This is a genomic window from Enterococcus sp. MMGLQ5-1 (genome assembly GCF_013155265.1).
In the GTDB taxonomy this organism is placed as follows: Bacteria; Bacillota; Bacilli; order Lactobacillales; family Streptococcaceae; genus MMGLQ5-1.
Genome location: NZ_JABJXU010000001.1, coordinates 115,343 through 173,013 on the forward strand (window position 1 = coordinate 115,343; position 57,671 = coordinate 173,013).

Sequence of the window (57,671 nt, forward strand, 5' to 3'; positions counted from 1 at the left end):
TATGGGGGCTTTTTTATTTGATTGAGTAGCCATTATTAGAAAGAATTTTTATTGTCGGATTAAGGTCTACTTTTTTTATCAGAATATAGTCAGTATTATAGGTAGAAATTGCAAATATACTTATGTGGTTTTCTGCAAGTAAAGTTGATATTTTGGCGAGTATGCCTACCAGACTGAAATCTAAAATCCCCTCAATTTTGAGTCCAGACCAGCCATCCTCTCTGTTGATTGTTTCATCAGGAACAGCAATGGTGGGTAATACTACTGATATTTCATCTTGAGTTTTGCCAATAAAAATTGGATTGATGGATAAATCAATTCTATGTAAATTTTCAACTTGAATAACAGATAAATCAATATTTATTTTTTTTAAAATCATTATTACTCTCCCTAAGTCATTATAATAGTAAATATACTATATTTTCTATTGTTAATGAAGACAATTGATTAATAGAAAGCAATAAATTTATAATACATTGAAAGCTTTGTTAGTTGATGGATAGTCTAGAATCGTTAAAAGAGGCTGTAATTGTTTTCTAAGATCAAGAAAAATGATCCAATAAACTAATTTATTAATTCAGCATACAGTATTTTCTTGATTTGTCTTCATTATTTATAGCTTGTATCATGAAGATAAGAGATGATTTATCATAAATAAAGTTATTTTATTTATAAAATTTGGTGGAGCTAGTATAATGATTTTAGCTTTTCATGAAAATGTGATGCTTTGATTGTATGTTTTAATTACAAAATAGCCATCTCCTGCGTGATGGTTTTTTGGTTGAATAGTAGATTGAATAAAATTAACGATAAGAAAAGGGGGAATTTTATGAAATGGAATAAATATATATTTATTTTTTTCGTATCACTTGTATGCCAGTTTGGAATTATGTTGATTGCATATAAAAATCAAAAAATATTAGGAGTCATATATATTTTAATTACATTTATATGGTGCTGTATAAATGCGTATAAATTTAAATCTGAAGAAACAGAAGAAGAGTGGGTTGCACGCTTGAAGAAGGTGGATTATACACCCTTAATCGGTATTATATTCTTTTTTTTACCTGGCTATAATCATTTATATTATTTATTATTTCCAACCATTTTTATTGCCAGTATTGCTGCAATAATTTTAAAACGAGAGCTAAAAGGCTGAATTAATCAGTCTTTTTTGCTTGCAATTTTAGAAATTCAGGTTATAATTTTGTTGTGGTCGTTTCAATAATATTGAAATAGAGGAGGCTGGTTATATGAAATCACATGAGGCGCATATCAGAGAAATTGCAAATGACCCCTTAATTCGTGATTATCACGATAGGGGGATGCTGAAGTGGCAGGGGATGTATTTATCTGAACAGACAACGATGCTTAAGCAGATGAAAGAGAAGGATTGTCATGTTGTTTATCGCTATGAGCCAATGAAAACGAGAGATATAATGGATTTACTATATTTTGCTTTTGCGCATACCAAGCCTATCCTTGCTCAAGTTGGTGAAATAGACCTAGGCTGGAATCAACAGGATTATATAATAGGTATTGTTAATGGATTTGATGAAGAAAAGGTATTTATAGACAATAAATCTTATGAAATTGAAGAAATTGAGTATGTTGAGATGTACAAAAAAATTAGGTAATTCAACTTTATATTTAGTAAAATCAACAGGTATAAAATTGTTGAGCGGTCAAAAATAGCTTGGAGTTAAATGTGTTTTTGACTTCTAAGATACGGATACTGATGTAATTAATTGAGCAGGCTTCGATGGTTTGGTAGCTACAGTTCGATAAGCCAAGCTATATGTTCGCCAGTAATTGATAATTTATAATTATTATCCCTATCAACATTTGATTACGGGGATTTTTGTTTGACATAATGCCTGATTATTGATAATGATAGTTAAGAGGTGATTAAATGCTGGAAAACATTATTAATGCATATGAAAATCGATTAAGAGAAGCAATGATTCGTAGCGATATTGAAGAATTAAATCAACTATTAGCAGATGATTTAAAATTTGTCGGTCATTTTGGTCAAGTAATTACTAAAGAAGATGATATAAGATCACATCAATCTAGAGATTTTAAGATGGAAAGCATCGTGATAAACAGTCAAGATATATATATGATAGATGCTGCTGTTATCACAATTAGTGACGTTCAATTAGGGATATCAATCGGCGACCAGAATATTTTAGATCACTTAATATATACAAGAGTTTGGCAAAAAATAAACAATGATTGGAAAGTTATAAGAGGGCAAGCCACTCAGGTAAAATAGTTTTGATTTGCTTTAAGTCTCGTTTAGGCTCAGCCCTATATTATTAACTCATCCCAAATAATTAATCTTTTTCATAAACTCCTTCCACTATCAGAGATGATGGTGGTTTTTTTGGCTCAGTGTCAAATTGGACTGATTTTACTAAAATGATCAAGCTGGATATTAGGCATCCGTTTTAGGATGATTGTCTCTTTTTTTACTATTGTCAATTATCTCCAAAAAATTGCATAGCAATTTGAGTCGACTATTTAAAAAATGAATTCATGTAGTTTGTGCTGCTTGATTGTGAAAAGGGCATTCTTTGCCGGAAAGATTGGATTATTTGCAATATAAGGGTGGTTTCGTTTCAGGACGATATGTCCCTTTTATCATCTCAAGACAAATAGAAATTAGTCCGAAATATTTATCAGTTCAATTTATTATAGAGGCATTTTTTGCCTGCCTAGATAGTTTGAAGGTATTCTGATAAGATATAAATATGATTAAATACTATTCTAAGAGAATAGAGGAGGAATTATGAAAAAAAGATATCTTTCAGGTGTTCTATTATTGTTATTAACTATATTTTCTGTCAGCTTCTTAAATTCAATTCAGGTTTCTGCAGCAGAAAAAATGACTCAAGTGACATACAATTTTGTTGATTTTACTTCATTAACTCCTGAGCAAGAGAAGCAGATTGTGAGTGGTAATCCAAAGGAAGTAGCTTCAACGGATACAATAGATTATTGGTTAGTCTATAAGAAAGTTTCAGCACAATCAATTGAAAGTAATATTAGTACAGCCTCTTTGAAAGCGCTACCTAAAACTAATGAATATAAAAGTGAAAATTTATATCTTATACTTGGTGCAATGTTTATGCTTTCAGCAATTGGATTATTTATCTGGAAGAGAAAGACAATTAAAATATTACTTGTTATTTTAATTGGCAGTACGGTAATGGGGGCTACCTCAGTATTCGCAGATGTAACGACAATAAAGAATGCATTTACTGAGCAGATTGTTATGAATACTCAGATTTCTCATATACCAGAATTGATCAATGGTTATGAATATGTTGGTTATATTTCTACGGCTGCTGATTTACCTGTTCAAACCGGACAAGTGACTGTTAGGTATGCTGATCAAGGTGGTCAGCCAATTGCAGATGATGCTGTCCTTACAGGAACCATTGGTACTATCTATACGACAGCAGTCAAAAATTTTGATAATTATGAACTCGAAAGCATTCAAGGTAGTGAATCTGGAACATTTACAAGAGAAAATCAAGTCGTTACATATGTTTATGCACAGATTGGGACGATTAAAACTGTAATCGATTCATCATTAACGGCTAATTCAGAAGGACAATATAGTGTTCTAAATCCATATTATGACCCTGAGGACCCAGATAGCTTAAGCAGTATATGGGTTACTCCCGTCCGCTACGTCCTTGATGCAGACAGAACTAAAATTATTGGAGGTCAAAGCTATCGAGATAAAGTAGGCAATTTGTTTAGCTTTCCTGAAGAATATGAGGAATTTGCTGCAGTTGGTTTCTATTATATTGATAGCAAGGGTATTGAGCGATATGAGAGTAATGGTATCTTTTATAATGGCATGTCTGCTATACCTACTTCATTTTTAGCACAAGAGCAAACCATAACAATCTATCTTGGGCAACCGGGCTAGTAATGAGTGCTTCAATAATTATTTAATTTAAACTAATAATTCTTATTTTGGAATGTGGCTTCAATTTTAAAAGGCTGAAATTAATCAGCCTTTTTTTTGATAGCATATGTATTTCGTGTGTACTAAATGATTTAGAACACTTATATATTAATGCTTTAAAAGTTTGTCATAAGGAAAGTAGGGGATTTGAACCCCTGCACCACATTTCTGCGGTTCGACGGATTTCGAGTCCGTTGCATTACCACTCTGCCAACTTTCCCAAAAAACAGGAAGCATAAATTATTTGTTCCAAAGTATTATTCTACGCTTTATGAAAAATATTGCAACAAAATTTATAATAAAATAATGATGACTCTATCTTTCTTTTTTTACTGCTGAATTTTAAAAATAAAATGCTTTAAGTCGTTTATCTAATAACCGCCAGATATGGTAAAATAAGAGAGAATAGTTTGCAATTTCAAATTTTTATTCATTTAGATAGATTGGAGAACAGTTGCAGGGAACGATCATAAAATCATTAAGTGGCTTTTATTACATTGAACATCAAGGAGAGGTATATCAGACCAGAGGACGTGGTAATTTTAGAAAGCGAAAGATTACACCTTTAGTGGGTGATTATTGTGAATTTGAGTCAACGAGCATTACAGATGGCTATTTATTGGAAATATTACCCAGAAAAAATGAATTAATTAGACCGCCAGTTGCCAATGTTGATATTGGTGTTGTTGTGATTAGTGCTGTTGAACCAAAATTTTCTAGCAATTTACTGGATAGATTCCTAGTTATTCTGGAATCTAAAAGTATTCAACCAATAATCTATATTTCTAAAACAGACTTGGTCACTAATCAAGCAGATATGATCGTCATGCAAAAGGAATATCAAAAAATTGGCTATCAGGTTTGTTTGGATTACTCAGAATTAGAAGCAATAAAATCGGAATTTACAGATAAAATTACTGTTTTTATTGGTCAAACGGGTGCTGGGAAATCAACATTGATTAATCAAATTGACGAGCAGCTCAATCTGGCAACCGGAGCAATTTCTAAGCATTTGGGACGGGGTAAGCATACAACACGCCATGTTGAGCTACATGAGGTTTTGGGTGGTTTAATTGCAGATACTCCGGGTTTTTCATCAATTGATTTACGCGAGATTGAAGCCAATCAATTAGCAGGCTACTTCATTGAAATTTCAGAATATGGGCGTTTGTGTAAATTTCGTGCTTGTACGCATACGCATGAGCCGGATTGTGCTGTTAAAAAAGCAGTTGAGCATCAGGAAATCGCCACCTTTAGATATGAAAATTACTTACAGCTATTAAATGAAATAGAGCAAAGAAAACCGGTTTATAATAAAAGAAAGTAGGAAAAAATGAACATGAAAATTGCACCGTCGATCTTAAGTGCGGATTTTGCGAATCTACAGCGTGATATTGAACTAGTTGAAGCTGCAGGCGCAGACTATATCCATGTGGATGTTATGGATGGCCACTTCGTAAATAATATTACGCTAGGACCAAATATTGTTTCCGCAATTCGACCAGTTACTAAATTACCCTTAGATTGTCACCTGATGATCGCTAATCCTGAAAAATATATCAATGATTTTGCGAAGGCTGGTGCCGATATTATTACGATTCACGTTGAGGCAACGAATCATATCTATGGCGCTTTGCAACAAATTAAAACTGCCGGCTCAAAACCAGCCGTTGTTTTAAATCCAGGCACACCAATTTCAAGTATTATTGATGTCTTACATTTAGTAGACCAAGTCTTGGTAATGACTGTTAACCCAGGCTTTGGTGGACAAAGCTTTATCTATGAATGCTTAGAAAAGGTTGCCTTTTTAGCCCAATATAAAAAAGAGCATCAGCTGAATTTTGATATTGAGGTTGATGGTGGGGTGGATGATCAAACGATTTCAGCCTGTCAAAAGGCTGGTGCAAATATTTTTGTTGCAGGGAGTTATATTTATAATGCTAATAATCCAGCCAAGCAAATTGCGCAATTAAAGGCTAAGCTTAATGACTAAAGTGGTTATTATTGTTGCTGGAATGGTTGATTATTTGCCACGCGAGGAAGCCATATATATTGGTGTTGACTATGGCGCTTTATTTTTAGTTAATAATCAATTTCCAGTTGCTTTTTCGGTTGGAGATTATGATTCACTGACTGTTCAAGAGTTCAATTTGATTAAACAGCAAATACCAGAAATTCATCAAACGATAGCAGAAAAAGACGAGACTGATACACAGCTTGCTTTGCGTTTAGCTATAGAAAGATATCCACAAGCAAAATTTATCATTTATGGCGGAACAGGTGGTCGTTTAGATCATTTTTTGGCTAATTTATTTTTACCGCTGGAACCGCGCTTCAAGCCATTTGCTGAACAAATAGAAATGTTTGATGCTCAAAACAAAATTCGTTATTTTTTACAGGGAACTCATCATTTAACACCAAATACAGCATATCGTTATTTGGCATTTATTCCATTGATTGCAACGAGCAGCTTTGAAATAAGTGGCGCCAGATATGAATTAGAAAAAACAGATGTGTTAGTGCCAACGAGCTATGCGAGCAACGAGTTTATCGGTCAACCTGTGACCTTTAGTTTTTCTGAAGGTCTTGTTTGTGTAATTGAAAGCAATGATAGAACTAAGTTGAGGTAATACATGAAATTTTTACATATTGCAGATTTACATTTAGATCGGGCATTTGAGGGGATCACAGCTGAAAATCTTCCTGATCGGACAATTATTTGGCATGATATCGTTGCTGCGGCAATTGAAAATCAGGTCGACTTTGTTATCTTAGCAGGAGATAATTTTCATCAAAGTCGTCCATCGTTTATGATTCAAAAATTATTTTTTGACGGCCTAAAAAAACTAGAAGAAAAATCAATTGCTGTATTTTTAATTTTTGGCAATCATGATTATATTCGTAAAAATCAAATGATTGAAGCCTTTCCACGTAATGTCTATGCGGTAATGGGAGAAGCTGTCGAAACAACGACCTTAAGTCTGACTTCTGGAGAAACTGTTGCGATTTCAGGGTTTTCATATCAGCAGCCCTGGATTAATGAGTCAAAAGCATCTGAATTTCCAGTAAGATCGACAGCCGATTTTCATATTGGCGTTTATCATGGAGAATTAGGTAGTGCAAACTATGCACCATTTACATTAACTGAGTTGAATGAAAAAAATTACGATTATTGGGCCTTGGGACATATTCATGTGCCAACTCAGCTTGCAGATAATATTTATTATTCAGGTACGCCTTTAGGACATAATCGAAAGGAAACAAGCTCAGGTGTTAATTTAGTTAAGCTTACAAAAACAGAATTAAGTGTTGAAGCGTTGAATTTAGCAAAAGTAATTTGGCGGGACTTGATAATTCCTCTGCAATCGACAGCTTTAGACAGTGCAATTTTAGAGATTAATCAAGCAATTTTAGCTGAGGCGCAGTCAAATACTCAAACTATTTTCTTCTCGATATTGCTAGAAGAAGTTGGGGACTATGCCGAAGAATTAGTGAGGCGGCTTCAATCTGGCGAATTGCAGGAGCTCCTCAGTGCTTATACAAAGCAATTAGTGGTTAAAATTAAAATTCTTAGTTTTAAGCTGGAACAATCAAGAACTGAACTACCTCTTTCCTTAGAAAGGCTAGAGCATTTAATTGCTCAACTAGATTTAAATCAGCTTGTATTGCCATTATCAAATAATAAAATAATTCAAGATAATCACCTGATAGAAGACACAATGTTATCGGAGATTAAAGAGGAGATTGGACAGCAATTACGACTAGATTTTGATTTTAAGGAGGTGGATGAATGAAGCTTGAAAAAATCGAAATCTTTGGTTTTGGAAAATTTTCAGATAAAACAATCTCCTTTTCAGAGAAGCAATTAATTTTTGGTGAAAATGAGGCTGGAAAATCAACAATTTTTAATTTTATTAAATTCATGATTTTTGGCTTCAAGGCAAAGGACAAAACACATCGTGATTTTAAGCCCTTAGAGCATCCGATTTATGGTGGTCGCTTAACATTGTCTGATTTTGATGATTTTTATATCATTCAAAGAAGTGGTGTTAATAACCGTAGTAATAAGTTAGAGCTGCTTATTGAAAAAAATGGGCAAGCAATTAGTGAAGCTGAATGGTTATCTTATCTTGCGCCGATGAATCAGGATTTATTTGAAAAGGTTTATACGATTAGTCAGGATAATTTAGAGCTTCATGCCGAAAAAGATATGGGTGAGGAGGAGTTAGAAAATTTATGGCGGGTGACTGCTTCTACTGGTACTCAGGAGCTGACTGAAAAAATTGTCGAATTAAATAAGTCATTACCAGAATTGTATAAACCGACAGGCAAGAATCCAGCACTAAACCAAAAACTAACTCAATTGGTCACGATTAATCAGCAGATTGAATTGAAGCTTGCTGAAATTGAACAGTTTAAACCAAATGTCGAGGCAATCGAACAATTGGATAACGAAATTGTTGAGCTTCAAGGACGGCTGGCTGTATTAGCTGAACAAGTGAATCGTCTGCGACAGCAGCGAGATTATCAGAGTGATTATGAGATTTATCAACAGCTAAAAATGATTGACTTTAACCAGATCTTATCGGAAGAAGCTGCTGATAAATTAAAAGTATTCGAACAAAAATTGCAGAGCGAAACGCTTATTCAAAACAGCTTAGATAATGACTTGACCGAAGCCAATCAGGCTTATCAATCGCTACAGACTAAAGAATTAGCTTTCTATCAGCAATCAGAAGCAAAGATAAACGAGTTAAGGGCTGAATTTCCCGAAATCTACGGTTTTTTAAGTAATCAAGAGGTACTGGAAAATCAGTATATTCAAAAAGAAGCGCAGCGCAAAAAATTTCTTGATGTCAATCAGCTAGAAAATACAGAGTCATATTCAAATGAGACATTAGCAATGCTGGCAAAAAGTGAAAACCAGAGTAATCGTCGGTTTTCAATCACTAAAATGGTAATTTTTTTAGCCTTAGCCTTCTTTTTATTTATTCTACTAAGCAATCATTTGCCTTTAGCGATTATTTTAGCTTTAATTGTGATTTTGATTGGCTATGTTTTTGCTGCCATGTCGAGCCCAAAAGAGTTAGATTCTGCTGTTACTTTTGCTGAGGCGACGTCAATAAATCAACAGCTTCAACAGCTAGAGCAGTATGATCAAGAATTAGATGAATTGGACAGTCAGCTAGAGGAAAGTCAGCATCAAATTCACTTTTTTGTTAATGAGCTTGCTTACTTTGATGACCGGGTATTTAATGCTGACTTAGGTTTAAAAGAAAAAATGAGGGCACTTGAACAGTTTGCACAGGAATCGACGATGCGGTTAAATCAAATTCAGCTTTTAGCGATTGACGAAAAACGGAATAAACAAAAACGACAGCAATTAAAGCTAGAAAAGCTTAAGCAAGAAAATCCTAATTATCAGCAGCTGGCGGCGCAATTGGAAAATCAAAAAACGTTAATTAATCAAAAGATGCAGCTTCAAATTCTACAAAAACGGCTGGCACAATATTTTAATTTAGCTGAGTCAGTTGATTTTTCTTTGCTATTTAAAGAGATGGTTGAAAAACAGAATATTTTATCTAGTAACCAGATTAAACTTGACCAATTGCGTGATAAAAAAAGTCAATTGACAAGTGAAATTCAATTTCTACAAACAGATGATTCGTTAGATAATTTATATCAAAAACAATCTAATCTTGCAGCAGAAATTGAAATTTTAGTCAAGGAATGGTCAGTAAAAAGTGGGCTGGTAGAGCTATATCAGCTGATTTTGGCTAATCTTTCGGAGGTTACTCTACCAGAGATTTTGGGCTTGGCTAGAGATCAATTTATTGAATTAACTGATAATCGCTATCGAGATATACGTTTGGAAAAACAGGTGCTAATTGTTGAAACAGCGAGCTGTAAAGAATTACGAGTATTGGATTTATCAACTGGGACAAAGGATCAATTACTTTTGGCTTTACGCTTTGCTTTGATTAAATCCAAAGCATTGAATTTTCCAGTTTTTGTTGATGATGCCTTTTTACGGTATGATAAAATGCGTAAAGAGCGTGTCTTTCAATTATTCGAGCGTTATCATGAGGCGCAGCTGATTATTTTCACGAGTGATCTAGGATTAAAACTATTTTTTGAAGCAAATAAAGAAGCAGTAGAGGTGCTAAATTAATGAAGAAATTAAAAGATTTGAAAATAGACGAGCATTTTGAGACATATTTATTGATTAAAACAGCAGAGCTCAGAAGGACTAAGGCTGGTAAAGATTATCTTGCTTTTACCTTTCAAGATGAAACGGGTCAAATTGACGGCAAGCTTTGGGATGCGCAGCCAATTTTTGTAGAACGCTTTAAAGCAGGTGTTGTCGTTAATATTAAGGGTAAAAAAGAGCTTTATAATGGCATGCCACAGCTAAATCAAATTACTCTGCAATTAGCCAATAATATCAATCTTCGACCAGAAGACTTTAAAGAAAAGCCCCCTGTTAATGTCGAAAAATTAAGAGAAGAAATGACGCAGACTATTTTTGATATTAAAAATCCAATATGGAATCGAATTGTTCGCCACTTGCTGAAAAAATATGATGAAGAATTTTTTTCATATCCTGCGGCAAAAACGAATCATCATGCTTTTGAGACGGGGCTTGCCTATCATACCTTGACTATGGTAAAAATTGCACGTGCTTTGAGTGAAATTTATCCTGAGCTGAATGCCTCATTACTTTATTCAGGCATTATTTTACATGACTTGGCTAAGGTGATAGAACTTTCAGGAGCTAATAATACAGAATATACACTTCGAGGTAATTTAATTGGACATATTGTTTTAATTGATGAAGAAATATCTAAGGCGATTATTGAATTGAATATTGATGAGAATCGAGAAGATGTCTTGATTTTACGTCATGTTATTTTGAGTCATCATGGTTTATTAGAATATGGTTCTCCTGTTCGACCTAAGCTAATGGAGGCAGAAATCATTCATCAGATTGATAACTTGGATGCAACGATGCAAATGTTAAGTGGTGCATTACGCCAAGTATCACCTGGAGAAACCACCTCGCGTGTTTTCGCTTTGGATAATCGTAATTTTTATAAGCCTACTTTTAAAGATGGTGTTTCTGACTAAAAAACACTTGAAATTTGATAGATATTGGCGTACAATAGTTAATTGTGAGTAATTAAGTTTACTCCTTTCTCTAGACAAATGCTTTAGAGACATAGACCAAAAGGAGGTGTAAATCAATGACAAAGTACGAAATTTTATACATTATTCGTCCAAACATTGATGAAGAAGCAAAAACAGCTTTAGTTGAGCGTTTTGATTCAATTCTTAAAGACAACGGTGCTGCAACTGTTGAATCTAAAGACTGGGAAAAACGTCGCTTAGCTTATGAGATTGGTGATTTCCGTGAAGGATTGTACCGTATCATTAATGTTGAAGCTCCTTCAGATGCGCAAGCAATCAATGAATTTGATCGTTTGGCAAAAATCAATGATGACATTTTACGTCACATGATTGTGAAGTTAGAAGCTTAACAGAGGTGCTTAAATGATAAATAACGTTGTATTAGTAGGTCGTTTAACTAAAGATCCTGAATTACGCTATACTGCGAGTGGTGTTGCTACGGCAAGTTTTACACTTGCTGTCAATCGTCAGTTTAAAAATCAAGCTGGTGAAAGAGAGGCAGACTTTATTCGTTGTGTGATTTGGCGTCAGTCTGCAGAAAATTTTTCAAGCTGGGCTAAAAAAGGTGCTTTAATTGGTGTAACAGGTCGGATTCAAACAGGAAGTTATGATAATAACCAAGGTCAGCGTGTTTACACAACAGACGTGGTTGTCGATAATTTCCAAATGTTAGAATCACGAGCAGCTCGTGGAGAATCTCAAGGTTTTTCAGCGCCGCAGCAAAACAATACATACAATAACAACAATAATTCATATCAGGCACAGGATACTCAAAAAGCGCCGGATTTTGGGCGTGAAGAGAATCCATTCGGTACGAGTCCAATTGAAATATCGGATGATGATTTACCATTTTAATAAGATAAGAAACTAAAGGAGGAATGACCAATGGCTCAACCACAACGTCGTGGTGGTATGCGTCGTCGTAAAAAAGTTGACTTTATTGCGGCTAACCATATTGACTATGTTGACTATAAAGACGTTAAATTATTAGAACGTTTCATCTCAGAACGTGGTAAAATTTTACCTCGTCGCGTGACAGGAACTTCTGCTAAAAACCAACGTAAAGTAACAATCGCGATTAAACGCGCTCGCGTAATGGGATTACTTCCATTCGTAAGCGAAGACTAATCATTAAATATCAGCGATTTGGATTTTCCAAATCGCTTTTTCTTTTTTATCTTAGCTTAAATTGGCTATTATGCTTATCTGGAACTTTGAATTAAAGTTGCATTTTCAGATTGATATCGGTAAAATAGAGAAGGTTAATTTTTCATAATTGTTAAGCGTCCTTAGTGTAATGGATATCACGGAAGATTCCGGTTCTTCAGATAGGGGTTCGATTCCCTTAGGACGCATATAAAGCCCTTATATATCAGCGTTTACAATTGATATGTACAAAATGCGTGCCAAATTATTTCAAGTCAGGAGACAATTTCAGAGATTGTACTTCTGATTTTTTCATTTTCTCTTTCTTCTAATTCTTTGATAGCGTGTGTACAAGCCTCCATCGTTACAGCTAAACTTTTATGCCCAAGATGTTTAGAAGCAGCTAATATATTTACACCATTGTCAATTAAAACAGAGTCATTGGTGTGTCTTAGTGCATGCATAGTTATCAGATTTATTTGTAATTGAGAACCCAATTTTTAAATTTATTGTTTGCGGCATTAGCGTTGCGAGCTGGAGCGTATTTTACATATCTGTGAAAGTAGTAATGATTATTACAATGGCATATACAAGGACAGAAAAAATGGTTATTCCAGACCCAATATTTTTTAATATTTTAAACTTTGTGGATAATCCAATAAGCAGAACAACTAAACCAATAACAAATATCGTGAACATAATTAAAGTAAATCCCATAAGTAACGCTCCCTATTGTTTTTGATTTCAGAATATCAGAATTTTGAGTTAGAAAGCGATTTATAAAGGATTTTTAACAGGAGTTAGGCGAGAAAGAAGTAGCAACGAGAGACAAGTAAAAAAAGCACTCTAATCATAGAGTACTCAATATTTTTATCTACTAGGAATATCCTTAACTGCTGTCTCTAAATCTGTATAAACCCTGAGAGCATTTTGCATCATTGGATGATGGTTATGGAGTTTAAAAGCATCAGCCATTCCTATAAGAACATAGCCAATTTTTATTTGTGTCCGTGTTCTTTGGTTTTCAAAAGCGTGGCGTTCCGACAGATATAATACATTGTCGCTCTCGTAAATTTTTACAGGATATCGTTTTTTCATATTACCACTTCCTTCCTGTCATTACAGCATGACATATATTAGAGAAAATAGATATAAATAGTCGTAATAATATTGATAACTTAATGTTTAATAAATATGTAGGTAGGGAATGAAGTACATCCTGAATAATAGACAATAGCCTCCTCAATTAAGAGGAAGCTATCTAACTAGTAAATATTTATATTCTAAAGTTGACGGATACTATTACGTGAAATTAATTATTTTTCATTTAAACGACACACTCCCAAACCGCTAGTGCATCCTTGTAGCCCTTTAGCTACGCCAGTGTGAATAAAATCTTCAAAACAATTTAAAGTGTCGCATAAAAATATTGTTCGTTTAAGTTAATTGTAAAGCATCCATCTCAAAATAACAAATGATAGTTAAGAAAAATTAATAAACAGGAGGCAAACGATGAGTGAAGCTATTTATCAATTATATAAAAAATCAAGCTATACATCCCTGTATAAAATAAAGCTAAAAGTATTAATAAAAATAATGTTGATAAATCGACAAAAGACTTATCAAGTAAATTTTCTAAAATTTTCCAAATCAGAGTTAATAGAAAGGCGCATGATAATCTAATTTTTGTATTCTTAGATATTTGATATGAAATAATCCCGATTCCTATCATTAGATAATTAATGTATATCGAAGAATCTAAGCCAATAGTGACTAATTGAATGATTGCAGCAAGTGTTGTACCAGATATAAAACCAAATAACATGGCATATTTTTTATTTTGAGATAGCACATTAATAAATTTTTTCATAGGAACCACCTTTCTTTGATTAGAATTATATCATCTTAATATTTATATACATAATAATAACTTAAACGTGAGGCAGATGATAAGTGAATTGAGTAAATAAAAAGAGATACCGAAGTATCTCATGATTATTTTAATATCAAATAAAGCCATAAAACATAAACGAGAACATTTCCGATTAATGGTAAGACGATTTTTTCAGATGACTTTAAAAAAAATGAACAAATCATAATCGTTGTCATGATGGCACGCACTTTAGTACGTAGGGTTACCGATAATGTTTTAAGATAGATTATCTAAAAATCTCAAAATTGTTCAAATAGATATATTATTCGTTCAGACAGAAAGCATCTAACTGAACAAAAGAATGACTTGTCTTTTTCACAGTTTTAATCAGAGAGAGTATGCATCTTGCTAGACAGGCTTTCTCTCTTAAAACTGTTCAAATAGATACGTCATCCGGTCAGACAGAAAACGTCTGACTATATAAACGAATGACTCGTCTATTTTTCACAGTTTTAATCAGAGAGAGTAAGCACCTTGCTTTATGATTTTTTTACGAGGCAGTTTAATACCTTTTTCTACGTCATTAAACGTCTTTTGTCTCAAACTTCCTATTTCGTTTACTGTTCAAAAACATCAGGCTAGCTTAAAGCCGCATTATCATAATAGTGCGGTAATAACTGTCAGGATACCAAAAATAATACCCGGAAAATTTGCAATAATAACTGGCCAGTCTTTTTTTTCTTTTCTAAAGCCATATAAAACCCAAAGTGTGCAGTTTAAGGCAGCGACTGCGGGTTGAATAAAGCCCGATTTATCACCAGTTAGATTGCCATAGATTTGAGGTATATAAGAGACGTACATCAATATTGCGGTGATCGTTGCAATTGTTCCTAGTGAAATTTTTTTTTCCTTCATTTTAACTTCCTTCGCTATTTAGAACCTTCAAAAAATAATATACTAATTTAGTATAACATTCAAAAGTTTATCATGACAAATTTGGAAGAGTGATTGTAGCTTTATTTTGATAGCGATTTGACATGATAGGTGGAATGTTAAACGAAAGCTTATTATTTTTCGGGTGCTCGATAGCCAGCTTGCTCGGCCTCTGAAATGGTTTTGAACATGGCGACAGGTTTAGTTGTTCGAGCGTAATAGGTGCTGCCAGGAACATGGTAGATACCACTGCTGCTGCCTTTAATAGTACCCTGTCCATTGGCATCAACATATTGCACTTCATCTGAGCTAGCTTGCTGCGGTGTCTGCCTTTGTGCTTCGATCGCCGCTTCTTGCGCCTGCTGCTGAGCTACGATTCTTTGTTTTTCGACCTCTTGCTCTCTTGCTGTGATGGCATCGTTAATAGTCGATAAGCGAGCAGCTAATCCAGTATTTCCATTAGGAATAGCTTGAACGGCACTGATTGCTACATTATAGTTCTCACGCGTTTGATTAGCTTCTACCTGGTTGACTGCCGCTGTTGCTGTTTCTATTAACGCTTCTTTTTCCTTAGCGGCATTGTAGACTGTAACATCAAAGCCATTATCAGTAGTGTAGCCATCAACACTCCAGATACCAATTTTTTCAGCTTTTGCTTTAGATTGAACTTCTTGGAGTAGCTTAAGCTGTGTATTGTTGTTTTTATCGTCTGCTTTAACGCGTGCTAGACCTTCTTTGACTAAAGTCTCCTGTAATAACTTACCGTCTAACCAAACATACATCAAATCATTTTTTTGTTCGTCCTGATGCTGACCATGATCATATTCAACTTTAATTTCCTTTGCTGCTTTGATTAAGTTTTCACTTCTTACCTTCGCCTCATTTGAAAAAGGTTGGTTCGCTGCAGCTTCTGGTGTATCAATCAATAGAAATCTGACTGCTGTCTTTTTTTGATTATAATTGAATATGGCACTTTCTCCGTCAATGACCTTAGATAGCTTCGCTTGATAATTTGTTTTTGCTTTCTTAGTACTGGCTGTGCTTTGATTTGTCGGATTTTTTGCTTGCGTATCGCCACAACCACTTACAATTAAAAATGATAAAAATGCCGTTATAATCCCAAATAATACTTTTCTTTGTTTCATAATACTTCCTTTTTATTTTATTTAAAACATAATAATAAATAATTATAAAGTAAGTTGATTTTATTATAGAAAAATTATTAAAAATGTTTTATATCGATAATATAGCATAAGCTGTGTACTGATAATAGATAAAAATATTTTATTTATATAAAAATAAAATATTATAAAATGAGCTGCATTATTCTATTTTAAAATAAAATTATTAAATTTGCTTAATAAATTAAGCTCAATTATGATACAATCGTTATTAATAGTCATAATTTTTATGGCTGAATTATTATTTTGAAAGGTTAGGTATTTATGGAATTTATCAATTTAATCCGTGACTTTTTATGGGATTATATTATCATTGCTTTATTAATTTTTGCGGGACTTTTCTTTTCATTTCAAACAAGATTTGTTCAATTTCGTAAGCTAAGGGAGAGCTTTAAATTAACTTTCGGTAACATTAGCTTCAGAGGTGCAAAAGCAGGTGAAGAAGGAATGACCTCCTTTCAATCGTTAATGACTTCGATTGCTGCACAGATTGGGACAGGAAATTTAGCTGGTGTAGCGACAGCTATGGTCTTAGGTGGTCCAGGCTCTGTTCTTTGGATGTGGGTGAGCGCACTTTTGGGTATGGCAATTATTTATGCAGAAGCTACGCTTGCGCAAACCTACCGTGAGAAGCGTGGTAATGAAATTGTGGGTGGTCCAGTTTATTATATTAAAGCCGCTTTTAAGGGCCGACTTGGTCGTTATTCGGCAATTATTTTTTCGGTATTATTAATTTTAGCGCTTGGTTTTATGGGAAATATGGTGCAATCAAATTCAGTCGGTCAAGCGATGCAAGCTGCATTTGGTATTTCACCTATTATTACTGGTATTATTCTAGGCTTAGCCAGTTTATATGTTTTTTTAGGTGGCACACAACGTGTTGCGGCGGTTACTGAGAAAGTAGTCCCAATAATGGCTGTTTTTTTTGCTGTAATTTCAATCATTGTTGTTGCTATTAATTTTCGCCAAATTCCTGCTGCTCTTACTGATATTTTTGTGGGTGCATTTAAGCCTGAAGCAGTTTTAGGTGGCGTTTTAGGAGTTGGTATTAAAGAGAGTATCCGCTTTGGGATTGCTCGTGGCTTGTTCACGCACGAAGCAGGGATGGGCTCGACGCCACACGCCCATGCACTAGCACGAGTTTCACATCCAGCTAAGCAGGGCTTGGTTGCGATGATGGGTGTTTTTATTGATACAATTATTCTGTTGCCAATGACAGTTTTTGTTATTTTAACAACTGATTCCTTGGGTGTAACCAAGGATGGTGCTTTTTTAGACGGTATTGAATTGACTCAATATGCTTATTCGCTTACTCTAGGTAGTTTTGGCTATCCATTTATTGCAATTTGTGTTGCCTTATTTGCTTATGCAACACTGATTGGCTGGTATTTTTTTGGCGAGGCCAATGTTAAATATTTATTTGGTAAGAAGGCGGTACCGGTTTATGCGGTCTTAGTGGCAATTTTTATTGCAATCGGCAGTAGCTTAAAGGTTGAATTTGTTTGGAGTATGGCTGATTTATTTAATGGCTTAATGATTATTCCAAATATTCTTGCAATGTTTGTTTTATATAAAGTGGTCAAAAAAGCGAGTCGGGAATATGATAATTTAGATTAATTGCTTTTAAATGACATTCATACGCTAATCGTCGTATACTAATGAATAGGCAATCTATTTATTTAAATCAGGAGGTTATTGGAATGCAGGAGAAAAAAGTTTGGAAGGTTAATGGTTATCTAGGTTTAATAATCTTATTATTAATCACTCTTTATGGTATTTATTCTATTATTATGGGAGCCGCTGATGATTATCAGCCAGAAGTAACTAAGATAATTATTGGAATTGTACTATTACTGATTGCTTATCTCTTTTTGACTTCTATGACGGTCGTCTCACCGAATCAAGCAAAAGTACTAACATTTTTTGGGAAATATCTAGGAACAATTCGTTCTAACGGATTATTTATGACGGTACCTTTGACTAATAAACGTGTGATCTCACTCAAGGTACGGAATTTCAGTACGAATACCTTAAAGGTTAATGATATTGATGGTAATCCAATTGATATTGCTGCAGTAGTGGTTTTTAAGGTAGTTAATACAGCTAAGGCATTGTTTGATGTTGATTATTATGATTCCTTTGTTGAAATCCAAAGTGAGACAGCAGTGCGACATGTTGCAACAAAATATCCATATGACTCAAATGATGATGCTGAAATTACACTTCGTTCAAATGTCGAGGATATCTCTAAGGAGCTTTCACAGGAGCTACAGGAGCGTTTAGAGGTAGCAGGTGTCGAGGTGATAGATGTCCGAATCAGTCATTTAGCATATGCAACGGAAATTGCTGGTGCGATGCTGCAAAAGCAACAGGCTAAGGCTGTTTTAAGTGCTCGTCAATTAATTGTAGAGGGGGCAGTTTCAATGACTCAATCGGCGATTGAGCAAATGGAAAATTCTGGTAAGCTTGAGCTTTCTCCAGATGCCAAGGTACAATTAGTTAATAATTTATTAGTTTCAATTATTTCAGATAAGGGTGCACAGCCAATTATTAGTACAGATAGTGTTGAAAATTAAAAAGCAAAACGACCACCAGAAATGTATTTTTGGGGTGGTCGTTTATTTTTTATTATTTTAGTCAATACGTAGTAATAAGGCATTAATTGCCACGATAATCGTACTTAAGGACATTAGAATTGCGCCTAATGCTGGACTGAGCACAATGCCGGCGAAAGCAAGAATCCCTGCAGCCAATGGAATCGCAATGATATTATAGCCAGCTCCCCACCAAAGATTTTGTTTCATTTTTGAAGTGGTGTGCTTTGCTAATTTTAGGAATTGAACGATATCATGAGGATTACTTTTGACTAAAATGACGTCGGCAGAATCTACGGCGATATCCGTTCCGGCGCCAATTGCAATACCAATGTTTGCTCTAACGAGGCTCGGTGCATCGTTGATACCGTCACCTACCATCATAACGACATTGCCCTTGTCTTGATATTGGTGCACAATTTTTTCCTTGTCTTCGGGCTTTAATTCTGCTTCAAATGTATCAATTCCAATTAAATCTGCTATTTTTTTGGCAGCACTGGCATTATCACCGGTCAGCATGACGGGCTTAATGCCCATTTTATTAAATTGATAAATTGTTTGCTTGGCTTCAGGCTTGATTTCGTCCCCTTGTGCAACCAGCCCAATTGCCTGCTTGCCTACCAGTAAGAAACTAATTGAATTTCCCTTTTCAGCTAAAGCTTCGATAGCTGCTTGATTGTATTCAATGTTATTTTGTTTTAGATAGCGTGCGTTAACAATTTTCATTTCCTGACCGTTAACTTGACCAGAAATTCCGACTCCAGCGATATTCTTTAAATTTTCTGCAGTTGGAATATTTAAATTTAACTGCTCTGCCTTTCGAATAATGCCAAGGGCAAGTGGGTGTGCACTGCCTTTTTCCAAGGCTGCCATTAATGCTAATAGCTCTTTGCGGTGATAATTTTGATTAAAGCTTTGATAAGCCGTGACACTAAATTCACCTTCGGTTAAAGTTCCTGTTTTATCCATCATGACCATATTTACTTTTGAGGCTTGTTCCAGTGCCTTCCGATTTTTAATTAATAAGCCATTTTGAGCACCGAGTGAGGTTGAGCGAGCGGTCACAAGTGGAATAGCGAGCCCAAGTGCATGTGGGCAAGCAATGATTAGCACGGTTACCATGCGCTCTAAGGCTGTGTTGACGTTTCGATCAATTAATAGCCAAGCAATAAAAGTAATAAGCCCAACTGAAACGGCTATATAAAATAAGTATTTAGCCACCTTATCAGAGAGAGATTCCATTTTGGATTTATCCTTTTGAGCATTTTTCACAAGCTGCATCACTTGTGATAAATAACCAGCTTCACCTGTCGCTGTGACCTTAATCGTGATGGTGCCTGAACCATTTGTTGAGCCACCGATAACCTTATCTCCTGACTGCTTTTCAATTGCTTTTGCTTCTCCGGTTACCATTGCTTCATTAATGGTGGTAGTGCCAGAAGTAATAATGCCGTCAGTTGGCACCTTATCTCCTGCCGAGACCAATAGTTTCTGTCCAGCCTTAACAGCCTTTAAAGGTACCTTAGTAATATTGTCATGAGCATCAATTAGCTTTGCCTCATTTGGTAGTAAGGCTGCAATTTTTTGAACAGCATTGCCAGCTTTGGCAACAGCATTCATTTCTATCCAATGTCCTAATAGCATGATAACAATTAGAGTAGCAAGCTCCCAGAAGAAATCCATAACATGCTGGCTATGTACCAATATATTATTTTGAATAAAGGCATAGAGGCTATAAAAATAGGAAACGGAAATACCTAGCGCAATTAGGGTCATCATTGCAGGCTTTTTCATTGAGAGCTCCATTTTTGCGCCTGATAAAAATGGCATGCCACCATAAAAATAAAGAATTGTTGCTAAAATTAAAACGAGCCATTCAGAGCCGTTAAAGCTAATTGAGAAGGGTAAATTAATACCCATCATGGGTGATAATAGAATAATTGGAATTGCTAAAATAAGTGAGATGACAAATTTTAGTTTTAAGTTGCCCATATGCATCATTGAGTGATCCATCGCTTGGTGGTCCTCACCTTGGTGTGACATATGATTATGCTGCATAGAGCTGCTGTCGCTCATTGAGCTTGCATCCATTTCAGACATATGGCTGTGATGCTGCATTTCTTTATGCTGCTGTCCTGTATTCTGTACCTTCTTCTTATTTTTCATTTTTGTCCTCCTTATTAATCCACATCATTAGTTTACAACTGTAAACTTATAAAAGCAAATATTTGTCATTATAAATTAAATAATTAATAATAAGATAAGCACTGAATTAAAGTAGAAGTAATTTTTGAATATTTTAGGAGGCTAGGAATGGTAAGCATAGTAGATGAGTTGCAAATAAAGGGCTTAAAATTAAAAAATAGGATTGTGATGCCACCGATGTGTCAGTATTCCTCGCTAGCAGAGGATGGTCAAGTAACGGACTGGCATCTCCAGCATTATGCTTCTCGTGCTGTTGGTGGGGCCGGTCTAATTATCATTGAAATGACAGATATTGAGCCCGATGGTCGTATTACAAACCATGATTTAGGCTTATGGTCGGATCAGCAAATTGCTGGCATTAAAAAAATCGTAGCTGCTTGCCATCAATATGGTGCAAAAGTTGGGATTCAAATTGCTCATGCGGGTCGTAAGGCATTAGATGCCCAAGTACCTGTATCTGCTTCACCAATTGCCTATGATGATGCTTCAAAAATACCAAGAGAACTATCGACGTCAGAAATTGAAGCTATGGTTGAAAAATTTGGTCAGGCAGCTCGTCGTGCTGTGGCAGCTGGTGTTGATACAATTGAAATTCATGGGGCACATGGTTATTTAATTCATCAATTTCAATCTCGTTATACTAATCATCGAAAAGATATTTATGGTCAGAAATTGTCGTTATTTGGTAGCCAAGTAGTTGCTAGAGTTAAGCAGGAATTACCCAGCTCAATGCCATTAATTATGCGGATTTCAGCGATTGAATATGTTGAAAATGGATATGGTCTATCAGAAAGTCTTGATTTTTCGGCGGATTATCTTGCTGCTGGTGTAGATGTGTTTCATATTAGCTCTGGTGGCGAGGGACCAATTGGTAGCGGTGGTCAGCCCGGTGTGCATGCCGGATATCAGGTACCATTTGCCCAAGCTTATAAAGAAAGATTTGATATTCCAGTAATTGCAGTAGGCAAATTGTCAGATTATCAGCTAGCAAATGCAGTCATTGGTAATGAAGCGGCCGATTTGATCGCTGTTGGACGAGGTATGCTGCGCAATCCATATTGGGCGTTAGCAATGGCTGATCAATTAAAAGATAGTCATTTTGTACCAAAACAGTATGAACGCGCATTTTCAAGACATCTGAAATAGAGATGTCCAAAGTTAAATGGTATAATGAGCATTGTAGAATTGTTCAATAATGGAGGAATATAGTTATGAAAATGGCACATACATGTTATCGTGTAAAGAATTTAGAGGCTTCACTCACCTTTTATCAGGCAGCATTTGGTTTTTCAGAGGCTAGAAGACGAGATTTTCCAGAGCAAAAATTTACCTTGGTTTATTTAACCTTGCCTAATGATAATTATGAACTTGAATTGACTTATAATTATGAAAGCGATGGTTATGATTTAGGTAATGGCTACGGTCATATTGCGATTGCAGTTGAGGATTTAGAACATCAGCATCAGCTACATTTAACTAGTGGTTATGAGGTTACTGATTTAAAAGGCCTACCCGGCACAGCCCCATCGTATTACTTTATTAAGGATCCAGATGGCTATCAAATCGAAGTGATTCGAGCAAAATAGTCAATAGTAGCTAAAGAATTTAAAATTAATTAAAAAAAGAAATCAAGGATTACCTTTATTTCAAACTTTAATCATTTATTGGTTCAATGTCAAATTGAACTGATTTAACTAAAATGTTCAATAGGGCTGTTAGGCGGTTATCTTCGGATGACTGCCTTATTAGTGTAGTGGTGTTCAAGCTGAACTGGCTGCTATAGCTTTGGAAATACTTCTAAATTATGCGCCACACTTTATGTCATGCGGATTGCCTGATGTTTCTCGGAAACAAATCCAGATTCCAGGCTTCATCGCTGATTTATTGTGAAATTGGTATTGTTTTCCCAAAATATTAGATTATCTGCAAATAGAAGTGTGATTTCATTTTAGGAAGCCATACCATTTTTATCATTTTAAGAGAAAAAAAGAGGCTGGGACAAAAAGTCCTAACCCCCCTTCGTATTGTTCGTAAATTATAGGCTTTCTCTCTCAAAACTGTTCAAATAGATACGTCATCCGGTCAGACAGAAAGCGTCTGATCGAATAAACGAATGACTCGTCTATTTTTCACAGTTTTAATCAGAGAGAGGAAGCACTTTGGTTTACAGGCTTTCTCTCTCAAAACTGTTCAAATAGATACGTCATCCGGTCAGACAGAAAGCGTCTGACTGAATAAACGAATGACTCGTCTATTTTTCACAGTTTTAATCAGAAAGAGTAAGCACCTTGTTTTACGAGGCAATTTAGCATATTTTCTACGTCGTTAAACGTCTTTTGTTCCATCGCTTCTATTACAGAGCCAATTTGTCGACTGTCTGGGTAGACCATCAATTAGGTCTCTTTTTAAATTAACTATTTTGCCCAATATTTTTTAAACGATTTTGAATTCTTTTAAAAAATGGTGCTCGTTTAGTGCTCGCTATTAAAAGCTTATCTTTTTTTTCAATTGCAAGTGTCATAAATTTTTCTTGTGCATTAGTTTGCTGATTATCTGAGGTAATGCGTTGATATTGACCATCAGCATGTAATTGGTGGGCTTCATTATTATCGGCCAGCCAAATTGTTAATGCTTGGATGATTTCCTGCTTAATATCTTGATTTAAGATTGGAAATGAAATTTCGATGCGCTCATCCATATTTCTCGTCATCATATCTGCTGAAGAAAGATAAATGCGCTCTTCACCGTTGTGCTTAAAATAATAAATTCGGCTGTGTTCAAGGAAGCGACCAACAATACTGATAACGCGAATATTTTCACTGTAACCAGCTAAATTAGGTCTTAGACAGCAAGCACCACGAATGATTAAATCAATTTTGACACCTGCATTGCTAGCTTCATAAAGCTTTTCAATTAACGCCCGATCGGTTAGCGCATTGGCTTTCATAATAATATGTCCATTTTGATATTGATGATGTAAGGCGATTTCAGCATCAATATGCTCAATCAAGCTTTGACGAATATTATGTGGTGAAATCACAATGTGGTTAAAATGTGGTTCTTCTGAATAGCCGCTGATATAATTGAAGAAATTTGTGACATCTTCAACCATCTCAGCATTAGAGGTTAATATTCCCATGTCAGTATATATATTTGCAGTAATTTCATTATAGTTACCAGTTGCAAGGTGGACATATCTTTTAATCTGCTGATTTTTTTTCTTAACGATTAGGGCAACTTTACTATGCGTTTTGAGGTTGCTGACGCCATAAAATACATAACAACCGGCTGCTTCAAGTTCTTTTGCCCAGAAAACGTTGTTTTCCTCGTCAAAGCGGGCTTTTAATTCAACTAATACGGTTACCTGTTTTCCAGCTTCGGCTGCTTTTTTTAGGGCAGCAACAACAGGTGAATTTTTACTTACTCGATACAGTGTTTGTTTAATTGCAATTGTGTCGGGGTCGCTTGCTGCCGCTTCAAGAAAATTAACAATTGGTGTAAAGGAATCATATGGATGATGGAAGAATAAATCCGTTTGATCGATTTTACGATAAAGCATTTCTCCATTTAAATTAGCATCAGTATAGCCATGGAAACTTGGATAGGCGAGTTCTGGAAAATATGGCTTTAATAGACTGGTTAGCTTTCTTAAAAAGGTCAAATCCAGTGGTCCCTTGATAAAATAATAGTCCTTATGGTTAAGATCTAATTCTTCTAAAAGGGCATCAGTATAGAGTCGAAGTGTTTCGTTTGGGAGGCTACTGGATACTTCAATTCTAGATGCGCCACCCTTTTTCCTTTCAACGACATAATCCTCCATTACTTCAAGCAAATCTTCGACATCATCTTCTTGGATGCTTAAATCTGCATCACGAATAATTCTAAAAAGGAAGCTTGCTTTAATTTTGTAACCAGAAAAAATTTTATCAATATGGTGGGTAATAATATCCTCGGTTAAGACAATCACACGCTGGTCACTTTCTTCTAAGACAAAGAAGCGTTCAACAAGGCTTGGAATCGGTAAAATTGCAATATGCTCCAGACCCTCATATTCTAGTGCGATATAAATATGGATTGCCCCATCCTTAATGTGCGGGAAGGGGCGATATGCATCAATGCCGAAGGGTGACAGAACAGGAAATAAATCGCGGTCGAAAATTTGCGAAACCTGATCCTTTAAAGCATCCGATAGACCTTCAACAGCTTGAAATTGGATTTGATAGATGCTTAGTAAATCCACTAGCTGGCGAAAGGTCTGATACTGAAAGTCAACCTGATTATGATTTTTTTTAGAAATTTCTGAAAGTAATTCAACAGGTCCAAGTCCAGTTTTTGAATCAACCTTTAGATAGTTCATGCGAACCCTAGTATGTAGTCCCCCCACGCGAATTCTAAAAAATTCATCTAGGTTTGAGCTAGCAATTGATAAAAAATTTAATTTTTCAAGAAGTGGCGTTGATTCATTGATCGCTTCTAATAAGACTCTTTGATTGAAATCGAGCCAGGTTAGCTCACGATTAAAATACGGAATTGGTAATGCTTTTTCTTTATGCGACATTTTGCTCACTCCATCTATTTGATTGATACTTGCTATTAAATCATAACGGAATATTATTATTAAAATGCTAATTTTTTGTAAATATTATATTAACCGAGCCGTTAAGTAGGCTTTCAAGATGTTTTTTCTGACGATTTGCGCGATATGATTCAATTAGGATATCACCTGTGTAGTAGACAGTTAAGGTGTATTGTTTTTTGTCGTCCTGATTGAGTATAATCTTATGGATTTGATTGATATGAGAAGCAGTTAAGGTATCACTAAATTTAATTAGACCCCCAGCTGTTTGCAGCCACTTGATTTCCGCATTTGAAAACCACTCTGGGAAATTATTTAAATATTGCTTAAGCATGGATTTATTTTTGTAGCTTGCTAATAAAGCAATTGCGACCCGTTCGCGATGAGTTAAGCCGTTTAGATTAGAATTTGAAATTAGATAAAAAGTGTGCTGAGATGCTGCCTCGCTTTCTACATACTGACCGAGATAATAAAGCTGAGCACTATAGGCTAGAATTTTTGCCCAATTTTTGTTAGGTGGTAAAAAGTCATTTTCACTTAATTGCTTTGCAACCTCTTGGGTAACAGCAACTCGCTGCTTAGCTACGCTAGGGCTAACGCCATAAGATTGACCAAGACGGAGAATTGACTCATCAGCGATGTGGTCGGTTGAATAAGCATCTGGGAAATCCTGATTAATCTTTGTAATCATATAGCCTTCCCTAAGTCCCTTATTACAGAAAATAAATTCCTGAGCCTCGATTACCTTATATAGATTGATAAATACTAAGCTGGCAACTGAAATGATATCGGCACGATCTCTACTTAAGCCGTCCAAATTTTGTAATTCAGAAAAGCTAAGTGACCTGAAAAGATTCAGTACATCTTTTAATTCATCCTTGGACATTTCGTATTCATGATTGCCAGCTATTGGATAATTAATCATTTGCTGGTGAACATTGACAATATTACGAGCACTGCCTCCAATTGCAATTAGCGGTAGCTGACTTTTTTTTAGCCAACTAATATCTTGAAACTGTTCCTGTAAAAATGTTTCGGTTTTACGAATTGCTTTCTCATCATTATGTGCTTTGTTGGCGAAAAACATATTTTTTAATGTGACTGCGCCAAAAGGTAAGCTAATAAAGTGAACAGATTCTTTATTTTTAAAATAGGTTAATTCAGTGCTACCGCCACCGATATCAATTGTAATACCAGTCTTTACTTTGGTAGAATGGGTAATTGCGTATTGTCCGTAAGTTGCCTCCTCCTCTTCAGATAAGATGATTAATTCAATACCGGTTTCTTTTTTGACCCGCTCAGTAATATTAATGTTATTTTTTGCTTGTCTAATTGCTGCTGTTGCAATTGGATAAAATTTGCTGACCTCATATTCCTTTAGAATAATTTTAAAGCTATGCAGGGTATTGATTAAAGCGTCAATTCCCTTTTCGGACATTATTTTATCGTTGTCCAGATACTGAGAAAGTCTAGCTGTTACCTTAACGTTTTGCAGCTGATGCATCCTTTGAAAATTGTTAATTTTAAAAATAACGAGTCTGATTGTATTGGAACCAATATCGATTAAACCGAATTTTCCCTGAGTCATTTTTTCTCCTAATATTAATTATAGTTATGTTACTTTTAGCCTGTTAAGCATAAAATTTATCCAAATTACCCTCTTATACATAAGTTTAGAACATTATTTGATAAAATACAGTAATTTTACCTTTTTTTTACAATTAAACTTTTATTAATGTAGACAAATAGCTGAAATATAATCGAGTGCTTGTCTAGATTATGTGGCAGCACTTTTTTTGCTGCTTTTGCGTCGTTCAAAACTGCTTTGAAGGCTGTCATTTTTTGTGAAATTGGTATTCTTTTCGAGAAACAATTACGAATTAGACCGATAATGAATGGCTCGAAATATTGATTGGTCCAATTTATTGTAGAGCCAAAAAGACAAAGCATATTTTGAAAGTATACTTTGTCTATATTCTGAAGTATGGCTAGACCATACTTCAGAATATTAGGATTAAATTTCAGACTAAATAATTATAAATAGGTTGGATTATAATCATTTTCAACAGTAATAATCAATTGTTTTTCTATTGCCTTTAAATCTTTTTTCAGTACATATAAATTAATTGAAATAACAGGTATTTTTGAAGGTAGCTGTAAATTTAGATCGTCCTCTGTACTAATTATAATTTGAGCAGACCTTTGATTTTCAACAAATTCAAGATTAAAGCGGTTACTGAAATAGGTCCTAATTTGTTCCTGAACGTAGGTATTAAAGGGTGCTGTATATTCTGAGTATAAATATAATTTAATTTTAGGAAAATATGTTTGCTGTGGTAAAAGGGTAAAGCTTAAAATCATACATTCTGCTTTGAAATAATTACTTAAGAAATAGTCATCAGCCTGTTGACTAAATATTTGCCATATTTGATTGAATTTTTTAACAAAAAGTGGATAATTTTTTTCTATAAAATCATAATCGAATGGATGAGAAAAACTCAAAAGATAATCACTCAATTGGAGTACCTGCTTAGCAACTAGATGCTTATAGAAACGAAAGTAAATTATATTTTTTTGAGCTGGATTGATTTTTGATACCTCAGCTTCAAATATTTTAATCCATTTCAATGCATTAATAGGCATTGAAATTTCCTCAAGCGGTGCTAATTTGATAACTGAATCAATGGTAGAAGGGTCAGAAATAAAGATTGAGAGTATCATAAATTTCCATTCGGAATTTGACCAATGCTTTAAAAATTCAGGTTTTTCTTTAACCTTTATTTCTTTAAAATAAAAATTATTTTCAATAGTTTGATCTAAATAATGATTATTTTTAATTGAAATTGAATTAATAAAATAAGAAATGGCAATTGCATCAATATAGGCATCATTAATCTTTAAATCTAAGTAATTAAAGATTTTACGCGTTTGAACCAGATATTCTTCTTGGTTGACAACCCACCTTAAATTCGTTATTTTTCGATGAACTAAAAATAAGATATTGAAAAATAATGTTCTTATTTTAAATTCATTGCCAATAATTTTCATATTTGTTGCAATTGAGATATGAAGCTCAAACTTTTTTAGTGAATCATTAATTTCTTTTATTTTTCTTCTGAGTTGAGAAAGACTGACGTGTTTTTCAAGACAAAATTGTGTTGTACTGACATTACGCTTTAAGCAAATTTCTTGAATAATTTCATATGCGAGATCGCTACTGATTATGAATTCAATTAGTTTTAAGTTACTAACCTGATTATTTCGATTGAATTTAATGCCGTAACGTTGATTAATAATCATTTCAAATTGATTAGCAGGGTATAATTTTTCAATATCGTTTTGTAATTCCTGACAAACCTTTTTTATTGTTGATTGACTTGATAATTTAAGAATTTCGGTTAATTTTGAACTTGAAATAAAGTCAGATTGTTTTTCAAGTAGGTTAATAATTTCTAATTTTAGATAAGTTATTTTATTGATACCGAACACCTGATCCTCCATTGCCAATACTTTGCTATTTTTAAAAATAATTTTAAAAACTATAAAAAATTATTTAAAATTATTGAGTTACAGAAAGTATATTTTAAGAAGATGCTTAAATATAGTATTATGCTTGTTTTTATCCAGTGTGGTATAAAAATTGAACATTTACTGCTGTTATTTTGAACCCGAAATTGTAGTCTATATTTTTCATTTAAAGTCTTTTTTTTTTTAGAGCCTATCTTTTATTTTAAATACTTCTATTTTGTTATTTTATTTGATTGATTATTGTTATTAATTGTCAATTAATAACAATAAGACTATAATGACATCGTATTATTATTGAAATGAAGGTGAGGTAGGATATGAAGGTCGCAATTTATACAACCTGTGTTGTTGATTTATTATTTCCTAATGTTGGTCAGGCAGCGGTTGCAGTTTTAGAACGTCTGGGAGTGACGGTAGTTGTGCCTGATAAGCAGGTTTGCTGTGGGCAGCCAACGTATAATAGTGGTTATTTTAAAGAGAGCTGGTCTGTTATTCATAATGAAATTGATGCATTTATGGAATATTATCCTGATGTTGATTTTGTGGTTGGTTTAGCAGGTAGCTGCACGGCAATGTTTAAGGAATTTCCACGGATTATTGCTGAGGGAGATCCTCAAAAGGCTGACTATCTATCTAAAGCAATTCAATTAGCAGATAAAACCTATGAATTTACTCAGTTTTTAGTAAATGTTTTAGGCATTGTGGATTTAGGAGCTACTTTGAAGGGGACTGCAACCTATCATCGTTCTTGTCACATGACGCGTTTACTTGGCGAGCATCACTCACCCTTTGTTTTAATCAATCATGTCAAAGACCTTGAGTATCGTCAAATTCCACATATTGAAAATTGTTGTGGTTTTGGTGGCACGTTTTCAGTTAAAGAGCCATTTATCTCCGAAATGATGGTTAATGAAAAAATGAATGATGTTTTATCGACTGATGCAGATATATTAATTTCTGCCGATATGGGCTGCTTAATGAATATTGGCGGTAAGTTTAATCGTGAAGGACATCCCATAAAAATTATGCACATTGCTGAAGTTTTAAATAGTAATGTGGATATCAATCGGATTAAGATGCCAGATTTAGACGAAATATTAGCTGTCAAAAAGCATGATGAGGTGACGGCATGAGCTTAAAAACAAGTACACTAACAATGGAAAAGCGTTTAGAAAAATCCAAGGCAGACCAAGTGATGCAAGCCTCTGTCGCTAAGGCGCAAGATATGCAATGGGAAAAGCGTGAAGGTGCAAGACAAAAATTAGGTAATTGGGAAGGCTGGCGTGATTTAGGTGAACAGATTCGTCAACAGGTTTTAAATCATTTACCAGATTATCTGGACGAATTTGCCAATAATGTTGCTGAGCGTGGTGGTCATGTCTGCTTTGCAAAGGATGCTAAAGAAGCGAGAGCTTATATTGAAAAAGTAGTGAGTGACAAAAAAGCAAAACGAATTGTTAAAAGTAAATCAATGGTAACCGCAGAAATTGATTTAGACCAAATGATTGAAAAAATGGGCTTACAGGTCATGGAAACAGATTTGGCAGAGTTTATTTTACAAGAAAATGATTGGGATGAACCAAGCCATATTGTTTTTCCAGCGATTCATTTAAACCGTGATAATGTGCAAGATATTTTTAAACGAAAGCTAGGCTACACAGGTGACAATGAGCCTGTTAACGAAGCTAGAAAAGCGCGCGAGGTAATGCGTAAATACTTTTTGCAGGCTGATGTTGGTATTACTGGCTGTAATTTTGCGATTGCTGATCAGGGATTAATTAATTTAAATACAAATGAAGGTAATGCTGATTTAACGATTGGTATTCCTAAAACGCATATTGTTGTAATGGGAATGGAAAGAATTGTGCCATCAATCAAAGAAGCCGAAGTGCTTGATAATATGTTAGCGCGTTCTGCTGTCGGTCAAGATATTACGACCTATTGCAGCTTTGTTGGTCCTAAAAATAATGATGAGAACGATGGTCCAGAAGATTTTCATGTCGTAATTATTGACAATGGTCGAAGTGAGGCGCTTGGTACGCCCTTGCAACCTGTCTTACAATGTATTCGCTGTGGCTCTTGTTTAAATGTTTGTCCAGTCTACCGCCACATTGGTGGTGAAGGCTATGGCTCGTTGTACCCAGGTCCAATTGGTATTTCATTGACACCTGTGCTTGGCGGTTATGAGGAATTTCACGATTTACCTTATGCTTGTTCACTTTGTGCCGCTTGTGATGCGACCTGCCCGGTAAAAATTCCGTTACATGAAATTATAACAGAACATCGTAAGATTATGACTAATGATTTAAAAATGGGACGTGGGTCTTTTAATGATATGCAGATGCGAGTAATTGGTGCAGGTACGGGAAGTCCATTTTTATTTAATGGTGCAATGACATTTGCGCATACTGGCATGAAAATGTTAAGTCATAAAAAACCGATTGTTGTTAAAAATTTATATAATAATGGTGGTTTTATGAAAATGGGACCGGGAATGGTTAAAGGTTGGACAGATGTTCGTGATTTACCAATTGCGCCAAAGGCCAGTCATACATTCAGACGTTGGTTTAAAAAAAGAGATAAGTGAGGCTGAGAGATGGGCAATATTGTAAACAAGGATTCATTTTTACAAAATTTATATCAAAAATTAGGTAGTCAACCAGTTGATAGTCGTACTTTAGACTTTTTACCAATCAATGACTTACCTCACGAAACCTTGGCGGATAAAACACAATTGGAATTATTAGAAATCGCTAAAGCGCGCGCACCTGAAGTGAATGCTGATATTGTAACTGTTAATCTAGCACAGCTTGAAGGTCAGTTACTTGAGCTAGCCAAAAACTATGGTGGTGGTAATGTCTTATTGCCGACTGATTCACGCTTATCAGAATACGGTTTACTGGATTTCGGTGAGCAGGAAGTTGATTTAAATGTTCGCCATTGGCAAATCGGTGCTGAAAATCGAGCAGATAATATTGCTAACGCACAAGCTAGTAATGTAGCAATTGCTTTCGCTGAATTTTTAATTGCCGAGTCAGCTTCAATTGTAGTTGAAAATCATGCTGGTCAAGGGCGAACCTTACATTTTCTACCGACGCATTATATTTCAATCGTACCCTTTTCTAAGGTGATTGCGCGGACGACCCAATGGGCAGATGCCTATCAAGAAAAATTGGCAAATGGTGAAAAGCTTGGTAGCGATGTGACAATTATCTCAGGACCGTCAAATTCTGGCGATATTGAAATGGTTTTAGTTACAGGCTTACATGGTCCAATTGAAGTAACCTATGTTGTGGTTATGGATAAATAATTTCGAGGTCTGTTCATTTGGTTCATTTACCAAAGGGCAGATTTTTTTTGAAAAGCTGGTAAGCATTATCATGTTAAAACTTAATGATGAATTATCGTTGACTATTAAGTATAATTAAGGTGGTTGCTTCACTTTGGTGTTAATAATTTTCAAACTTTTATTTACTTGAAGGGAAGTGTTAAAAAATGGATATATTATTAGAGAAGCTTGCTGATAAAACCCGTGAAGAAAAGTTAAAATATCAGAAAAGCTTATCTAAACCACTTGATTTGCTAATTCAATTTGGCTTTTGGAATACTTCAGCCGTTGATTTTTATCTGGAAAAATTAATAAAAACGATGCAGCAATCCAGCTCTACCAATTGGTCTAAGATAATTCATGATTCTGAAGTAGAAGTTGCGAAAATAGGTTCACCTTTGTATTGTGAACTTTTAGGGCATAGCCAGTTAAATATGCCAGCGAAGCTAACGCTGATGCTAAAGCAACTTGGAGCTAGAATTGATTGTCATAATCAGCTTCAGATTGTTGGCAATTACTATTTTGATGAACGTTTATCCCCAGATAGCTGCTTTTGGGAGGCTTTAGCTAGCTGGATTCAAATCAGCTTTCCAAAAGGGCTATCAAAGAGAGCTTATCCAGATCTAGATGAAACCTTACTGCAGATTGTTTTTCAATTAAGGCATTTTATAGATTTACAAAATATTTATTATATTCGTAGTCATTATGCAGGTAAAACTGATTTTGATAAATTAAAAAATTATGCAATAAAAACCCAGCAAAAATTAGTTTATCGTGATCGTTCTCGTTTTCATAATCGAGTCTCCAAAATTCGTGATCCAAAAACGGCTAGCTGGATTAAAGCGCCCTTTTTACAACAGCAAAATGATAAGATAAAAACGGCAAACGGTTTGTCAGAGTTTATTATCAATGCGCAGACAGGTAGCTTTGTCACTCAATGGGATTATCTTAAGACAATCAAAGGAGAATATCTGTTAAAGAGAGGTCGTTTTAGGCAAGTTACAGGCATCACCCATGATTTAATCGATAGCAATCCCAAGCATTATCAGCTTCAAGGTAAGGTGGGGCAAATAATTGCCAACACAGAATCTTTTAACTATGATGCAGGCGATTTTCTAAGCGATTTATTATTCAAAGGAGAGATTGGGATTTTATTTGGTGAAGGGAAACATCACATTTTAGATATGCGTCATCATGGAAAAATCAAAAAAATTCTAGATTTTAAAATGAAAAATAAAGGCTTAGAATCGGATATTCGTGTTGTCGCTAAACATTATTGGCCATTTCCTGAAAAATATCATGAAACGATAAAAAATGAAAAACAATTAAATAAGTTATTAGTTGATTATAAATAAGTATTTTTATTTCATAAGGAGTATTATTATGGCATTTATTCAAAAAATACCACAGAGCGAGGTTATCAATCTCAAAAATATCGTTACCGTTGAACCAGAGCAAATGCTGAGTCAGACCCTTGTTAATCGAGAAGAGCTTGGAATGACCTTATTCTCATTAGATAAGAATCAAGCGATTGGTCGACATAGCTCGCCCGGTGATGCTATGGTTAATATTTTAAGTGGCATTGCCAAAATCACTATTGATGAAAGTGATTATATTGTTAAAGCAGGTGAAACAATCGTTATGCCTGCCAATCGACCACACGCACTTTATGCGCTTGAAGCATTTCAAATGCTGTTGATTGTGGTCAAGCCTGAGGTGTCATAATGCTTATTAATCTTTTAAACCAGATTAATTATCATCCACAACAAATCGCTAGTCGGACAATGAGCAAAAAAATGGGCGTTGAAGTGCCAATTACCTTATATGCCTTTTTTGAGGGCGAAAAAATAAGTAACGAATATAGTGAATTTGTTAAGCTGATACAGGTATTAGAAGGAAAATTGGCAGTGCAGATTAAAGGTGAACAGCCTGCTCAAATTCAGGCTGGTGAGCTGTTTGTAGTGCCTGCTAAGCAATCGCATCAAATTACGGCACTCCTCAATACCAAGTTTTTACAAATCGAGTTATCGCCCAAGCATTAGGTTAGCATTGAAAGAGAGGTAGTAGCTTAGATGGATCGCTTAGAAAAAATAACGGCAGACATTATGGCAGATAAAGAAAATTTAAGGTATACAAAGGCTGGTATTAAACCATTATTTTCTGTTCATCCACAGGCCAAGCTATTAATTATTGGTCAAGCGCCAGGAAAGCAGGCAGAACAGTCAGGCTTATTTTGGAATGATCCAAGTGGGGATAGACTTCGTGATTGGCTAGGAATTGATAAAAGGACTTTTTATCAATCTGAAAAAATCGCAATATTGCCAATGGACTTTTATTTTCCGGGTAAGGGTAAAACAGGTGATTTACCCCCACGGCAAGCCTTTGCAGAAAAATGGCATCCAAGATTAATTGCCTTAATGCCAGATTTAAAGCTAACGTTACTAGTTGGTCGTTATGCGCAAAAGTATTATCTGCATTTAAAATCTAGCACACCAATTACTGACGTTATTAAGGATTATCAGCATTATTTACCTGATTATTTTCCGTTAATTCATCCTTCTCCATTGAATGCACGTTGGCTGAAAAAAAATCCTTGGTTTGCTGAAGCAGTTTTACCTGTCTTGAAGACAAGAGTTAAGTCTGCTTTGATTGAATAATGATGTAAGCTTAACGTTTTTTATTTATAAATAAAAATGTTTCAATGATTGATGTTTATTCAATCAGCGAAACATTTTTTGTGTCTTAATTAAAGCGAATCAGGCTTATTTCGTACTGCGGACTGCGATGTATTTTAAATCCTTGCCTGTTTTGTTAAAAAAATGATTCATATTTTTAAACTGTTTGCGATTTTCTGCTTTCAAACCATTCTTGACAATTTTTAGCGTATTAAACAAACCCTCGTCCTTAATCATTCCTTTTGGAGACATCAGGCTCATTTCACCATGAATGCTTTCAACCTTACTAAAGCCGACTTTTTTAAATATCGCTCGCCAATCATCAACCTGCAAGGGCGCTACATTGACATTGATTGTCGTCTTTAGCTCTTCGATAATTGAGGTGAGATTTGAATCAAGATAGCTTACATCATGAGTGAGTAGCTGACCGCCGGGCTTTAAAACACGATAGTATTCCTTAATTGCTTTTTCCTTTGCCGAGTGGCTGAGCATTGTCAGCATGGCTTCATTAATCACAATGTCAAATTGATTATCTTCAAAGGGTAGCTTCATCGCATTTGCCTGCTTTACTTCAATTAAATGGGATAGCTGGGCTGCTTCAATATTTTTTTGTGCTTTTTTTAAGGCGCCAGGATCCAAATCTATACCTTTGATTTGACAGTTAAAGCGTTCTGCCAATTCAATTGAGGTAGTGCACATATTGCAGGCAACCTCTAAGACTAAAGTTTGTTCGGAAAAATTGGCCGATTGGACTAACCAATCAGTAGCTTTTTTACCACCTGGACGTAAGCGCTTTTTACCTAATTTTGCTAAAAATTGATGGCCGATTTCATTTCTTTCCATAGCTGCTCCTTAATCATTAAATCGATATTGATAATCATTCTCAACAAAATGATAACATAATTATCTTATTATTTGAAATCTAATTTTTTGTGAATTAACCAAGATTTTTGTAATATAAATATATGGTATCTTTTTGCTTTACTATTAAGTATTTTATCTTTTGGTTACTTACATATTGTAAGCGTATACAGATGGTGGAATAACTGATGTTTATTAGGGGATGAAAAATGATTGAAGTACAAAATTTATCAAAAAAATATCAGGAACACCAAGCACTAGACGGGGTATCCTTTTCTGTTAGTGATGGTGAGATACTAGGAATTGTCGGCAAAAGTGGTTCAGGAAAATCGACCTTACTAAGATTACTCAATTTGATGGAGCAGCCGACAGAGGGTCAAATTTTAATTGATGGTAAATTGACCAATCAACTGACCAAACAGCAGGTTATTCAGTACAAACAAAAAATTGGGGTCGTTTTTCAGCAGTATAATTTATTAGCTAATAAGACGGTCAAGGCCAACGTTGCTTTACCGTTAACCCTGCTCCATCAAAAAGATGCAAAACGTGTAAGGGAGGTGCTGGATTTTGTTGGTGTGACCTCAAAAAGTGAGGCATATCCAGCAGAATTATCTGGCGGTGAAAAGCAAAGGGTAGCAATAGCTAGAGCGTTGGTGAGACAGCCTGAGATTTTATTATGCGATGAGGCAACGAGCTCGTTGGATGAAGAAAACACAGATTCTGTTTTGCGGTTACTACAACGAATTCATCAAGAGTTTGGTATTACCATTTTTTTTGTGAGCCATGAGTTAGATTCGGTTAAAAAGCTCTGCAATCGAGTTTTAGTTTTGGAAGCTGGTAAATTATTAGGCATAGTCGAAAATCAACCTGAGCCAATTAGGAACAATACAAGCTCCTACTTAGATAAGGTTAAAGGGAGGCTGGCAAAATGAATTTAATCGATTCAATTCAATTTTATTTGCCAGAATTAAGAACGGCAATCAAAGAAACCGCCATTATGATGGGAATTTCAATGGCGAGTTGTCTGGTGATTGGTTTGCCGTTAGGTATTGCGATGTTTGCTTCAAATCCGCAGATTAGAGGCAAGCGTAATTTGAGTTACTGGTTTTTTAATTTTTTTGTGACCTTTGTTCGTTCGTTTCCATATTTACTATTCATTATTACTTTAATTCCGCTGACACGCTTTTTACTTGGTAGAGCCTTTGGACCATATCCTGCTTCGTTTCCATTGAGTATTGTTGCCGTAGTTATTTTTGCGAGACTGGTTGAGCAAGTACTTTTAGATGTACCGGTAGAAACAAGACTTTTAGCAAATTCATTGGGCGCATCTAAGTGGCAATATATCTGGCATTTTTTACTACCGGAGGCGAGAAGTGGCCTTGTTTTAGCCTATACGACAGCGGCAGTTAGTATGGTTTCGTATTCAACGGTGATGGGGATTATCGGTGGTGGTGGCATCGGGAGCTTTGCCTTGATTTATGGCTACCAAAGTTATCAATATGGGATTATGAGTGTTGCAATTGCAATTATGATTGTCGTTGTTTTTGCAATCCAGATGATTGGCAATACGATTTCGCAAAAAATAGACAAGCGCAAGTAATTATTATAGTCACAAGGCAATAAAAAATAGATAGATTCATTGGAGAAGAGGAGTTAATTATGAAAAAATGGGTTACAGCAATCGGTACAATTATTCTAGGTTTTTCTTTAACAGCTTGCGGTAGTAGTGGCACAGCTACTAATTCAAGTGAAAGCAGCTCGAAAAGTGAAGATAAAGTGATCACTGTTGCCAGCCAAACAACACCGATGACGGATGTTGTTAAGGTTGCAGCTAAGGTTGCTAAAGCTGATGGTTGGGAAATTAAGCTCGTTCAGGTTACTGACAATGTTGCCTATAATGATATGGTTGCAAGCGGCGAAGCCGACGCTAGCTTTGCTGAGCATAAGCCATTTATGGAAAAATATAATAAGGAAAAAAATGCAAGCTTAGTCGCTATTCAACCAATTTATGATGCAAAAGTTGGTTTTTATTCTAAGGATTATAAATCAGTAGACGATATTCCAGATGGCACTAAGGTGGCAATCCCGAATGACGCATCAAATCAAGGCCGTGCATTAGCCATTCTTGCGGAACAAAAATTAATCACCTTGGCCGACGGCGTGGGCACTAACGGCACAATCAAGGATATTGTTGAGAATCCAAAGAATTTTCAATGGTTAGAGGTGGATTTATTAAATTTATCTGAAGCCTATAGTGAGCCTGATGTTTCACTTGTTTATAACTATCCAACCTATATTGCAAAAGTTGGTCTGAAACCAGCGGATGCCCTATTTTTAGAACAAAAAGTTGATTCACGCTTTGCAATTCAGGTAGTAGCACGTGAAGATAACGAAAATTCTGATAAAATTAAGGCATTAAAAAAGGCAATGACGAGCGACGAAGTACGCGAATTTTTAGAAAAGGATCATAGTGATACCTTAATTCCAGCATTTTAAATATTAAATTGATAGAAAAGCACCAGTTCACTTAAATGAGCTAGGTGCTTTTTTGCCATGACGACTTACTCTCCGAGAATTTCAGAATGAAATTTGAGGCAGTTAGTCGGCAAGGTATGCATTTGAACTTATTTTTAGTATACGGGCTAAACCAACTATGAATGCTTGCAGAAGTACAGACATTGGTTTGGCAAAATCTGCCCAACCAATGTCTTAGCTTCTGTTGCGCATCCATGAGCAAGATGGTTTAGCACCTCAAGCAAACGAAGGGCGCTTTAAAAACTTAGTTCAAAGGCTGAAAGAATACTTGTCTTCCTCAAATAGCACTTGCTTTGAATGGTGTTGTTTGCATGCGAAAACGGTATTGTTTCTCAGAAACAATTCCAAAATCACTAAGTTCGTGTTGTTTAATTGCGCAAACGGTATTGTTTCTCGGAAACAATTCCAAAATCACTAAGTTCGTGTTGTTTAATTGCGCAAACGGTATTGTTTCTCGGAAACAATTCCAAAATCACTAAGTTCGTGTTGTTTAATTGCGCAAACGGTATTGTTTCTCGGAAACAATTCCAAAATCACTAAGTTCGTGTTGTTTAATTGCGCAAACGGTATTGTTTCTCGGAAACAATTCCAAAATCACTAAGTTCGTGTTGCTTTGTTGCGCAAACGGTATTGTTTCTCGGAAACAATTCCAAAATCACTAAGTTCGTGTTGCTTTGTTGCGCAAACGGTATTGTTTCTCGGAAACAATTCCAAAATCACTAAGTTCGTGTTGTTTAATTGCGTAAACGATATTGTTTCTCAGAAACAATTCCAAATTCTCGCACTAGGAGTCTTTTTATTACGCAATCGGTATTTTTTCGAAAAAATTGGATTATTAAAAAAAAACAGTTGCATTATTTTTAGAATAGGTGTAATTTTTAGGTGTGCCTTATTTTTGTTAGGCTCACCAATTGTAAATATTTAATTATAAGTAATCGAAAAATAAAATTGCTATTATGATGGTTTAAAGAAAGAAGGAAGTATTTTGAAAAAAACAGCAACTCATACGAAAGAGCGGCATCATTTGGTAGAATATGCCAATGGTCCTTCTCTTGAGGAAATTAACGGTACCATCGAGGTACCTAAAAATATGAGTTTTTGGCGAACATTATTTGCCTATTCTGGTCCCGGCGCCTTGGTCGCTGTAGGCTATATGGATCCAGGGAACTGGTCAACCTCAATTACTGGTGGTCAAAATTTTCAATATTTATTAATGTCCATTATCCTGATGTCTAGCTTAATTGCGATGCTTTTACAATATATGTCGGCAAAGCTTGGGATAGTTTCAAAAATGGATTTAGCACAAGCGATTAGTGCTAGAACCAGTAAACCATTAGGTATTATTTTATGGATTTTAACGGAATTAGCCATTATGGCAACTGATATTGCCGAGGTTATTGGTGGTGCAATTGCACTGTATCTACTTTTTAAAATACCATTAGCGATAGCAGTACTGATTACTGTCTTTGATGTCCTGCTCTTATTATTACTAACCAAGATTGGTTTTCGTAAAATCGAAGCAATTGTCGTGGCTTTAATTGTTGTCATTTTTGTGATTTTTGCTTATCAAGTGATTCTTTCAAATCCGGTTTGGAGCGATGTTTTTAAAGGCTTGATTCCAAATGCTAAAGCCTTTTCTAGCGCCAATCCTGTTTCTGGTCAAACTGCTCTAACAGGGACACTGGGGATTATCGGTGCAACGGTAATGCCGCATAACCTTTATTTGCATTCTTCAGTCGTTCAAAGTCGGAAAATTAATCATGATGATGAAGCAGATGTTGCTAGAACCTTACGCTTTTCTGCATGGGATTCAAATATTCAATTAACAATGGCTTTCTTTGTTAATTCCTTACTTTTAATCATGGGGGTAGCCGTCTTTAAATCTGGTAGTGTCGAAGACCCGTCTTTCTTTGGTTTGTTTGAAGCACTATCCAAGCCCAGTCTAATGAATAACGATGTACTTGCCCATGTTGCGAACACAGGTATATTATCTACCTTATTTGCAGTAGCGCTATTAGCCTCAGGTCAAAATTCGACAATCACTGGTACCTTGACGGGACAAATTATCATGGAAGGCTTTATTCATATGCGTGTACCGATTTGGCTACGCCGTTTAATTACGCGTTTATTATCGGTGGTACCAGTTATTATCTGCGTATTATTGACAAGTGGCAGAGGGGAAATTCAAGAGCATATTGCCATTAATAATTTAATGAATAATTCGCAGGTTTTCCTAGCCTTTGCTTTACCATTTTCGATGTTACCTCTACTTATTTTTACGAATAGTAGTGTTGAAATGGGTGATCGCTTTAAAAATTCTTGGCTAATCAAATTATTGGGTTGGTTTTCAGTAGTTGCTTTGATTTTTCTTAATATGAAGGGCTTACCTGATCAAATTGAAGGCTTCTTTGGTGATTCGGCTACGAAACAACAGCTAGTATTTGCCGATCGGATTGCCTACGTGATTATTGTTTTAGTGCTTGCAATGCTGGTTTGGATGGTTGTTGAGCTCTATCGTGGCGATAAGAAATATGCTGAGGAAGTAAAACGAAAGGCTGAATTACAAGCCGAAGTAATAGAATAAAATAAAAGCAGAGTTTACTTAAGAGTGACTCTGTTTTTTAACATTTAATTGCCGCATAAAAGAGATTGAAAAGTAAATTGACCCTAACTTTAAATACTTGTATGCTTATAGTGAAGGATGTGAAGCGAATTGTATGCGATGTTGAAAAAAATAATTCCAGAAAAAGAGCTTAGACGTCAGGTCTCTCTATTAGAACAGCTTTTAAATCAACCACTTGTGATTGCTAAGGATTTAGCTCGGTCAATTCAAACGACCGAACGGACTGTTTTTTCTGATTTGCAGGTTATTCGGAATCAATTACCGAAAGGATGGCTCATCGAAACCAGTAGTCAAGGTATCCAATTAATTAATCAGGAACATCAGCCAATCAATGATTTATGGGTTGTTTTTTTACCCCAATCGGTCGGTGTTCAACTGATTAAAGCTTTATTTTTCAATCAATCAATCACGACCTTGCAATTTCTAAATGAACAAGCTGTGTCAATAGAAACACTTAGGCGCTATACGACTAAGCTTAATCGTCAGCTGTCAGCTTTTCAGCTTCAGCTTAAGGTTACTACCAAAAATATTTATTTTAAGGGTGATGAAAGTGCCATCAGGATATTATATCACCGACTTTTAACGCCGTTTACTCATAATAATTATTTTTTTGAGGATTACGGTATTCATGAGGCACATTATTTTCAATTTTTAAAAACGCTGTATTCAACCGAGCTTTCTGTTCAAACTGAAGAAATTTTTGGTACCTGTTGGTTTTTTATTAACACGATTCGGATAAAAGCAAATTGTAAAATTAACTTTTTTTCCTTTAATGATAGTGACCCACTTTATATAAAATATCGGGATGCTTTATATCGGGCTTATGAAAAGGAAGGGGTTTACTTAGAGGCGGAGGAGCATTTTTTTGCCTTTTTCTGCTTCCTAGAGAGTTGGCATTATAATAATGTTTTTGGTAGTAATATTAATTTGTCAAATTGTTATCCCACCTTAGTAGAAACTGCAAATCAATTGGTTGACTATTTATCAACTGAGCTAGCAGTCCCCTTGATGCAGTCCAGACTTGCTGATAATTTAACGCTATTATTATTAAAATATAATGAATCAATCTGGCTATCAGAACAATTTCAGCTAGAATATCCTGAATTACTGTTAGCACGTAAGGGTACTAATTTTGGTCAGAGCGAAGTTGAAATTAGTGAGATTATTCAGTCAACGTTAAAGATTGATCAACCTCTATATTTAGTTAATTTAATTTTTCTGCTAGAGCAGCAGGCAATCATGTCGATTAAGCCTCGCCGGCGAAAATTTTATTTTACTTTTCAAGGCGAGCCAGCTTGGAAGGCTTTTTTACAGGAGGAGCTGGCAAATACACTTGGATTTAATGCAGAAATTGAAAATATTGAGTATTTTCAATTAAATAGGCAAGCTTTTGAAGCACAGGATGTGATTATTTCAAATTATCCAATTGATGAAATAGTGCCACAGGTGTTTTATATTTCCAATGTTCCAAGTAAAAGTGAGCTGCGACAGCTTGCCGAGCTCACTTGGGAATTTTATTTATAAATTAGCTAATTGTTGTTGATACTTGCCTATTTGCCTTAGTTACAAATCGAGTTATTCTTTTCTCTATCTCGACAATGATGAAGAGCACTGCGATATTGGCTAAGATGATGAGTTGCTGTGAGCCACTTAGCATTGTTGTGCCAACCCATTGCTGCATTATTGGTAGGAATAAGACAGCACTTTGAAGTAATAATAAGATTCCGATTGAAACAAATAGTATTTTGTTTTCTAGCAGACCTTTATTAATTGATGCATCCGTCAACTCACGACAGTTAATCATATAGACTGCTTGAGCAAGTACAATATTTTGTAACAGGATAGTTTGTTGTAGGGCTTGACCTTCAAATTGCATTGCTAGGAAGTAAGCCGGGATAACGATAAGTAGTGAAACATAGATGATCCTAAAGACACTATACTTAGTCAGAATGCCCTCATTGACTACTCTTGGTGGCCTCGTCATCGTATCTTGACTTGCCTTTTCAAAGCCCAGTGCATATGAGAGTGTGATGGTTGAGACCATATTCACCCATAAAATTTGGACTGGTGTTAGTGGTAGCGGTCGATTAACTAAAAGGGCGAAGATAACCACTAAGCCTTGAGCAAGTGCAGTTGGTAGGAAAAAGTTGATTGTCTTTTTAAGATTATCAAAAATACGGCGTCCCTCTTTGACTGCTTTAGCAATTGTGTTGAAATTATCATCGGCTAGTACCATATCTGAAGCTTGCTTTGTAACCTCACTCCCCTTGATACCCATAGCGATACCGATGTCGGCTTTTTTAAGTGCTGGTGCATCATTGACACCATCGCCGGTCATACCAACAACTTCACCATTTGTTTGCAGTGCGGTTACAATACGTAGCTTATGTTCAGGTGTTGTTCTGGCAAAAATGTCAACCTGTTTTACCTGCTCAGCTAATTCTTGATCGTTTAATTGATCAATTTCAATACCGATTAAGACATTATCATGATGCTTTAAACCAATCTCTTTTCCGATTGCCTTGGCAGTATCCTTATGGTCACCTGTAATCATTTTAACAGCAATACCTGCTTGTTGGCATTCCTTAACGGCTTGTATTGCACTTTCCTTTGGCGGATCGATGATACCTGCTAGACCGATAAATTCGAGATTTTCTAAAATATCGTGATTAAGTGCCTGTGTTTTATCGATCTTTTTAATTGCAAAGCCGAGCACTCGTTGACCTTGCTGGGCAAATTCTGAAGCTGATGCCTGCCATTTTTTAAGCTGCTCAGTAGTTAAGCTTGCCATTGTCATTAATACTTCAGGTGCGCCCTTAAGATAGACAATGTTTTGTTCATCAGCTTCATGTAACGTTGCCATATATTTGTAGCTTGAGCTAAATGGTATTTTTCCTTTTTGCTTTTGTAGCTTTGTAGACGACGCATTTTTTTCAACATAGTGTAAGAGGGCGAGCTCGGTTGGATTGCCTTGTAAATCATCAGCGTTTTGATTATCGTTTAGTTTAAGCTCTTGACAGTTATTCATAATTTCTAGGATTTGTGCTTGGTTTTCAGTTGCCACATTAACTACGGTCATTTCATTTTTGGTTAAAGTACCCGTTTTATCTGAACAGATGACAGTCATTGCACCAAGCGTTTCAACAGATGGCATACTCTTGATAATCGCATTTTCGTTAGTCATTTCCTTAACGCCCATTGATAGAATCATGGTTAAGACGGCTGGCAGTCCCTCTGGAATCATTGCAACGACTAAAGCAATCATCGCTGAAAACATTACCTGCCAGTCCATGCCATAACGGAAGCTTGTAAAGAAAAGTAAGAAGATGATTAAGAAAGTGATACCACGGAAAATTTGACGATTTAACTGATTCATCTTTCTAACTAATGGTGTCGTTTGCTGCTGGACGGATTGCAAGGCTTGATTGATTTTACCAATTTCGGTTGCGTCACCTGTCGCTACAACAATCCCTAAGGCAGAGCCTGCTTGCACCAAGGTACCTGAGAAGGCCATATTGCCCTGATCCCCTGCAGGTAGAGTATCTGATAAGCTTTCTGTTTGCTTTTCTGTCGCCTCTGATTCGCCAGTCAGTATTGATTCTTCGATTAATAAATCATGAACTTCGATTAATCGTAGGTCCGCTGGGACAACATCTCCTGAATTGAGGGCGACAATATCGCCTAGCACCAATTCTTCGTTTGCTACCGTTTGCTTAGTACCATTGCTAATGACAACTGAATCTTGGCCCATCATCTGCTTTAGACCATCTAAGGATTCTTCCGCTTTCCGTTCCTGATAATAGCCGACAAGACCATTGACAATAACGACTAGTAATATAATGCCGCCTTCTACATATTCACCTGTTAAGAATTTAATAATTGAGGCAACCAAAAGGACAATCATTAATAAGTCTGTAAAATGCTTTAGCAGCTTTTGCCAAGGCTTCAAACCTTTTTTCTCAGTCATTGCATTTGGACCATTAATTTCAAGGCGTTCTTTTCTTTCAGTCGGCATTAAGCCACCTGAGCCTGTTTTTAATTTATGTTTAATTTCTTCTACGGTTAGTTGATACCACTTCATTTTTTCCGCCTCCGCTTTCATTTGATACTTTAATTATAGGTGACTGATTTTTTGATCACAGTCGATAATTTCAGCTTGACCTGAAAAAGTTGCTTTTTAGGAGTTCATCTGCCTAGATTTTTATAGATAAAAATTTTATAACAATATCGTTAGTTTTTTATTTTATAATAGAGTTATTAATAACGGTTTTGATTTATGATTCGAGGGAGAGTTGTGATGAAACAATATTTTTTGTTGTCAGATAAGCAAAATAAAAATTCAAGCAGTGATTATCAATTAATTTATATGAGTAAGGTTGAAGGTGTTGATAAAGATCACCCAAGAATGCTACATTCGCACCAATCAATTGTGGAATTGATTTTGATTACGGCTGGTAGTAGTAAAATTTTTATTGGTAATCAATATTTTCCGGTAAAAAAGGGGGATTTAATTATTTATAATAGTGGTGTTGTTCACGATGAACTGTCAAGCAATGATCCAATTGCTTTATATTGCATTGGGATTAAAGGAATTAATGAAACTAATTTAAGGGCGGATGCCTTGATTTCAGATCGTGCAGAACCAATTTTTGAAACTGGGCAATATTATGCCGTTCTCTTGCCATTATTTCAAAGTGCGTTTGATATGCTTGAACAAGAAATTAATAATTATAATTCATTGGTACAGACATTAGGTCAAACCATAATTGAATTGATCAAAGCAAATGTCATCAATAATCAATCGAAATTAGCTGAAGATTCATCGAAATTAATTATTGTTCAGGAAATTAAGCAGTATTTAGATGTTCATTTTTCGGAGGAATTTAAATTAAGCACATTAAATCAAGAAGGGCGTTGGCCAATCAATGAATACTACTTTGCCCATAAGTTTAAGGCACTTTATGATTATACCCCCATTGAATATTTGCAAAGAAGAAGGATTGGTGAAGCACAAACGCTTTTAATCAATACTGATTTGTCAATTACTGAAATCGCCTATCAAGTTGGCTTTAATAGCTCTTCTTATTTTACAACGCTCTTTAAAAAAATTGTCAAGCTGACACCTAAAACATACCGAAATCAATATACTGCTCGCTAAAAAAGCAAGATTTTATAAAATCTCATATCTTAATAAATGAAATCGTTGGTGGTAAACGATTTCATTATTTATTTCTAACAAGAAAAATGAATAAATTATAATTGATAACAATTATAATGTGAATATAAATACAATGATTTACAAAATTAGCGCTAATTATTATGGATTGTATTTTTAAGTTTTCTGCTTTTATGTGAAAAAAATAACAAGGAGATGTGATATGAGTAGTATTTTATTAGGATTGGTGCCTGCTTTGATGTGGGGCTTGCAGCCATTGGTAATGCAAAAGATTGGTGGTAAGGCTACCAATCAACAAATGGGGATGGCAATGGGAACATTGTTATTCTCTCTTGGTGTTCTTTTTTTTCATCAGCCAGCTTGGAGTCTCAATCTTATAGTCGCAAGCTTAGCCTGTGGTCTGGTTTGGTCATTTGGTCAAATTAATCAAATTAAAAGCTTCCATATTATTGGTGTTTCTCGTGCGATGCCGATTTCAACTGGGACACAGCTTATTGGTACTTCGCTTGTTGGGGTTTTATATTTTCAAGAGTGGACCAAATCAATGCAATTTATTCTTGGGATTAGTGCTTTAATTTTAATTATTTTAGGTGTTACCTTTACTGCCTTTCAAGAGAAAAACCAGCAAGCTAGCCAACGAGTGGATATGAAAAAGGGTGTTTTGATTTTAGTGATTTCATCAATTGCTTTTGTGCTTTATGCTGTAATTCCAAGAGTCGCAGGTATTAATGGCTGGGATGCTGTGTTTCCACAGGCAATTGGTATGCTTCTAGGGTCAATTTTATTTTGTTCTTTTGAAAAACAGCCTGACATTTTTGGTCAGAAATCCTTTTATAATATTATCACTGGTTTCTTCTTTGCTATTGCAAATATTACCATGATGCTTTCTAACGAAACCAATGGTGTTGCACTTGGCTTTACCCTATCGCAGATGAATGTGATTGTTTCAACTTTAGGTGGTATGCTGATTTTGCATGAGGTTAAAACCTCTAAGGAAATTAAATATACGTTGGGTGGTTTAATTCTAGTAGTTGCTGGCGGCATTTTGATTGGCATGACAAAATAGGAGGTAAGAAAAATGACAAAGAAAATTTTACGAGTAGGTGTTATCGGCTGTGGTGCGATTGGTAAGGAGCATATTGAAAGACTTACTAATGTTGTTGCTAACACTGTCGTCGTTGCAGTTTACGATTATTTTGAGGAAGTGGCACAATCAGTAGCAGCTAAATATCAGATTGAGGCAGCTCCAAGTGGTGAGGCCTTAATTGCAAGAGAAGATATTGATGCTATCTTAATTACCTCAACAGATGATACACATGCAGGCTACGTTTTTGAGGCTTTAAAATTTAAAAAATATATATTTTGTGAAAAGCCTTTAGCTTTAACTGCTGAAGAATGTCAAGAGATGATGGCAAAAGAAGTTCAAATTGGTAAGCGGTTGATTCAAGTTGGCTTTAATCGCCGATTTGATATTGGTTACCGTGAGATGAAGCAAGCAATACAGGCGGGTGAAATTGGTGAGCCGTTATTAATTCATAGTGCGCACCGGAATATATCACAGGCTGCTGGCTTTAAAACGGATTATGCGATTACAAGAGTTGCGATTCATGAAATTGATATTACACGTTGGCTTTTAGATGAAGAATACGAAGAGGTTCAAGTATTAACGGTTAAACAAAGTAGAAAAACCTCAGGAGACTGGCTAAATCCACAATTAGTAATGTTTAAAACGCGTTCAGGACAAAGGATCGATGTAGAGGTTCAAACTGATGGTGCTTACGCTTATGACATTCAATGTCAGGTTGTTGGAGAAGACGGCACCCTGAATTTACCTGATCCAGCTAGAGTTTTGAAAAGAGCCTCTGGCCATTATACATACGGCTTAACTGATCATTGGGCAAAGCGCTTCATTGATTCATATGATACAGAATTTAAAGAATGGGCAGCATCAGTTTTAAAAGAGAAATTAGTGGGGCCGAGTGCATGGGATGGCTATGTTTCTTGTGTTGTAGCTGATCGTTTAATTCAATCAAGAATATCAGGAGAGGCCGAAAAAATCGAATTGATTGAGAAAGCTGATATTTATTAATTTATATTTTTATATAAAAGGTTAATTTTAATTGAGAGGTGGTTTTAATTTCATTAATTTGAATTAATGCCATCTTTTTTTAGGGCTGTTTTTGCTATATCATGGATTTTTGGATAATAAGATAAATGCTTTATTCTTTTATGATTTAGCGTATAATATAAATATGATTTTGAAAGGGGTTACAGTATTGCAATATTTTAATTCAAAAACATTTAATCCCGAGATATTATATGCCTATGATCCATGGAATGAGCCCGGTGATGCGTGCCAGCCCCATCAGCATGAATTTTTAGAAATTAGTATTGTATTGGAAGGTGAAGCGGATTATATTATTGATGGTCAGGGGATTCGACTAGGTGCAGGTCGAGTAATGCTTTTTAATCCCGGTGTCATTCACAGTGAAACGCAGCGGGAAAATAGTCGATCACATCAACTACATATTGGCATTACCAATATTATGTTAACTGGATTGAGTAGGAATTTTTTTCCAAATAAATATCCAATCATTGAGCTAGGTGAACATCACAGTCAATTCTTAGAATGTGCCTGGCGGGTGGTTAAAGAATATAATAATCAGGCTAATGAATTTCATTTAATGGGCAAGGCCTTAATAAATGAAATGCTGGTTTTAATTATTAGAGGCTTAAGCAGTGAAAATGATGATTTACTTGAACAAAAATTATCAAAAGTAGAGAAGCGAAAACAAAATTTAGTTAACCAGACAATTTACTATTTAGAAAATCACTATGAACAAGAGGTCACATTGGAGCAGCTGGCTGAAATATTTTATGTTAGTCCCACCTATTTGTCAAAGGCTTTTAAAGAGGTTGTCGGCGTTAGTCCAATTAATCACTTAATTCAAATTCGTTTAAGACAAGCCAAGGAATTGCTAATAGACACCAAGCTACCAATTAAGGAAATTGCTAGCTTAGTAGGTTATCAGGATGCCTATTATTTTAGTAAGCTATTCAAAAAGTATCATGGTGTGGCACCATCACAAATGCTTTCGGAGCTCAATAGCTAGCGATGAAGTGATTGCTTATAATATCAAATGGATTCAGACAAGCATAAGCGAAATTATTTATCACCTTAAAACCATATTTCTATCGTTGCTGGACAGTCGTTAGAGATATGGTCTATTTTTTAAACTCAATGTCAAATCAGACTGATTTTACTAAAATGATCAATATGGCTGTTAAGTCGCGTCTTTAGCGACTGCCCTTTAGTGTTGCTCAAACTACTTAGAATGCAACAGTTTTAGAAATATTTCTAAATTAAGCTTCTTGTCATCATGTTTCACAAAAACAATCACAAATTCACGCAGTTTAGGAGGCTATATCTTTTTTATCATTTTAAGATAAATAAAAATTGGAATATTTACCAGTCAAATTTATTATAGAGCCAATTTTTTGATAAGCTAATGCGTTTAATACTTTTATATTTTAAAATAATGAGTTCAAAAAAATAAATAATTATGATATTTTTACTTGCCTTGAAGTACACTTTAAGGTTTACAATTGGGTTGTCTTAATTAAGAAAGTGAGGGATAGTTATGAAGGAAAAAATAACAGCGGGCAGAGATCAGTTAGGAGATTTTGCACCAGATTTTGCGAGATACAACGATGATGTTTTATTTGGGGAAATCTGGGAAAGTGACGTATTATCGGACCAGACAAAGTCAATGATTACACTGAGTGCTCTAATTACTAAAGGTGCCACAGAGCAGCTCCCCTTCCACCTTAAAAAAGCCAAGGCAAATGGTATAAATGCTGAAGCAATATCTGCTTTAATTACGCATTTGGCATTTTATGTGGGATGGCCTAATGCTTGGTCGGCCTTTAATATTGCAAAAAGGATTTATCAGGAGGAGAAAAATGACTAATTATCAACCTTTATTTGGTAGAGGCGCTTTAAATGTTGAATATGCTCAATATTTTACTGGCGATTCATATTTACAATTTCTAGCAAGTCAAGAAGCGGTTTCGGTTAACAGCGTTACCTTTAAGCCCAAAGCTCGAAATGATTGGCACATTCATCATGATGGCTTTCAAATTTTGTTGGTTACTGATGGTGAAGGCTGGTACCAAGCAGAAGGTCATTTGCCACAAAAATTGAAAAAAGGCGATGTGGTAAGTATTGACGCTGGAATCAAGCATTGGCATGGTGCGACAAAGGATTCATGGTTTACGCATGTTGCGATTGGTAAAGGTACGACAGTATGGCTTGAATCTGTTAATGATGAGCTTTACAATCAACTATAAGGAGTAATGATAATGTTAGAGGAAAACTACACGCTTAGTAATGGTATTAAAATTCCGAAGATTGGCTTTGGCACATGGTTAATTAATAAAAATGAAGATGCAGCTAAGGCTGTCAAGCGGGCAATTGAAACTGGGTACAGACATATTGATACTGCAGAGGCTTACGAAAATGAAGTGGGCGTCGGTCAAGGTGTTCGACAATCAGGGCTTGAGCGACATCAAATTTTTGTGACAACGAAGCTTCGAGCGGAGTTTAAAACCTTTGCTGAAGCGACTGAGGCAATCAATGAATCGCTTGCTAAATTAGATTTAGATTATATCGATTTAATGATTATTCATTCACCAAAGCCATGGTCTGAATTTACGAAGGATGCGCATTATTTCAAAGGAAATCTGGCGGCATGGCAGGCATTGGAAGCGGCTTATCAGGCTGGGAAAATAAAAGCAATTGGCGTTTCTAATTTTGAAGAGGTAGATCTTCAAAATCTGTTAGATCATGCTAAAATTAAACCAATGGTTAATCAAATATTAGCCCATATTGGTAATACACCATTAAAACTTATAGAATTTGCTCAAAAAAATAATATTTTAGTTGAAGCCTATTCACCCTTTGGACATGGTGATATGTTTAATAATCAAGCGATTCAGGCAGTTGCGGCTAAGTATCAGGTTTCGGTTGCTCAGCTTGCTGTACGGTATTTATTACAATTAAACTTATTACCATTACCAAAAGCGTCAAGCATTGAACACATGAAGGACAATGCAAGGACTGATTTTGTGATTAATGCTGCGGATATGTCGTTGTTGAAATCGCTTGATAAGATTGTTTATTCAGACGACAATCAAAAGTTTCCAGTTTATCAGAAATAAACAATAATCTATAATTAAATTAAAGCGTTGCAGCTTATCGATTTTGTTAGCTTTTAATGCTAGTAATCATTTATCAAATAAATCCTTATAGGAGGTGTGCAGTGAATATTAAACAGGTAAGCGAAAAATATCAAATTTCCTCCGATACATTACGTTACTGGGAGAGGATCGGTGCGATTCCAAATGTTACTCGGAATGCCTCGGGCTATCGTGATTTTGATCAGGAGGATGAAAATTGGATACATTGGACTAACTGTATGCGTAAAGCTGGTGTTTCCATTGAAAGAATTGTTGAATATATTGATTTATTTAAGCGAGGGGATGAGACAATTCCTGCGAGAAAAACCTTATTAAAAGAGCAATTAGAGGTAATTGCCAATCACTTAGCAGAAATGAAAGAAATGTATGATGCGTTGGATGATAAAATTGAGCATTATGATACACATATGGTAAGCTATGAGGGTAAATTAAAAAATCCGGATTGAATGAAATTGATTGCTTTAAATTTGAATCAGCCAAGCATTATATTTGATAGCATAGGCTTTCAATGTAAAATGACTGTTTTAAAAAAAAGGGGGGATTATGGAAAAAATATTTCCTAGCAAGCTTAGAATTGGTGATGAAATTAGAATAATTTCACCTAGTTCATCAATTGAAAGTGTTGGTGGCTTTAATGATAATATTTCAGCACAAAAATATCTTGAAAAAATGGGCTTTAAAATCTCTTTTGGAAGCAATATTCTAGAAAATGACCAGCTTTTTTCCAGTAGTATTCAAGCTAGGCTTGATGATTTACATCAGGCTTTCATGGATAAAAACGTAAAGGCAATCATGACGACTACTGGTGGTTTTAACTCAAATGAATTATTGCCACATATTAATTGGCAAATCATCCAAAATAATCCCAAAATTTTTGTCGGCTATTCAGATATCACTAGTTTACATAATGCGATTCGTGCCAGAACAGGTTTAGTCACCTATTATGGGCCAGCATACGCTTCATTTAAAATGAAGGAATTACAAAAATATCAATCTACTGCATGGCTAAAAGCCGTCACTTCAACTTCTTTTTCATTAACGCCAAGTGAGTATTGGTCAAGCGATGCTTGGTACGATTCTACAGTTGATAGAATATTTTTACCAAATAATTGGCAAGTTTATTCTGAAGGTAAAGTAGAGGGAGAAGTAACTGGTGGCAACATTCAAACATACTGTCTACAGGCAGGCACTATTTATTTTCCAAAAGTTAAAAATCCGATTATTTTTATTGAACAATCCGAGGGAGGAACAATTTTAGAATTTTCTCGTGAGCTGTCTCAAATATTACAGATACATTCTGATTTATCTGGGTTAGTCATTGGAAGATTCCCTAAGGCAAATGAAATGACTACTGATACGCTAATCATTATTTTAAATAAGTTTCCTGCCTTAAAATTTATTCCTGTGATTCACGATGTAGATTTTGGTCATACGCAACCAATTTTTACTTTTCCGCTAGGTGGCAAAGTGAAAATAAATACGGAGAATAAGGAAATTAAAATTTTAGAAGGTTAATTTTGACGTATTGAGATGAATAATTACTAATAAAACAAAAACAAAAAAACGAATTGGACTGATAAATACTTCAGCCCAATTTTTTTGATTGATTAATAAAACATATAAATATCATAAAAATATTATTTTTAGCTTTGAAGGAAAAATTGAGAATGCTCATAATGATAGTAAAGCTTTGAAAAATCAAATGGTTCACCATTGTTTGTATAATAGATTTCTTCAACAAGCAGCATTGGTGAATTTTCCGGTAGACCTAAGTATTTTGAAATCTGACCCTTTGTTTTATGAACGCTTAAATATTTATCTGAGAAGCCAACATGGATATTTAAACCCTCCTCCAAATATTGAAAGATTGATCCCTCGATAATAGATCGGTTTAAAAAAGTAATAAGACGCTTTTTATAGTATGATTCCTCGACTGAAAGAATTTGACCTTGAATTGATTGAATACGCTTGACCAAGTATACCTTATCACCAATTTCACATTGTAAATTATTTGCTATTTCCTCTGTTGCAGCTACAATTTCAAAATTGATTACTTTTGATTCAACCTCTAAATAATCTAAATCACCAGAAAATCCCTTGTGTTCTAATAGTGTAATATAGCCCTTTCGATTTCTTCGTCTCACAAAAATACCACTACCTTGAACTTGATAAATTGCACCTTTAACTTCTAATTCTTTTAAGGTACGCAATATCGTATTTTTACTTACTTTATACTGCGCGACTAATTCACCAACGCTTGGAAGCTTTGTGCCCTGCTTTAGATTTTCTGTTTTGATCTTTTTTTCAATTTCTCGAGCGATTTCTTGATATTTAAGCATAATACCTCCTCAATAAATATTTGTAAGTTAAGTTTATCAATATTTTTAGATTTGTAAATCAAAAAAAGATTGACGATTGTATGGTTATATATTATATTGTACCCATACAATATAAATTGTAAATAGAAAAAAGGAGTTATATAATGAGCAAAAAAGTTAGAGATTATTCAAAATTAGCTCAAGACATTTTAGATATTGTAAAAGCAGATAATATTGTAAATGTTGCTCGCTGCGCAACACGCTTGCGTCTCGTATTAAAACAAAGTACACCAGAAATGAAGAAAGCGCTATCGGAATTGACAGGTGTAATTACTGCCGTCGAATCTGGTGGACAAATGCAAATTGTTATTGGTACTCATGTCGGTGAGGTTTATGATGCTTTTGTTAATCTAGACAATATGAGTGAGCTTTCTAGTGATGAAACACCGAAAAGTTCAATTTTAAATCGTTTGATTGCAACGATGTCAGCTGTCTTTGCACCCTTTATCTATGTGTTAGCTGCCGCTGGGATTTTGCAGGGTATTTTAATTTTGCTCAGCCTAGCCTTCCCAAATTTTTCTGATACTGGAACTTATCAAGTTTTTAGCTTTATTTCATGGGCACCTTTCACCTTTTTACCTATTTTTATTGCTGTAACAGCATCTAAGCATTTTAAATCAAATATGTATATTGCAATTGCTTGTTGTGCAGCGCTTGTATCGCCTACTTGGGCAGAAATGGCTAGCAATATCGCATCTGGTCAAGTGATTACATTATTTAATATTCCTTTATCAGAAACAGTCTATACATCGTCTGTTCTACCGCCACTTTTATTAGTCTGGCTTTTATCTTATCTTGAGCACTTTATTGAAAAACGGATTCCAAATGTTGTTCGTTCACTTTTTGTGCCTTTAATTTGCTTAGTAATCATGGTACCATTGACGATTTTAGTGATTGGTCCAATTTCTGCTGGTGCGGCTTCAGGGCTTGCTAATGGTTATAATTTCCTTGTAGATAAGGTACCATTTTTAGCAGCTGCAATTATCGGTGGCTTTTGGCAAGTATTTGTTATCTTTGGTGTCCATTGGGGTGTGACACCAATGTGTTTAGCCAATTTTGATTTATATGGTCGTGATTCATTCCAAGCATTTCAAACCATTGCAGTGGTGGCACAGGTTGGTGCAACATTGGGTGTTTTTCTTACCTCCAAAAATAAAAGTATGAAAAACGTATCACTTTCAGCATTTATTACGGGTCTTTTTGGGATTACTGAACCAGCAATTTATGGTGTCACCTTACGTTTAAAACGACCATTTATTTATGGCTCTATCTCAGGTTGTATTGGTGCGGTTGTTGCAAGCTTTTTCCATATTTATTATTATGCTTATGCAGGATTACCTGGCTTATTGACAACTGTTAATGCGATTAATTCTGAAAATCCAAGCTCCTTTATTGGCATTATGATTGGTTGCTTGATTGCACTTGTCGGTCCAGTTATTTTAACTAAAATATTTGGTACAGGTGAAACGGTTGATGATGATCAAGCGTTAGCAAAGGAAACTGGAGATTGTGCTGCTGCTTTAAGTAATCAAGAAAAAGCATCAATTCCTGCACCACTTTCAGGTGAAGTTGTGCCGTTAAAAAATGTGCCTGATGAGGTTTTTGCCAGTGGCGCTATGGGTACTGGCTTAGCTATTGAACCAAATGATAACAAGGTTTATGCCCCATTCTCAGGCAGGGTTAGTGCAATCTTTGATTCAAAACATGCTGTTGGCTTAACCTCTGCCGATGGTGTAGAGCTATTGATTCATGTTGGACTAGATACAGTTAATATGCAGGGTGCTGGTTTTGAATATTTTGTAGAGCAGGATCAAAAGGTTGAAAAAGGAGATTTGCTACTCAGCTTTGACCCTGAAAAAATAAGTCAAGCTGGCTATCCTAAGACTACAATTGTTGTAATCCCTAATAGTCACGAATTACCAGAATTATTAATTACGGATAAATTACAAGTAACGACTGATGATACTATTTTTGAATTTAAATAAAATAAAGGAGGCAACGAATGGTACAAAAAAATTTCTTATGGGGTGGCGCACTTGCTGCTCATCAATTTGAAGGTGGTTGGAATGCTGATGGTAAAGGTCCTAGTGTGATTGATGTCATGACAGCAGGTGCGCATGGTGTGCCAAGAGAAATCACCGTTGAGATTGAGCCTGATAAATTTTATCCTAATCAGGATGCGATTGATTTTTATCATCAGTACAAAAAGGATATTGCCTTGTTTGCTGAAATGGGCTTAAAATGCCTGCGGACCTCTATTGCTTGGACGCGGATTTTTCCAAAAGGTGATGAAGCAGAGCCAAATGAAGCTGGTTTGAAATTTTATGATGATGTTTTTGATGAATTATTGAAAAATGGCATTGAACCTGTGATTACGCTGTCTCATTTTGAAATGCCTTTACATCTAGCTAGAGAATATGGTGGTTTTAGAAATCGTAAAGTCATTGATTTTTTTGCCAAATTTGCTGAGGTCGTTTTTGAACGCTATCAGGATAAGGTTAAATATTGGATGACGTTTAATGAAATCAATAACCAAATGGATACTAACAATCCAATTTTCCTTTGGACAAATTCAGGGGTGACAATAGAGCCGGGTGAAAATGCTAAAGAAGTGATGTATCAGGTGGCACATCATGAACTAGTAGCCAGTGCTAAGGCAGTTATGATTGGTAAAAAAATTAACCCTGATTTTCAAATTGGCTGTATGGTTTCTCATGTTCCAATTTATCCTTATTCATGTAATCCAGAGGATATTATGGCAGCTGAGGAAGCAAATCATCAAAGATTTTTCTTTGCCGATGTTCATGTTCGTGGCAAATATCCAAATTACGCATTAAAGGAATTTGAACGTGAGGGCTTCAATATTGATATTCGTCTTGAAGATCTGGCGGTTCTGGCAGCTGGGACAGTAGATTATGTGGGCTTTAGCTATTATATGTCAACGGTGGTCAAGGCAGATGCTAAAAATGATACGAAAAATAACGTCGTTAATGGCGGATTAGCCAATGGTGTGGCTAATCCATATATCCAATCGACTGACTGGGGCTGGGCGATTGATCCAGAAGGTTTACGCTTTACCCTAAATCGCTTGTATGATCGTTATCAGCTACCGTTATTTATCGTTGAAAATGGCTTTGGTGCGATTGACGAGTTAGAAGCTGGTCAAATCCATGATGCAGCACGTATTGATTATCTCAGTCAGCATATTGCTGCTTTAGAAAAAGCAGTTGATTATGATGGTGTCGAGCTACTCGGTTATACACCGTGGGGGATTATTGATCTTGTTTCCTTTACAACTGGTGAAATGAAAAAACGCTACGGTATGATTTATGTAGATCGTGATAATGAGGGCAATGGCTCGATGAAGCGTTATAAGAAAGACTCATTTAAATGGTACCATGATGTCATCAAGCATAATGGCTTAAAATAAATTATTATTGTTAGAGGGCTCATTAATCAACAAATCATAATGGAAAGAAGAGGTTGGGACAAAAGTCCTAACCTTTTCATATTGTTCGTAATTTACGGTAGACAATGCGATAACTTCGATGCCATAGGAAAATAGACAAATTGCCGAATATTGTTTAAAATGCTGAAACAGCTTGTTTTAACAGGCTTTCTATCTTA

Annotated in this window: 52 protein-coding genes and 2 tRNA genes; 41 read left to right on the plus strand and 13 right to left on the minus strand. The window is 35.3% G+C overall.

What is annotated here, in order from left to right; all coding sequences use genetic code 11:
* Window positions 1-13: 13 nt before the first annotated feature.
* Window positions 14-379 carry an ACT domain-containing protein gene (locus tag HOY35_RS00550; protein WP_172210075.1) on the minus strand — a complete coding sequence of 122 codons (366 nt, stop codon included), beginning with the start codon at window positions 377-379 and terminating at the stop codon, window positions 14-16.
* Between the two features lie 450 nt (window positions 380-829).
* Here HOY35_RS00550 and HOY35_RS00555 point away from each other — a divergent pair, with 450 nt between their 5' ends.
* The 4 genes from HOY35_RS00555 to HOY35_RS00570 all read left to right on the plus strand — a co-directional run bounded on the left by HOY35_RS00555 (window position 830) and on the right by HOY35_RS00570 (window position 3,946).
* A complete protein-coding gene (locus tag HOY35_RS00555; RefSeq protein WP_172210076.1) occupies window positions 830-1,159 on the plus strand; it encodes a hypothetical protein in 330 nt (109 codons plus the stop codon).
* A gap of 94 nt (window positions 1,160-1,253) precedes the next feature.
* Window positions 1,254-1,637: a hypothetical protein gene (locus HOY35_RS00560; protein ID WP_172210077.1), complete on the plus strand. Its 384-nt coding sequence runs from the start codon at window positions 1,254-1,256 to the stop codon at window positions 1,635-1,637.
* Window positions 1,638-1,912: 275 nt separating this feature from the next.
* Window positions 1,913-2,278 (plus strand): nuclear transport factor 2 family protein, encoded by a 366-nt coding sequence (locus HOY35_RS00565; RefSeq protein WP_172210078.1) that lies wholly within the window; start codon window positions 1,913-1,915, stop codon window positions 2,276-2,278.
* A gap of 516 nt (window positions 2,279-2,794) precedes the next feature.
* Complete coding sequence (locus HOY35_RS00570; protein ID WP_172210079.1) at window positions 2,795-3,946, plus strand: MucBP domain-containing protein; 1,152 nt, start codon at window positions 2,795-2,797, stop codon at window positions 3,944-3,946.
* A gap of 171 nt (window positions 3,947-4,117) precedes the next feature.
* Here the strand turns inward: HOY35_RS00570 and HOY35_RS00575 are convergent.
* Window positions 4,118-4,205: transfer RNA gene (locus HOY35_RS00575), tRNA-Ser, on the minus strand.
* A gap of 234 nt (window positions 4,206-4,439) precedes the next feature.
* Here HOY35_RS00575 and rsgA point away from each other — a divergent pair.
* The 10 genes from rsgA (at window position 4,440) to HOY35_RS00625 (ending at window position 12,528) form a co-directional block, all read left to right on the plus strand.
* Window positions 4,440-5,312 carry a ribosome small subunit-dependent GTPase A gene (gene rsgA / locus HOY35_RS00580; RefSeq protein ID WP_172210080.1) on the plus strand — a complete coding sequence of 291 codons (873 nt, stop codon included), beginning with the start codon at window positions 4,440-4,442 and terminating at the stop codon, window positions 5,310-5,312.
* Between the two features lie 12 nt (window positions 5,313-5,324).
* Window positions 5,325-5,978: a ribulose-phosphate 3-epimerase gene (rpe, locus tag HOY35_RS00585; RefSeq protein WP_172210081.1), complete on the plus strand. Its 654-nt coding sequence runs from the start codon at window positions 5,325-5,327 to the stop codon at window positions 5,976-5,978.
* Window positions 5,971-6,615 (plus strand): thiamine diphosphokinase, encoded by a 645-nt coding sequence (locus HOY35_RS00590; RefSeq protein WP_172210082.1) that lies wholly within the window; start codon window positions 5,971-5,973, stop codon window positions 6,613-6,615. Before rpe ends, HOY35_RS00590 begins: the two co-directional genes overlap by 8 nt.
* Window positions 6,616-6,618: 3 nt before the next feature.
* Window positions 6,619-7,779: a DNA repair exonuclease gene (locus HOY35_RS00595; protein WP_172210083.1), complete on the plus strand. Its 1,161-nt coding sequence runs from the start codon at window positions 6,619-6,621 to the stop codon at window positions 7,777-7,779.
* Window positions 7,776-10,157, plus strand: coding sequence for an AAA family ATPase (locus HOY35_RS00600; protein ID WP_172210084.1), 2,382 nt, complete (start codon window positions 7,776-7,778; stop codon window positions 10,155-10,157). Before HOY35_RS00595 ends, HOY35_RS00600 begins: the two co-directional genes overlap by 4 nt.
* Window positions 10,157-11,113, plus strand: a complete 957-nt coding sequence (locus HOY35_RS00605) for a 3'-5' exoribonuclease YhaM family protein (RefSeq protein WP_172210085.1) — start codon at window positions 10,157-10,159, stop codon at window positions 11,111-11,113. The genes HOY35_RS00600 and HOY35_RS00605 overlap by 1 nt, the downstream gene beginning before the upstream one ends.
* 116 nt (window positions 11,114-11,229) lie before the next feature.
* Window positions 11,230-11,523 carry a 30S ribosomal protein S6 gene (gene rpsF, locus HOY35_RS00610; protein ID WP_172210086.1) on the plus strand — a complete coding sequence of 98 codons (294 nt, stop codon included), beginning with the start codon at window positions 11,230-11,232 and terminating at the stop codon, window positions 11,521-11,523.
* 13 nt (window positions 11,524-11,536) lie between these two features.
* Entirely contained in the window at window positions 11,537-12,028 is a 492-nt protein-coding gene (ssb, locus tag HOY35_RS00615; RefSeq protein WP_172210087.1) for a single-stranded DNA-binding protein, read from the plus strand.
* Window positions 12,029-12,058: 30 nt separating this feature from the next.
* Window positions 12,059-12,301, plus strand: coding sequence for a 30S ribosomal protein S18 (rpsR, locus tag HOY35_RS00620; RefSeq protein ID WP_172210088.1), 243 nt, complete (start codon window positions 12,059-12,061; stop codon window positions 12,299-12,301).
* Between the two features lie 155 nt (window positions 12,302-12,456).
* A tRNA-Arg gene (locus HOY35_RS00625) sits at window positions 12,457-12,528 on the plus strand.
* A 661-nt stretch (window positions 12,529-13,189) separates the two neighbouring features.
* On the opposite strand, the gene HOY35_RS00630 is transcribed toward HOY35_RS00625, so the two are convergent.
* From HOY35_RS00630 to HOY35_RS00645, 4 genes are all read right to left on the minus strand, one after another.
* Window positions 13,190-13,417 (minus strand): hypothetical protein, encoded by a 228-nt coding sequence (locus HOY35_RS00630; RefSeq protein WP_172210089.1) that lies wholly within the window; start codon window positions 13,415-13,417, stop codon window positions 13,190-13,192.
* Window positions 13,418-13,841: 424 nt separating this feature from the next.
* Window positions 13,842-14,189, minus strand: a complete 348-nt coding sequence (locus HOY35_RS00635) for a hypothetical protein (RefSeq protein ID WP_172210090.1) — start codon at window positions 14,187-14,189, stop codon at window positions 13,842-13,844.
* Between the two features lie 660 nt (window positions 14,190-14,849).
* Window positions 14,850-15,107: a SemiSWEET family transporter gene (locus tag HOY35_RS00640; RefSeq protein ID WP_172210091.1), complete on the minus strand. Its 258-nt coding sequence runs from the start codon at window positions 15,105-15,107 to the stop codon at window positions 14,850-14,852.
* A 152-nt stretch (window positions 15,108-15,259) separates the two neighbouring features.
* Window positions 15,260-16,270, minus strand: coding sequence for a thermonuclease family protein (locus HOY35_RS00645; RefSeq protein ID WP_172210092.1), 1,011 nt, complete (start codon window positions 16,268-16,270; stop codon window positions 15,260-15,262).
* Between the two features lie 300 nt (window positions 16,271-16,570).
* On the opposite strand from HOY35_RS00645, the gene HOY35_RS00650 reads away from it, so the two are divergent.
* Window positions 16,571-17,923, plus strand: a complete 1,353-nt coding sequence (locus HOY35_RS00650) for a sodium:alanine symporter family protein (protein ID WP_172210093.1) — start codon at window positions 16,571-16,573, stop codon at window positions 17,921-17,923.
* A gap of 83 nt (window positions 17,924-18,006) precedes the next feature.
* The gene (locus HOY35_RS00655) at window positions 18,007-18,882 is read left to right on the plus strand and encodes an SPFH domain-containing protein (RefSeq protein WP_172210094.1); all 876 of its coding nucleotides are present in this window, start codon (window positions 18,007-18,009) and stop codon (window positions 18,880-18,882) included.
* A gap of 57 nt (window positions 18,883-18,939) precedes the next feature.
* Here the strand turns inward: HOY35_RS00655 and HOY35_RS00660 are convergent, their stop codons facing one another.
* Window positions 18,940-20,958, minus strand: coding sequence for a heavy metal translocating P-type ATPase (locus HOY35_RS00660; RefSeq protein WP_283770034.1), 2,019 nt, complete (start codon window positions 20,956-20,958; stop codon window positions 18,940-18,942).
* Window positions 20,959-21,213: 255 nt separating this feature from the next.
* Between HOY35_RS00660 and HOY35_RS00665 the strand changes: the two genes are divergently transcribed.
* Together HOY35_RS00665 and HOY35_RS00670 are read left to right on the plus strand one after the other, a co-directional pair.
* On the plus strand, window positions 21,214-22,251 hold the full coding sequence (locus tag HOY35_RS00665; protein ID WP_172210095.1) for an NADPH dehydrogenase: 1,038 nt from the start codon (window positions 21,214-21,216) through the stop codon (window positions 22,249-22,251).
* Between the two features lie 65 nt (window positions 22,252-22,316).
* On the plus strand, window positions 22,317-22,691 hold the full coding sequence (locus HOY35_RS00670; protein WP_172210096.1) for a VOC family protein: 375 nt from the start codon (window positions 22,317-22,319) through the stop codon (window positions 22,689-22,691).
* An 824-nt stretch (window positions 22,692-23,515) separates the two neighbouring features.
* Here the strand turns inward: HOY35_RS00670 and ppk1 are convergent.
* The 3 genes from ppk1 to HOY35_RS00685 form a co-directional block, all read right to left on the minus strand.
* Complete coding sequence (ppk1, locus tag HOY35_RS00675) at window positions 23,516-25,663, minus strand: polyphosphate kinase 1 (RefSeq protein WP_172210097.1); 2,148 nt, start codon at window positions 25,661-25,663, stop codon at window positions 23,516-23,518.
* Between the two features lie 67 nt (window positions 25,664-25,730).
* The gene (locus HOY35_RS00680; RefSeq protein WP_172210098.1) at window positions 25,731-27,269 is read right to left on the minus strand and encodes a Ppx/GppA family phosphatase; all 1,539 of its coding nucleotides are present in this window, start codon (window positions 27,267-27,269) and stop codon (window positions 25,731-25,733) included.
* Window positions 27,270-27,715: 446 nt separating this feature from the next.
* Complete coding sequence (locus tag HOY35_RS00685) at window positions 27,716-29,170, minus strand: helix-turn-helix domain-containing protein (protein WP_172210099.1); 1,455 nt, start codon at window positions 29,168-29,170, stop codon at window positions 27,716-27,718.
* A gap of 356 nt (window positions 29,171-29,526) precedes the next feature.
* Here HOY35_RS00685 and HOY35_RS00690 point away from each other — a divergent pair, with 356 nt between their 5' ends.
* The 7 genes from HOY35_RS00690 to HOY35_RS00720 all read left to right on the plus strand — a co-directional run bounded on the left by HOY35_RS00690 (window position 29,527) and on the right by HOY35_RS00720 (window position 35,194).
* A complete protein-coding gene (locus HOY35_RS00690; RefSeq protein ID WP_172210100.1) occupies window positions 29,527-30,342 on the plus strand; it encodes a (Fe-S)-binding protein in 816 nt (271 codons plus the stop codon).
* On the plus strand, window positions 30,339-31,796 hold the full coding sequence (locus HOY35_RS00695) for a LutB/LldF family L-lactate oxidation iron-sulfur protein (RefSeq protein ID WP_172210101.1): 1,458 nt from the start codon (window positions 30,339-30,341) through the stop codon (window positions 31,794-31,796). The genes HOY35_RS00690 and HOY35_RS00695 overlap by 4 nt, the downstream gene beginning before the upstream one ends.
* Window positions 31,797-31,805: 9 nt before the next feature.
* Window positions 31,806-32,519 carry a lactate utilization protein C gene (locus tag HOY35_RS00700; RefSeq protein WP_172210102.1) on the plus strand — a complete coding sequence of 238 codons (714 nt, stop codon included), beginning with the start codon at window positions 31,806-31,808 and terminating at the stop codon, window positions 32,517-32,519.
* Window positions 32,520-32,704: 185 nt separating this feature from the next.
* Complete coding sequence (locus HOY35_RS00705) at window positions 32,705-33,892, plus strand: DUF3114 domain-containing protein (protein WP_172210103.1); 1,188 nt, start codon at window positions 32,705-32,707, stop codon at window positions 33,890-33,892.
* Window positions 33,893-33,920: 28 nt separating this feature from the next.
* On the plus strand, window positions 33,921-34,262 hold the full coding sequence (locus tag HOY35_RS00710) for a cupin domain-containing protein (RefSeq protein WP_172210104.1): 342 nt from the start codon (window positions 33,921-33,923) through the stop codon (window positions 34,260-34,262).
* Window positions 34,262-34,579, plus strand: coding sequence for an acetate kinase (locus HOY35_RS00715; RefSeq protein ID WP_172210105.1), 318 nt, complete (start codon window positions 34,262-34,264; stop codon window positions 34,577-34,579). Before HOY35_RS00710 ends, HOY35_RS00715 begins: the two co-directional genes overlap by 1 nt.
* Window positions 34,580-34,609: 30 nt before the next feature.
* A complete protein-coding gene (locus HOY35_RS00720; RefSeq protein ID WP_172210106.1) occupies window positions 34,610-35,194 on the plus strand; it encodes a uracil-DNA glycosylase family protein in 585 nt (194 codons plus the stop codon).
* A gap of 105 nt (window positions 35,195-35,299) precedes the next feature.
* Here the strand turns inward: HOY35_RS00720 and HOY35_RS00725 are convergent, their stop codons facing one another.
* Complete coding sequence (locus tag HOY35_RS00725) at window positions 35,300-36,055, minus strand: class I SAM-dependent methyltransferase (RefSeq protein ID WP_172210107.1); 756 nt, start codon at window positions 36,053-36,055, stop codon at window positions 35,300-35,302.
* A 227-nt stretch (window positions 36,056-36,282) separates the two neighbouring features.
* Between HOY35_RS00725 and HOY35_RS00730 the strand changes: the two genes are divergently transcribed.
* The 5 genes from HOY35_RS00730 (at window position 36,283) to HOY35_RS00750 (ending at window position 42,755) form a co-directional block, all read left to right on the plus strand.
* The gene (locus tag HOY35_RS00730; RefSeq protein WP_172210108.1) at window positions 36,283-37,005 is read left to right on the plus strand and encodes a methionine ABC transporter ATP-binding protein; all 723 of its coding nucleotides are present in this window, start codon (window positions 36,283-36,285) and stop codon (window positions 37,003-37,005) included.
* Window positions 37,002-37,673, plus strand: a complete 672-nt coding sequence (locus tag HOY35_RS00735) for a methionine ABC transporter permease (protein WP_172210109.1) — start codon at window positions 37,002-37,004, stop codon at window positions 37,671-37,673. Before HOY35_RS00730 ends, HOY35_RS00735 begins: the two co-directional genes overlap by 4 nt.
* 59 nt (window positions 37,674-37,732) lie before the next feature.
* Complete coding sequence (locus HOY35_RS00740) at window positions 37,733-38,569, plus strand: MetQ/NlpA family ABC transporter substrate-binding protein (protein WP_172285796.1); 837 nt, start codon at window positions 37,733-37,735, stop codon at window positions 38,567-38,569.
* 1,024 nt (window positions 38,570-39,593) lie between these two features.
* Window positions 39,594-41,192, plus strand: coding sequence for an Nramp family divalent metal transporter (locus HOY35_RS00745; protein WP_249641438.1), 1,599 nt, complete (start codon window positions 39,594-39,596; stop codon window positions 41,190-41,192).
* A 138-nt stretch (window positions 41,193-41,330) separates the two neighbouring features.
* Window positions 41,331-42,755 (plus strand): helix-turn-helix domain-containing protein, encoded by a 1,425-nt coding sequence (locus tag HOY35_RS00750; RefSeq protein WP_172210111.1) that lies wholly within the window; start codon window positions 41,331-41,333, stop codon window positions 42,753-42,755.
* A 1-nt stretch (window position 42,756) separates the two neighbouring features.
* Here the strand turns inward: HOY35_RS00750 and HOY35_RS00755 are convergent, their stop codons facing one another.
* A complete protein-coding gene (locus HOY35_RS00755; RefSeq protein ID WP_172210112.1) occupies window positions 42,757-45,312 on the minus strand; it encodes an HAD-IC family P-type ATPase in 2,556 nt (851 codons plus the stop codon).
* A gap of 216 nt (window positions 45,313-45,528) precedes the next feature.
* Here HOY35_RS00755 and HOY35_RS00760 point away from each other — a divergent pair, with 216 nt between their 5' ends.
* The 9 genes from HOY35_RS00760 to HOY35_RS00800 all read left to right on the plus strand — a co-directional run bounded on the left by HOY35_RS00760 (window position 45,529) and on the right by HOY35_RS00800 (window position 53,181).
* Complete coding sequence (locus HOY35_RS00760; RefSeq protein WP_172210113.1) at window positions 45,529-46,389, plus strand: AraC family transcriptional regulator; 861 nt, start codon at window positions 45,529-45,531, stop codon at window positions 46,387-46,389.
* Window positions 46,390-46,609: 220 nt separating this feature from the next.
* The gene (locus tag HOY35_RS00765) at window positions 46,610-47,473 is read left to right on the plus strand and encodes a GRP family sugar transporter (RefSeq protein WP_172210114.1); all 864 of its coding nucleotides are present in this window, start codon (window positions 46,610-46,612) and stop codon (window positions 47,471-47,473) included.
* A gap of 12 nt (window positions 47,474-47,485) precedes the next feature.
* Window positions 47,486-48,496: a Gfo/Idh/MocA family protein gene (locus HOY35_RS00770; RefSeq protein WP_172210115.1), complete on the plus strand. Its 1,011-nt coding sequence runs from the start codon at window positions 47,486-47,488 to the stop codon at window positions 48,494-48,496.
* Between the two features lie 187 nt (window positions 48,497-48,683).
* Complete coding sequence (locus HOY35_RS00775; RefSeq protein WP_172210116.1) at window positions 48,684-49,520, plus strand: AraC family transcriptional regulator; 837 nt, start codon at window positions 48,684-48,686, stop codon at window positions 49,518-49,520.
* Window positions 49,521-50,048: 528 nt separating this feature from the next.
* Window positions 50,049-50,378: a carboxymuconolactone decarboxylase family protein gene (locus tag HOY35_RS00780; protein ID WP_172210117.1), complete on the plus strand. Its 330-nt coding sequence runs from the start codon at window positions 50,049-50,051 to the stop codon at window positions 50,376-50,378.
* Window positions 50,371-50,757 carry a cupin domain-containing protein gene (locus HOY35_RS00785; protein WP_172210118.1) on the plus strand — a complete coding sequence of 129 codons (387 nt, stop codon included), beginning with the start codon at window positions 50,371-50,373 and terminating at the stop codon, window positions 50,755-50,757. Before HOY35_RS00780 ends, HOY35_RS00785 begins: the two co-directional genes overlap by 8 nt.
* 12 nt (window positions 50,758-50,769) lie before the next feature.
* Window positions 50,770-51,627 carry an aldo/keto reductase gene (locus HOY35_RS00790; RefSeq protein WP_172210119.1) on the plus strand — a complete coding sequence of 286 codons (858 nt, stop codon included), beginning with the start codon at window positions 50,770-50,772 and terminating at the stop codon, window positions 51,625-51,627.
* 101 nt (window positions 51,628-51,728) lie between these two features.
* A complete protein-coding gene (locus tag HOY35_RS00795) occupies window positions 51,729-52,112 on the plus strand; it encodes a MerR family transcriptional regulator (protein ID WP_172210120.1) in 384 nt (127 codons plus the stop codon).
* Window positions 52,113-52,209: 97 nt separating this feature from the next.
* Window positions 52,210-53,181, plus strand: coding sequence for a S66 peptidase family protein (locus HOY35_RS00800; RefSeq protein ID WP_172210121.1), 972 nt, complete (start codon window positions 52,210-52,212; stop codon window positions 53,179-53,181).
* 128 nt (window positions 53,182-53,309) lie between these two features.
* Here HOY35_RS00800 and HOY35_RS00805 read toward each other — a convergent pair whose 3' ends face one another.
* A complete protein-coding gene (locus HOY35_RS00805; protein ID WP_172210122.1) occupies window positions 53,310-54,005 on the minus strand; it encodes a GntR family transcriptional regulator in 696 nt (231 codons plus the stop codon).
* Between the two features lie 143 nt (window positions 54,006-54,148).
* Here HOY35_RS00805 and HOY35_RS00810 point away from each other — a divergent pair, with 143 nt between their 5' ends.
* Both HOY35_RS00810 and HOY35_RS00815 read left to right on the plus strand, forming a co-directional pair.
* Window positions 54,149-56,029, plus strand: a complete 1,881-nt coding sequence (locus HOY35_RS00810; protein WP_172210123.1) for a beta-glucoside-specific PTS transporter subunit IIABC — start codon at window positions 54,149-54,151, stop codon at window positions 56,027-56,029.
* Window positions 56,030-56,046: 17 nt separating this feature from the next.
* Window positions 56,047-57,474 (plus strand): 6-phospho-beta-glucosidase, encoded by a 1,428-nt coding sequence (locus tag HOY35_RS00815; protein WP_172210124.1) that lies wholly within the window; start codon window positions 56,047-56,049, stop codon window positions 57,472-57,474.
* Window positions 57,475-57,671 lie beyond the last annotated feature (197 nt).

Excerpts from the sequence above, each read along its gene's own strand:
- HOY35_RS00550 (WP_172210075.1), bottom strand. The coding sequence starts at position 379 with ATGATTTTAAAAAAAATAAATATTGATTTATCTGTTATTCAAGTTGAA.
- HOY35_RS00555 (WP_172210076.1), top strand. The coding sequence starts at position 830 with ATGAAATGGAATAAATATATATTTATTTTTTTCGTATCACTTGTATGC.
- HOY35_RS00560 (WP_172210077.1), top strand. The coding sequence starts at position 1,254 with ATGAAATCACATGAGGCGCATATCAGAGAAATTGCAAATGACCCCTTA.
- HOY35_RS00565 (WP_172210078.1), top strand. The coding sequence starts at position 1,913 with ATGCTGGAAAACATTATTAATGCATATGAAAATCGATTAAGAGAAGCA.
- HOY35_RS00570 (WP_172210079.1), top strand. The coding sequence starts at position 2,795 with ATGAAAAAAAGATATCTTTCAGGTGTTCTATTATTGTTATTAACTATA.
- rpe (WP_172210081.1), top strand. The coding sequence starts at position 5,325 with ATGAAAATTGCACCGTCGATCTTAAGTGCGGATTTTGCGAATCTACAG.
- HOY35_RS00590 (WP_172210082.1), top strand. The coding sequence starts at position 5,971 with ATGACTAAAGTGGTTATTATTGTTGCTGGAATGGTTGATTATTTGCCA.
- HOY35_RS00595 (WP_172210083.1), top strand. The coding sequence starts at position 6,619 with ATGAAATTTTTACATATTGCAGATTTACATTTAGATCGGGCATTTGAG.
- HOY35_RS00600 (WP_172210084.1), top strand. The coding sequence starts at position 7,776 with ATGAAGCTTGAAAAAATCGAAATCTTTGGTTTTGGAAAATTTTCAGAT.
- HOY35_RS00605 (WP_172210085.1), top strand. The coding sequence starts at position 10,157 with ATGAAGAAATTAAAAGATTTGAAAATAGACGAGCATTTTGAGACATAT.
- rpsF (WP_172210086.1), top strand. The coding sequence starts at position 11,230 with ATGACAAAGTACGAAATTTTATACATTATTCGTCCAAACATTGATGAA.
- ssb (WP_172210087.1), top strand. The coding sequence starts at position 11,537 with ATGATAAATAACGTTGTATTAGTAGGTCGTTTAACTAAAGATCCTGAA.
- rpsR (WP_172210088.1), top strand. The coding sequence starts at position 12,059 with ATGGCTCAACCACAACGTCGTGGTGGTATGCGTCGTCGTAAAAAAGTT.
- HOY35_RS00630 (WP_172210089.1), bottom strand. The coding sequence starts at position 13,417 with ATGAAAAAACGATATCCTGTAAAAATTTACGAGAGCGACAATGTATTA.
- HOY35_RS00635 (WP_172210090.1), bottom strand. The coding sequence starts at position 14,189 with ATGAAAAAATTTATTAATGTGCTATCTCAAAATAAAAAATATGCCATG.
- HOY35_RS00640 (WP_172210091.1), bottom strand. The coding sequence starts at position 15,107 with ATGAAGGAAAAAAAAATTTCACTAGGAACAATTGCAACGATCACCGCA.
- HOY35_RS00645 (WP_172210092.1), bottom strand. The coding sequence starts at position 16,270 with ATGAAACAAAGAAAAGTATTATTTGGGATTATAACGGCATTTTTATCA.
- HOY35_RS00650 (WP_172210093.1), top strand. The coding sequence starts at position 16,571 with ATGGAATTTATCAATTTAATCCGTGACTTTTTATGGGATTATATTATC.
- HOY35_RS00655 (WP_172210094.1), top strand. The coding sequence starts at position 18,007 with ATGCAGGAGAAAAAAGTTTGGAAGGTTAATGGTTATCTAGGTTTAATA.
- HOY35_RS00660 (WP_283770034.1), bottom strand. The coding sequence starts at position 20,958 with ATGCAGCATAATCATATGTCACACCAAGGTGAGGACCACCAAGCGATG.
- HOY35_RS00665 (WP_172210095.1), top strand. The coding sequence starts at position 21,214 with ATGGTAAGCATAGTAGATGAGTTGCAAATAAAGGGCTTAAAATTAAAA.
- HOY35_RS00670 (WP_172210096.1), top strand. The coding sequence starts at position 22,317 with ATGAAAATGGCACATACATGTTATCGTGTAAAGAATTTAGAGGCTTCA.
- ppk1 (WP_172210097.1), bottom strand. The coding sequence starts at position 25,663 with ATGTCGCATAAAGAAAAAGCATTACCAATTCCGTATTTTAATCGTGAG.
- HOY35_RS00680 (WP_172210098.1), bottom strand. The coding sequence starts at position 27,269 with ATGACTCAGGGAAAATTCGGTTTAATCGATATTGGTTCCAATACAATC.
- HOY35_RS00690 (WP_172210100.1), top strand. The coding sequence starts at position 29,527 with ATGAAGGTCGCAATTTATACAACCTGTGTTGTTGATTTATTATTTCCT.
- HOY35_RS00695 (WP_172210101.1), top strand. The coding sequence starts at position 30,339 with ATGAGCTTAAAAACAAGTACACTAACAATGGAAAAGCGTTTAGAAAAA.
- HOY35_RS00700 (WP_172210102.1), top strand. The coding sequence starts at position 31,806 with ATGGGCAATATTGTAAACAAGGATTCATTTTTACAAAATTTATATCAA.
- HOY35_RS00705 (WP_172210103.1), top strand. The coding sequence starts at position 32,705 with ATGGATATATTATTAGAGAAGCTTGCTGATAAAACCCGTGAAGAAAAG.
- HOY35_RS00710 (WP_172210104.1), top strand. The coding sequence starts at position 33,921 with ATGGCATTTATTCAAAAAATACCACAGAGCGAGGTTATCAATCTCAAA.
- HOY35_RS00715 (WP_172210105.1), top strand. The coding sequence starts at position 34,262 with ATGCTTATTAATCTTTTAAACCAGATTAATTATCATCCACAACAAATC.
- HOY35_RS00720 (WP_172210106.1), top strand. The coding sequence starts at position 34,610 with ATGGATCGCTTAGAAAAAATAACGGCAGACATTATGGCAGATAAAGAA.
- HOY35_RS00725 (WP_172210107.1), bottom strand. The coding sequence starts at position 36,055 with ATGGAAAGAAATGAAATCGGCCATCAATTTTTAGCAAAATTAGGTAAA.
- HOY35_RS00730 (WP_172210108.1), top strand. The coding sequence starts at position 36,283 with ATGATTGAAGTACAAAATTTATCAAAAAAATATCAGGAACACCAAGCA.
- HOY35_RS00735 (WP_172210109.1), top strand. The coding sequence starts at position 37,002 with ATGAATTTAATCGATTCAATTCAATTTTATTTGCCAGAATTAAGAACG.
- HOY35_RS00740 (WP_172285796.1), top strand. The coding sequence starts at position 37,733 with ATGAAAAAATGGGTTACAGCAATCGGTACAATTATTCTAGGTTTTTCT.
- HOY35_RS00750 (WP_172210111.1), top strand. The coding sequence starts at position 41,331 with ATGTTGAAAAAAATAATTCCAGAAAAAGAGCTTAGACGTCAGGTCTCT.
- HOY35_RS00755 (WP_172210112.1), bottom strand. The coding sequence starts at position 45,312 with ATGAAGTGGTATCAACTAACCGTAGAAGAAATTAAACATAAATTAAAA.
- HOY35_RS00760 (WP_172210113.1), top strand. The coding sequence starts at position 45,529 with ATGAAACAATATTTTTTGTTGTCAGATAAGCAAAATAAAAATTCAAGC.
- HOY35_RS00765 (WP_172210114.1), top strand. The coding sequence starts at position 46,610 with ATGAGTAGTATTTTATTAGGATTGGTGCCTGCTTTGATGTGGGGCTTG.
- HOY35_RS00770 (WP_172210115.1), top strand. The coding sequence starts at position 47,486 with ATGACAAAGAAAATTTTACGAGTAGGTGTTATCGGCTGTGGTGCGATT.
- HOY35_RS00780 (WP_172210117.1), top strand. The coding sequence starts at position 50,049 with ATGAAGGAAAAAATAACAGCGGGCAGAGATCAGTTAGGAGATTTTGCA.
- HOY35_RS00785 (WP_172210118.1), top strand. The coding sequence starts at position 50,371 with ATGACTAATTATCAACCTTTATTTGGTAGAGGCGCTTTAAATGTTGAA.
- HOY35_RS00790 (WP_172210119.1), top strand. The coding sequence starts at position 50,770 with ATGTTAGAGGAAAACTACACGCTTAGTAATGGTATTAAAATTCCGAAG.
- HOY35_RS00800 (WP_172210121.1), top strand. The coding sequence starts at position 52,210 with ATGGAAAAAATATTTCCTAGCAAGCTTAGAATTGGTGATGAAATTAGA.
- HOY35_RS00805 (WP_172210122.1), bottom strand. The coding sequence starts at position 54,005 with ATGCTTAAATATCAAGAAATCGCTCGAGAAATTGAAAAAAAGATCAAA.
- HOY35_RS00810 (WP_172210123.1), top strand. The coding sequence starts at position 54,149 with ATGAGCAAAAAAGTTAGAGATTATTCAAAATTAGCTCAAGACATTTTA.
- HOY35_RS00815 (WP_172210124.1), top strand. The coding sequence starts at position 56,047 with ATGGTACAAAAAAATTTCTTATGGGGTGGCGCACTTGCTGCTCATCAA.